The organism is Sphingoaurantiacus capsulatus (genome assembly GCF_042648405.1).
Lineage (GTDB): Bacteria > Pseudomonadota > Alphaproteobacteria > Sphingomonadales > Sphingomonadaceae > Sphingoaurantiacus > Sphingoaurantiacus capsulatus.
Genome location: NZ_JBHRXV010000015.1, coordinates 1 through 48449, shown reverse-complemented (window position 1 = coordinate 48449; position 48449 = coordinate 1). Strand labels below are relative to the sequence as shown.

Annotated in this window: 56 protein-coding genes and 1 pseudogene; 31 read left to right on the top strand and 26 right to left on the bottom strand. The window is 67.8% G+C overall.

The window, feature by feature from the left end:
* Nucleotides 1-55 precede the first annotated feature (55 nt).
* Both ACFOMD_RS18020 and ACFOMD_RS18015 read right to left on the bottom strand, forming a co-directional pair.
* Nucleotides 56-472 (bottom strand): hypothetical protein, encoded by a 417-nt coding sequence (locus tag ACFOMD_RS18020; RefSeq protein ID WP_380864106.1) that lies wholly within the window; start codon nucleotides 470-472, stop codon nucleotides 56-58.
* A gap of 12 nt (nucleotides 473-484) precedes the next feature.
* Nucleotides 485-1738: an argininosuccinate synthase gene (locus ACFOMD_RS18015; protein WP_380864103.1), complete on the bottom strand. Its 1254-nt coding sequence runs from the start codon at nucleotides 1736-1738 to the stop codon at nucleotides 485-487.
* A gap of 75 nt (nucleotides 1739-1813) precedes the next feature.
* Here ACFOMD_RS18015 and ACFOMD_RS18010 point away from each other — a divergent pair, with 75 nt between their 5' ends.
* Nucleotides 1814-2233, top strand: a complete 420-nt coding sequence (locus ACFOMD_RS18010) for a DUF1801 domain-containing protein (RefSeq protein ID WP_380864101.1) — start codon at nucleotides 1814-1816, stop codon at nucleotides 2231-2233.
* A gap of 171 nt (nucleotides 2234-2404) precedes the next feature.
* Here ACFOMD_RS18010 and rlmN read toward each other — a convergent pair whose 3' ends face one another.
* The 3 genes from rlmN to ACFOMD_RS17995 are packed head-to-tail and all read right to left on the bottom strand — an operon-like array spanning nucleotide 2405 to nucleotide 5515.
* On the bottom strand, nucleotides 2405-3598 hold the full coding sequence (rlmN, locus tag ACFOMD_RS18005) for a 23S rRNA (adenine(2503)-C(2))-methyltransferase RlmN (RefSeq protein ID WP_380864099.1): 1194 nt from the start codon (nucleotides 3596-3598) through the stop codon (nucleotides 2405-2407).
* Between the two features lie 45 nt (nucleotides 3599-3643).
* A complete protein-coding gene (locus ACFOMD_RS18000; protein WP_380864096.1) occupies nucleotides 3644-4873 on the bottom strand; it encodes an MFS transporter in 1230 nt (409 codons plus the stop codon).
* 3 nt (nucleotides 4874-4876) lie between these two features.
* On the bottom strand, nucleotides 4877-5515 hold the full coding sequence (locus ACFOMD_RS17995; RefSeq protein WP_380864094.1) for a histidine phosphatase family protein: 639 nt from the start codon (nucleotides 5513-5515) through the stop codon (nucleotides 4877-4879).
* A 107-nt stretch (nucleotides 5516-5622) separates the two neighbouring features.
* Here ACFOMD_RS17995 and ACFOMD_RS17990 point away from each other — a divergent pair, with 107 nt between their 5' ends.
* The 8 genes from ACFOMD_RS17990 (at nucleotide 5623) to ACFOMD_RS17955 (ending at nucleotide 14415) form a co-directional block, all read left to right on the top strand.
* Entirely contained in the window at nucleotides 5623-6333 is a 711-nt protein-coding gene (locus tag ACFOMD_RS17990) for a CoA transferase subunit A (RefSeq protein ID WP_380864091.1), read from the top strand.
* The gene (locus ACFOMD_RS17985) at nucleotides 6333-7001 is read left to right on the top strand and encodes a CoA transferase subunit B (RefSeq protein ID WP_380864089.1); all 669 of its coding nucleotides are present in this window, start codon (nucleotides 6333-6335) and stop codon (nucleotides 6999-7001) included. Before ACFOMD_RS17990 ends, ACFOMD_RS17985 begins: the two co-directional genes overlap by 1 nt.
* Before the next feature lie 194 nt (nucleotides 7002-7195).
* Nucleotides 7196-7846: a 2-hydroxychromene-2-carboxylate isomerase gene (locus tag ACFOMD_RS17980; RefSeq protein WP_380864086.1), complete on the top strand. Its 651-nt coding sequence runs from the start codon at nucleotides 7196-7198 to the stop codon at nucleotides 7844-7846.
* An 82-nt stretch (nucleotides 7847-7928) separates the two neighbouring features.
* Complete coding sequence (gene dnaN, locus ACFOMD_RS17975) at nucleotides 7929-9029, top strand: DNA polymerase III subunit beta (protein ID WP_380864083.1); 1101 nt, start codon at nucleotides 7929-7931, stop codon at nucleotides 9027-9029.
* Nucleotides 9026-9505 (top strand): hypothetical protein, encoded by a 480-nt coding sequence (locus tag ACFOMD_RS17970; RefSeq protein ID WP_380864081.1) that lies wholly within the window; start codon nucleotides 9026-9028, stop codon nucleotides 9503-9505. The genes dnaN and ACFOMD_RS17970 overlap by 4 nt, the downstream gene beginning before the upstream one ends.
* Before the next feature lie 79 nt (nucleotides 9506-9584).
* On the top strand, nucleotides 9585-10721 hold the full coding sequence (recF, locus tag ACFOMD_RS17965) for a DNA replication/repair protein RecF (RefSeq protein WP_380864079.1): 1137 nt from the start codon (nucleotides 9585-9587) through the stop codon (nucleotides 10719-10721).
* A 4-nt stretch (nucleotides 10722-10725) separates the two neighbouring features.
* A complete protein-coding gene (gene gyrB / locus ACFOMD_RS17960; protein ID WP_380864076.1) occupies nucleotides 10726-13146 on the top strand; it encodes a DNA topoisomerase (ATP-hydrolyzing) subunit B in 2421 nt (806 codons plus the stop codon).
* Between the two features lie 129 nt (nucleotides 13147-13275).
* Nucleotides 13276-14415, top strand: coding sequence for a GGDEF domain-containing protein (locus tag ACFOMD_RS17955; RefSeq protein WP_380864111.1), 1140 nt, complete (start codon nucleotides 13276-13278; stop codon nucleotides 14413-14415).
* Here the strand turns inward: ACFOMD_RS17955 and ACFOMD_RS17950 are convergent.
* Complete coding sequence (locus ACFOMD_RS17950; RefSeq protein ID WP_380864073.1) at nucleotides 14407-15126, bottom strand: hypothetical protein; 720 nt, start codon at nucleotides 15124-15126, stop codon at nucleotides 14407-14409. The genes ACFOMD_RS17955 and ACFOMD_RS17950 overlap by 9 nt on opposite strands.
* Nucleotides 15127-15183: 57 nt before the next feature.
* A complete protein-coding gene (locus ACFOMD_RS17945) occupies nucleotides 15184-15948 on the bottom strand; it encodes an autoinducer binding domain-containing protein (protein ID WP_380864070.1) in 765 nt (254 codons plus the stop codon).
* A gap of 113 nt (nucleotides 15949-16061) precedes the next feature.
* On the opposite strand from ACFOMD_RS17945, the gene ACFOMD_RS17940 reads away from it, so the two are divergent.
* Genes ACFOMD_RS17940 through msrB form a run of 5 tightly spaced genes read left to right on the top strand, consistent with a single transcriptional unit; the run spans nucleotide 16062 to nucleotide 20427 of the window.
* A complete protein-coding gene (locus ACFOMD_RS17940; RefSeq protein WP_380864068.1) occupies nucleotides 16062-17432 on the top strand; it encodes an MFS transporter in 1371 nt (456 codons plus the stop codon).
* 51 nt (nucleotides 17433-17483) lie between these two features.
* Entirely contained in the window at nucleotides 17484-18827 is a 1344-nt protein-coding gene (locus tag ACFOMD_RS17935) for an MATE family efflux transporter (protein WP_380864066.1), read from the top strand.
* 9 nt (nucleotides 18828-18836) lie between these two features.
* Complete coding sequence (locus tag ACFOMD_RS17930) at nucleotides 18837-19472, top strand: queuosine precursor transporter (protein ID WP_380864063.1); 636 nt, start codon at nucleotides 18837-18839, stop codon at nucleotides 19470-19472.
* On the top strand, nucleotides 19469-20017 hold the full coding sequence (locus ACFOMD_RS17925) for a nucleotidyltransferase family protein (protein ID WP_380864060.1): 549 nt from the start codon (nucleotides 19469-19471) through the stop codon (nucleotides 20015-20017). Before ACFOMD_RS17930 ends, ACFOMD_RS17925 begins: the two co-directional genes overlap by 4 nt.
* A gap of 14 nt (nucleotides 20018-20031) precedes the next feature.
* The gene (gene msrB, locus ACFOMD_RS17920; protein WP_380864058.1) at nucleotides 20032-20427 is read left to right on the top strand and encodes a peptide-methionine (R)-S-oxide reductase MsrB; all 396 of its coding nucleotides are present in this window, start codon (nucleotides 20032-20034) and stop codon (nucleotides 20425-20427) included.
* 85 nt (nucleotides 20428-20512) lie between these two features.
* Here the strand turns inward: msrB and ACFOMD_RS17915 are convergent, their stop codons facing one another.
* Nucleotides 20513-21157, bottom strand: coding sequence for an ankyrin repeat domain-containing protein (locus ACFOMD_RS17915; RefSeq protein WP_380864055.1), 645 nt, complete (start codon nucleotides 21155-21157; stop codon nucleotides 20513-20515).
* A 61-nt stretch (nucleotides 21158-21218) separates the two neighbouring features.
* Between ACFOMD_RS17915 and ACFOMD_RS17910 the strand changes: the two genes are divergently transcribed.
* The 3 genes from ACFOMD_RS17910 to ACFOMD_RS17900 are packed head-to-tail and all read left to right on the top strand — an operon-like array spanning nucleotide 21219 to nucleotide 23031.
* Nucleotides 21219-21848 (top strand): SCO family protein, encoded by a 630-nt coding sequence (locus ACFOMD_RS17910; RefSeq protein WP_380864052.1) that lies wholly within the window; start codon nucleotides 21219-21221, stop codon nucleotides 21846-21848.
* Nucleotides 21836-22282: a YcgN family cysteine cluster protein gene (locus ACFOMD_RS17905; protein ID WP_380864049.1), complete on the top strand. Its 447-nt coding sequence runs from the start codon at nucleotides 21836-21838 to the stop codon at nucleotides 22280-22282. The genes ACFOMD_RS17910 and ACFOMD_RS17905 overlap by 13 nt, the downstream gene beginning before the upstream one ends.
* Complete coding sequence (locus ACFOMD_RS17900; RefSeq protein WP_380864046.1) at nucleotides 22279-23031, top strand: M48 family metallopeptidase; 753 nt, start codon at nucleotides 22279-22281, stop codon at nucleotides 23029-23031. Before ACFOMD_RS17905 ends, ACFOMD_RS17900 begins: the two co-directional genes overlap by 4 nt.
* On the opposite strand, the gene ACFOMD_RS17895 is transcribed toward ACFOMD_RS17900, so the two are convergent.
* The gene (locus tag ACFOMD_RS17895) at nucleotides 23008-25110 is read right to left on the bottom strand and encodes a transglycosylase domain-containing protein (RefSeq protein ID WP_380864043.1); all 2103 of its coding nucleotides are present in this window, start codon (nucleotides 25108-25110) and stop codon (nucleotides 23008-23010) included. The two genes, ACFOMD_RS17900 and ACFOMD_RS17895, sit on opposite strands and share 24 nt — an antisense overlap.
* Before the next feature lie 111 nt (nucleotides 25111-25221).
* Here ACFOMD_RS17895 and ACFOMD_RS17890 point away from each other — a divergent pair, with 111 nt between their 5' ends.
* Both ACFOMD_RS17890 and ACFOMD_RS17885 read left to right on the top strand, forming a co-directional pair.
* The gene (locus ACFOMD_RS17890; RefSeq protein WP_380864041.1) at nucleotides 25222-26508 is read left to right on the top strand and encodes an ActS/PrrB/RegB family redox-sensitive histidine kinase; all 1287 of its coding nucleotides are present in this window, start codon (nucleotides 25222-25224) and stop codon (nucleotides 26506-26508) included.
* A 2-nt stretch (nucleotides 26509-26510) separates the two neighbouring features.
* Complete coding sequence (locus ACFOMD_RS17885) at nucleotides 26511-27071, top strand: ActR/PrrA/RegA family redox response regulator transcription factor (RefSeq protein WP_380864038.1); 561 nt, start codon at nucleotides 26511-26513, stop codon at nucleotides 27069-27071.
* Between the two features lie 109 nt (nucleotides 27072-27180).
* Here the strand turns inward: ACFOMD_RS17885 and ACFOMD_RS17880 are convergent, their stop codons facing one another.
* The 12 genes from ACFOMD_RS17880 to ACFOMD_RS17825 form a co-directional block, all read right to left on the bottom strand.
* A complete protein-coding gene (locus ACFOMD_RS17880; RefSeq protein ID WP_380864035.1) occupies nucleotides 27181-27681 on the bottom strand; it encodes an MmcB family DNA repair protein in 501 nt (166 codons plus the stop codon).
* A 72-nt stretch (nucleotides 27682-27753) separates the two neighbouring features.
* The gene (locus ACFOMD_RS17875) at nucleotides 27754-28431 is read right to left on the bottom strand and encodes a cell wall hydrolase (protein ID WP_380864033.1); all 678 of its coding nucleotides are present in this window, start codon (nucleotides 28429-28431) and stop codon (nucleotides 27754-27756) included.
* Nucleotides 28432-28590: 159 nt separating this feature from the next.
* Nucleotides 28591-28926: a DUF1491 family protein gene (locus ACFOMD_RS17870; protein ID WP_380864030.1), complete on the bottom strand. Its 336-nt coding sequence runs from the start codon at nucleotides 28924-28926 to the stop codon at nucleotides 28591-28593.
* 8 nt (nucleotides 28927-28934) lie between these two features.
* On the bottom strand, nucleotides 28935-29381 hold the full coding sequence (locus ACFOMD_RS17865) for a PaaI family thioesterase (protein ID WP_380864027.1): 447 nt from the start codon (nucleotides 29379-29381) through the stop codon (nucleotides 28935-28937).
* Complete coding sequence (locus ACFOMD_RS17860; protein WP_380864025.1) at nucleotides 29378-29743, bottom strand: PilZ domain-containing protein; 366 nt, start codon at nucleotides 29741-29743, stop codon at nucleotides 29378-29380. The genes ACFOMD_RS17865 and ACFOMD_RS17860 overlap by 4 nt, the downstream gene beginning before the upstream one ends.
* 34 nt (nucleotides 29744-29777) lie before the next feature.
* Nucleotides 29778-30242, bottom strand: a complete 465-nt coding sequence (ptsN, locus tag ACFOMD_RS17855; RefSeq protein WP_380864023.1) for a PTS IIA-like nitrogen regulatory protein PtsN — start codon at nucleotides 30240-30242, stop codon at nucleotides 29778-29780.
* Nucleotides 30243-30339: 97 nt separating this feature from the next.
* On the bottom strand, nucleotides 30340-30927 hold the full coding sequence (gene hpf, locus ACFOMD_RS17850) for a ribosome hibernation-promoting factor, HPF/YfiA family (RefSeq protein ID WP_380864020.1): 588 nt from the start codon (nucleotides 30925-30927) through the stop codon (nucleotides 30340-30342).
* Nucleotides 30928-31019: 92 nt separating this feature from the next.
* Nucleotides 31020-31691: a DNA polymerase III subunit epsilon gene (gene dnaQ / locus ACFOMD_RS17845; RefSeq protein ID WP_380864017.1), complete on the bottom strand. Its 672-nt coding sequence runs from the start codon at nucleotides 31689-31691 to the stop codon at nucleotides 31020-31022.
* The gene (coaE, locus tag ACFOMD_RS17840; RefSeq protein WP_380864014.1) at nucleotides 31684-32292 is read right to left on the bottom strand and encodes a dephospho-CoA kinase; all 609 of its coding nucleotides are present in this window, start codon (nucleotides 32290-32292) and stop codon (nucleotides 31684-31686) included. Before coaE ends, dnaQ begins: the two co-directional genes overlap by 8 nt.
* Nucleotides 32289-33140 (bottom strand): shikimate dehydrogenase, encoded by an 852-nt coding sequence (gene aroE, locus ACFOMD_RS17835; protein WP_380864012.1) that lies wholly within the window; start codon nucleotides 33138-33140, stop codon nucleotides 32289-32291. The genes coaE and aroE overlap by 4 nt, the downstream gene beginning before the upstream one ends.
* Complete coding sequence (locus tag ACFOMD_RS17830; RefSeq protein WP_380864009.1) at nucleotides 33137-33733, bottom strand: Maf family protein; 597 nt, start codon at nucleotides 33731-33733, stop codon at nucleotides 33137-33139. Before ACFOMD_RS17830 ends, aroE begins: the two co-directional genes overlap by 4 nt.
* Nucleotides 33730-34557, bottom strand: coding sequence for a pyruvate, water dikinase regulatory protein (locus tag ACFOMD_RS17825; RefSeq protein ID WP_380864007.1), 828 nt, complete (start codon nucleotides 34555-34557; stop codon nucleotides 33730-33732). The genes ACFOMD_RS17830 and ACFOMD_RS17825 overlap by 4 nt, the downstream gene beginning before the upstream one ends.
* Nucleotides 34558-34836: 279 nt before the next feature.
* On the opposite strand from ACFOMD_RS17825, the gene hemE reads away from it, so the two are divergent.
* From hemE to ACFOMD_RS17795, 6 genes and pseudogenes are all read left to right on the top strand, one after another.
* Nucleotides 34837-35877, top strand: a complete 1041-nt coding sequence (hemE, locus tag ACFOMD_RS17820; protein ID WP_380864004.1) for a uroporphyrinogen decarboxylase — start codon at nucleotides 34837-34839, stop codon at nucleotides 35875-35877.
* 4 nt (nucleotides 35878-35881) lie between these two features.
* Complete coding sequence (locus tag ACFOMD_RS17815) at nucleotides 35882-36334, top strand: CopD family protein (protein WP_380864001.1); 453 nt, start codon at nucleotides 35882-35884, stop codon at nucleotides 36332-36334.
* A gap of 58 nt (nucleotides 36335-36392) precedes the next feature.
* Nucleotides 36393-36566, top strand: a complete 174-nt coding sequence (locus tag ACFOMD_RS17810) for a type II toxin-antitoxin system CcdA family antitoxin (RefSeq protein WP_380863999.1) — start codon at nucleotides 36393-36395, stop codon at nucleotides 36564-36566.
* A 150-nt stretch (nucleotides 36567-36716) separates the two neighbouring features.
* Entirely contained in the window at nucleotides 36717-37973 is a 1257-nt protein-coding gene (gene rho / locus ACFOMD_RS17805) for a transcription termination factor Rho (RefSeq protein WP_380863996.1), read from the top strand.
* 207 nt (nucleotides 37974-38180) lie between these two features.
* The gene (locus tag ACFOMD_RS17800; RefSeq protein WP_380863993.1) at nucleotides 38181-38861 is read left to right on the top strand and encodes a TerC family protein; all 681 of its coding nucleotides are present in this window, start codon (nucleotides 38181-38183) and stop codon (nucleotides 38859-38861) included.
* A gap of 26 nt (nucleotides 38862-38887) precedes the next feature.
* Nucleotides 38888-39400, top strand: a pseudogene (locus tag ACFOMD_RS17795) (AAA family ATPase); the annotation flags it as partial.
* Between the two features lie 90 nt (nucleotides 39401-39490).
* Here ACFOMD_RS17795 and ACFOMD_RS17790 read toward each other — a convergent pair.
* Genes ACFOMD_RS17790 through ACFOMD_RS17770 form a run of 5 tightly spaced genes read right to left on the bottom strand, consistent with a single transcriptional unit; the run spans nucleotide 39491 to nucleotide 42519 of the window.
* Complete coding sequence (locus ACFOMD_RS17790; protein WP_380863990.1) at nucleotides 39491-40471, bottom strand: quinone oxidoreductase family protein; 981 nt, start codon at nucleotides 40469-40471, stop codon at nucleotides 39491-39493.
* Nucleotides 40472-40475: 4 nt separating this feature from the next.
* Nucleotides 40476-40973: a GNAT family N-acetyltransferase gene (locus ACFOMD_RS17785; RefSeq protein ID WP_380863987.1), complete on the bottom strand. Its 498-nt coding sequence runs from the start codon at nucleotides 40971-40973 to the stop codon at nucleotides 40476-40478.
* Complete coding sequence (locus tag ACFOMD_RS17780) at nucleotides 40970-41365, bottom strand: nuclear transport factor 2 family protein (protein WP_380863984.1); 396 nt, start codon at nucleotides 41363-41365, stop codon at nucleotides 40970-40972. Before ACFOMD_RS17780 ends, ACFOMD_RS17785 begins: the two co-directional genes overlap by 4 nt.
* Complete coding sequence (locus ACFOMD_RS17775) at nucleotides 41362-42054, bottom strand: dienelactone hydrolase family protein (RefSeq protein WP_380863982.1); 693 nt, start codon at nucleotides 42052-42054, stop codon at nucleotides 41362-41364. Before ACFOMD_RS17775 ends, ACFOMD_RS17780 begins: the two co-directional genes overlap by 4 nt.
* A gap of 12 nt (nucleotides 42055-42066) precedes the next feature.
* The gene (locus tag ACFOMD_RS17770; protein WP_380863980.1) at nucleotides 42067-42519 is read right to left on the bottom strand and encodes a methylated-DNA--[protein]-cysteine S-methyltransferase; all 453 of its coding nucleotides are present in this window, start codon (nucleotides 42517-42519) and stop codon (nucleotides 42067-42069) included.
* 68 nt (nucleotides 42520-42587) lie between these two features.
* Between ACFOMD_RS17770 and ACFOMD_RS17765 the strand changes: the two genes are divergently transcribed.
* Genes ACFOMD_RS17765 through ACFOMD_RS17740 form a run of 6 tightly spaced genes read left to right on the top strand, consistent with a single transcriptional unit; the run spans nucleotide 42588 to nucleotide 48356 of the window.
* A complete protein-coding gene (locus ACFOMD_RS17765) occupies nucleotides 42588-42830 on the top strand; it encodes a DUF6489 family protein (protein WP_380863978.1) in 243 nt (80 codons plus the stop codon).
* 4 nt (nucleotides 42831-42834) lie between these two features.
* The gene (mnmE, locus tag ACFOMD_RS17760; RefSeq protein WP_380864109.1) at nucleotides 42835-44121 is read left to right on the top strand and encodes a tRNA uridine-5-carboxymethylaminomethyl(34) synthesis GTPase MnmE; all 1287 of its coding nucleotides are present in this window, start codon (nucleotides 42835-42837) and stop codon (nucleotides 44119-44121) included.
* A 57-nt stretch (nucleotides 44122-44178) separates the two neighbouring features.
* On the top strand, nucleotides 44179-46026 hold the full coding sequence (gene mnmG / locus ACFOMD_RS17755; protein WP_380863975.1) for a tRNA uridine-5-carboxymethylaminomethyl(34) synthesis enzyme MnmG: 1848 nt from the start codon (nucleotides 44179-44181) through the stop codon (nucleotides 46024-46026).
* Nucleotides 46023-46643: a 16S rRNA (guanine(527)-N(7))-methyltransferase RsmG gene (gene rsmG / locus ACFOMD_RS17750; protein ID WP_380863972.1), complete on the top strand. Its 621-nt coding sequence runs from the start codon at nucleotides 46023-46025 to the stop codon at nucleotides 46641-46643. The genes mnmG and rsmG overlap by 4 nt, the downstream gene beginning before the upstream one ends.
* Nucleotides 46640-47422 carry a ParA family protein gene (locus ACFOMD_RS17745; protein WP_380863970.1) on the top strand — a complete coding sequence of 261 codons (783 nt, stop codon included), beginning with the start codon at nucleotides 46640-46642 and terminating at the stop codon, nucleotides 47420-47422. The genes rsmG and ACFOMD_RS17745 overlap by 4 nt, the downstream gene beginning before the upstream one ends.
* A gap of 19 nt (nucleotides 47423-47441) precedes the next feature.
* A complete protein-coding gene (locus ACFOMD_RS17740) occupies nucleotides 47442-48356 on the top strand; it encodes a ParB/RepB/Spo0J family partition protein (protein WP_380863967.1) in 915 nt (304 codons plus the stop codon).
* Nucleotides 48357-48449 lie beyond the last annotated feature (93 nt).

The following is a 48449-nucleotide window of genomic DNA, read 5'->3' as shown; positions in this document are numbered from 1 at the left end:
GTGCGCCAACTATCTCGCCAACTCAGGGTATGCTTCCGTGTAGCGTCATCCCGCTCTAGCTCGTCCAGCCCGCCGCGCGCTGGGCGTCGACCTGGCCGTCGGCGTCGACCGCGACGATCGCCAGCACCCCGTCGTCTTCCTCGACGATGGTGTAGGCCACCGTATAATTCAGCAGTTCGGCGCCGCCCTCGTCGGTGAAGCGCCAGCGCGCCACGGCGCGCGCCGCGGCGTCGGGCAGCGGCTCGAGGCTCTCGACCGTCAGCTCGATCTTGCTGACGCCCTTGTCGTCATAGAGCTGGCACAGCGTCTCGACGCCGGCGCGCACCTCGTCCTCGGTCTCGATGAAGGTCGTCCGGCCGCCCGCCACCATGATCTGCGGCAGCGCGTAGTGCGCGACGATCGCCTCGACGTCGATCGCATCCCACGCCTCGCCATAGCCGGCGAGGAATTTGGTGACGGCGGCTTCCTTCATCGACCCGATCCCTTAGAGGCCGGCGCGGCGGCCGATGATGCGCAGGCGCAGCGCGTTCAGCTTGATGAAGCCTTCCGCGTCGCGCTGGTCATAGGCGCCGGCGTCGTCCTCGAAGGTGACGATCTTGTCCGAATAGAGCGACTTCGGCGACTTGCGGCCGACCACCCAGGCGCTGCCCTTGTAGAGCTTCAGGCGAACCGTGCCGGTGACGTTTTTCTGGCTGTAGTCGATCGCCGCCTGCAGCATCTCGCGCTCGGCCGAGAACCAGAAGCCGTTGTAGATGAGCTCGGCGTAGCGCGGCATCAGCTCGTCCTTCAGGTGCATCGCACCCTTGCCGAGCGTGATCTGCTCGATCCCCCGGTGCGCGAGGTGAAGGATGGTGCCGCCCGGCGTCTCGTACATGCCGCGCGACTTCATGCCGACGAAGCGGTTCTCGACGAGATCGAGCCGGCCGATGCCGTGGGTGCGGCCATAGTCGTTGAGCTTCGCGAGCAGCGACGCCGGCGACAGCCCCTCGCCGTTGACCGCGACGGGGTCGCCGTCCTCGAAGTCGACGGTGATATATTCGGGCGTGTCGGGCGCGTCCTCGGGGTTCACCGTGCGCGAATAGACGTAATCCGGCGTCTCTTCCCACGGATCCTCGAGCACTTTGCCTTCCGAGGAGGTGTGCAGCAGGTTGGCGTCGGTCGAGAAGGGCGACTCACCGCGCTTGTCGCGCGGGATCGGAATCTGATGCTCCTCGGCGAACTTGATCAGCGCCTCGCGGCTGGTCAGGTCCCACTCGCGCCACGGCGCGATGATCTTGATGTCGGGCTTCAGCGCATAATAGCCGAGCTCGAAGCGCACCTGGTCGTTGCCCTTGCCGGTGGCGCCGTGGCTGACCGCGTCGGCGCCGACCATCTGCGCGATCTCGATCTGGCGCTTGGCGATCAGCGGCCGCGCGATCGAGGTGCCGAGCAGATACTGGCCTTCGTAGAGCGCGTTGGCGCGCATCATCGGGAAGACGTAGTCGCGGACGAACTCCTCGCGGAGGTCCTCGATGAAGATCTCCTTCACGCCGAGCAGCTCGGCCTTCTGGCGCGCCGGCTCCAGCTCCTCGCCCTGGCCGAGGTCGGCGGTGAAGGTCACCACCTCGCAATTATAGGTCTCGCGCAGCCACTTCAGGATGACGCTGGTGTCGAGGCCGCCCGAAAAGGCGAGCACCACCTTCTTCACGCGCTGGCCGTCGTCCGACTCATGCGGGAATTTCTTCACGTCCTGCGACATCCGTGCTTTCCTGACCTAGCTGGGTTTGGCGCCCCCTTAGAGGCGCGGGACCCCGGGTGCAATGCGGGAGGGCGCATGGCCGAGACGAAGACCAGGGCGACGGCGGCGAGCGTCGACGATTTCATCGCCGCCGCCGAGCCGCCTCAGCGGAGCGAAGACGCGAAAATCGTTGACGCGATGCTCCGCCGCGTCACCGGCGAAACGCCGAAGATGTGGGGCCCGACGATCGTCGGTTACGGCCAATATCACTATCGCTACGACAGCGGCCATGAAGGCGACATGTGCCGGCTCGGTTTCAGTCCCAGGAAGACGCAGCTCGTGCTCTACGTGCTGACCGGCGCCGAGGGCGAAGACGCGCTGCTCGCGAAGCTCGGCAAGCATTCGACCGGCAAATCCTGTCTCTACATCAAGAAGCTCGCCGATGTGGACATGGGCTTGCTGGAGGAAATCGCCCGTCGCTCGCTGGCGTGTATGAAAGAGAAGTATCCGATCTAGCGCTGCTATAGTCCCTCTCCCGCTTGCGGGAGAGGTTAGGTGAGGGTGTGCGAGCCCAGCGAGCTTATCGTCGTCAGGCGTGAAGCGGATAGGGCGATACACCCTCACCCTCCCAGCCGCAGGCTGGGCCCCTCCCTCTCCCGCAAGCGGGCGAGGGGATTCAGGCAAGGGCTAAGCCGCGTCGTCCCAGCTCAGTTCCTTCTCCGCCGCGCGGCGGTCGAGTTCGGCGCGGCTGACCTTCTCCGACGCCGACTTGAGCTGCCCGCAGGCGGCCATGATATCGCGGCCGCGCGGGGTGCGCACCGGGGCGGAGATGCCGGCGCGGAAGATGATGTCGGAGAAGCGGGCGATGCGGTCGTCGTCCGAACAATCATAGCCGACGCCCGGCCACGGGTTGAACGGGATCAAATTCACCTTCGCCGGCAGCTTGTACTGCTTGATCAGGCGGACCAGCTCGCGCGCGTCGTCGTCGCTGTCGTTCTTGTCCTTCAGCATGACGTACTCAAACGTGATGCGCCGCGCGTTGTTGGCGCCCGGATAGGCGGCGCAGGCGGCGAGCAGTTCGTCGATGCCGTATTTCTTGTTGATCGGCACGATCTCGTCGCGGACTTCCTTGGTCACCGCATGTAGCGAGACGGCGAGATTGACGCCGATCTCCGCGCCGGCGCGCGCCATCATCGGCACCACGCCCGAGGTAGACAGCGTGATGCGGCGCTTCGACAGCGAGATGCCGTCGCCGTCCATGACGATGCCGAGCGCCTTCTTGAGATTGTCGAAATTGTAGAGCGGCTCGCCCATGCCCATCATCACGATGTTGGTCAGCAGGCGGCCATCGGGCGGGCTCGGCCATTCGCCCAGACTGTCGCGCGCCAACATCACCTGGCCGACGATCTCGCCGGCGGTGAGGTTGCGCACCAGCTTCATCGTGCCGGTGTGGCAGAAGCGGCAGTTGAGCGTGCATCCCACCTGACTCGACACGCAAAGCGTGCCGCGGTCGGCGTCGGGGATGAACACCATCTCATATTCGTTGCCGTCCGGCGACCGCAGCAGCCATTTGCGGGTGCCGTCGGTCGAGACCTGCGCAGTCACCACCTCGGGGCGGTCGATGACGAATGTTGAGGCGAGGAAGGCGCGCGTGTCCTTCGTGATGTTCGACATGCCATCGAAATCGGTGACGCCGCGGTTGTAGACCCACTGCCAGATCTGAGTGGCGCGCATCTTCGCCTGGCCTTCAGGAATGCCCGCCTCGACCAGCGCCTCGCGCAGCTCGACCTTGGTCAGGCCGATGATTTCCACTCGGCCGTCGTCACGCACGACGTGCGCGCGGGGGACGGGAACGGGGTCGATGGCGCCGGGAATCTGCATAGCGGCGATGCATCTAGTGTCGCGCCGTGGCGAAAGAAAGGCTTCCTAGCGCCGCAGGCGCGCGGCCGCCCAATCAACGGGCTGGATGCGCGGCACGAGGAACAACCAAGCGAGCGCGCCGACCGCCGACACGCCGGCGGTCAGGTAGAAGGCGCCCGAGTACCCGGACGCATCGACGATCATGCCGGTGACGATCGGGCCGATGATGCCGGAGAAATTGCCGATGAAGTTCTGCGTGCCGATCCAGCGGCCCGCCGCCCGCGCGCCGGCGAACACCTGGCCGATCAGGTAAACGCCGACGCTGTTGATCCCCATCGTGCCGCCGGTGAACATCAGCCAGCCGAGCGTCGCGGCGCGGCTGTCGACCATGACGATGCCGAGGATGCCGACCGCGCCGCCGACATGGCCGATCAGCATCAGCCCCCGGCGTACCGCCGACGCGGAATGGCCGCGCTCGATCAGCCGGTCGCTGCCCCAGCCGGCGAGCAGCGCGACGAGCCCCTGCGCCGCGAAGGTCAGCGCGGTGAAGGTCGCCATCTCGGCAAGGGTGAAGCCGCGCACCGTCGTCAGGTAGAGCGGCAGCCACGACAGCAGGAAATAGAAGCCATAGTTGCTGGTGAAATGGCCGAGGCATACCGCCCAGAGCGTGCGGTGGCGCAGCACCGCCGAGAAAGGCAGCTCGTTTGCCGTGGTGTCGGTATCGATCGGCGCGGTTCGGATGAAGCGCCGCCACGGCAGCAGCCACAGCAGGGTCGCGAGGCCGAACACCGCGAACATCACCCGCCAGCCATAGGTGGCCATGATCAGCCCGCCGACCAGCATGCCGAACGCCGGGCCGAAGGCGAGCGCGGCCCCGACGCCGGCGTTGGCGCTGCCACGATGCTCCGCCGGCACGTCGCGCGCGATCAGCTTGGCGCTGGCCGGAAAGGCGGCGCTTTCGCCGAGGCCCAGCAGCATGCGCAGCGCCACCAGCGGTGCGAGGCCGGGCGCCAGCGCCATCGCCGCCGTCGCCCCGCCCCACACGGCGACGCCGCCGGCGAGCAGCTTTTCCGCGTTGAACCTGTCGACCATCCAGCCGGTGAGCAGCTGCGCCGGGCCGTAGATCCAGAAGAAGGCCGAGACCGCGATGCCGAAGGCGGTCGCCGACAGCGCCATCTCTTCCTTGATGAGCGGGGCGGCGACCCCGATCATCCCGCGGTCGACATAGTTGATGAACAGCGCCGCCACGAGCATCAGGGTCAGCGGCAGGGCGGGACGGCGGCTGTCGGTGGTCATCGTTTAGAAGCCCTTGGTCATCACCGCCGCGCCGGTGCCGACATGCAGCGCGGTTTCGGCGCCATTCTCGACGCGGAAGATCGTCCCCTGCGGCGCGCCGTCGGCGAGCGGGACGCAGCCGGGCTCGAAGGGCGTACCGCCGACCAGCATCCCGCGCAGCACCCGCGCGGTGATGCCGTGGGTGATGACGATCGCCGGAAAGCGCGGGTCGAGCCGCGCCAGCCAGGCCGTCAGCCGCTCGGCGATCTCGGGATACCATTCGCCGCCCGGCGCGCGGGTGATGAACAGGCCCCGCTCGGGATCGACGATCGCGCCCTGCTCGGCGACGATGTCGGCATAATAGCGCCCCTCCCAGTCGCCGACGCCGATCTCGAGCAGCCCCGGATCGGTGCGTACGTCGAAGAAGGGGTGCCCGAGATGCTCGGCGATGATCGACGCGGTTTGCAGCGTCCGGCCCGCCGGCGACGCCCAGAAGTCGAGCCGCTGGCCGCTGCCGAAATGCGCCCGCAGCGCCTCGCCCATCGCCTCCGCCTGCGCGATGCCGGCGCGGGTCAGCGGCGTGTGCGCGCTCGCCCCCTGCATCCGCGCACCGGCGTTGAACACGGTTTCGGCGTGGCGGGCGATGTAGAGCGGTGCGGTCATGAAGCGATTGGGTAGCCCGGCGGGGCCTCCCACGCTAGGACGCTTTTCATTCGACGGCGCCCGCGCTAGATCGCGGGTCGGAAAACCTGAATGGGGATTCAACTTCGATGGCCAGCAAGCTGTTCGCCGATGCCCGCACCGCCCTCGAGGGGCTGCTGTTCGACGGGATGACGGTGATGTCGGGAGGCTTCGGCCTCTGCGGTATTCCGGAGAACCTCATCGCCGCGCTGCGCGACAGCGGCACCAAGGGCCTGACGGTCATTTCCAACAACGCCGGCGTCGATGAGTTCGGCCTCGGCCTCCTGCTCCAGACGCGGCAGATCGCCAAGATGATCAGCAGCTATGTCGGCGAGAACAAGGAGTTCGAGCGGCAATATCTGTCAGGCGAACTGCAGCTGGAGTTCAACCCTCAGGGCACGCTCGCCGAGCGCGTCCGCGCCGGCGGCGCGGGCATTCCGGGCTTCTACACCAAGACCGGTGTCGGCACGCTGGTGGCGAAAGGCAAGGAGCACAAGGACTTCAACGGCGAGACCTACATCATGGAGACCGGCCTCGTCGCCGACCTCTCGATCGTCAAGGCGTGGAAGGCCGACCCCTACGGCAACCTCATCTTCCGCAAGACCGCGCGCAACTTCAACCCGATGATGGCGACCGCCGGCAAGGTCACCGTCGCCGAGGTCGAGGAGCTGGTCGGCCCCGGCGAGCTCGACCCCGACCAGATCCACACCCCCGGCATCTTCGTCCAGCGACTGATCGTCGGCCGCGACTACGAAAAGCGTATCGAGCAGCGCACCGTGCGCCAGCGGGAGGCCGCCTGATGCCTTGGAACCGTGACGAGATGGCGGCGCGCGCCGCGAAGGAGCTGAAGGACGGCTTCTATGTCAACCTCGGCATCGGCATGCCGACCTTGGTCGCCAACTATATCGCGCCGGGCATCGACATTACCCTACAGTCAGAAAACGGCATGCTCGGCATGGGGCCGTTCCCCTACGCCGGTGATGAGGATGCCGACCTGATTAACGCCGGCAAGCAGACGATCACCGAGCTCGACCGCTCCTCCTATTTCAGCTCGGCCGACAGCTTCGCGATGATCCGCGGCGGCCATATCGACCTCTCGATCCTCGGTGCGATGGAAGTGTCGGAAACCGGCGACCTCGCCAACTGGATGATCCCGGGCAAGATGGTGAAGGGCATGGGCGGCGCGATGGACCTCGTCGCCGGCGTCAAGCGCATCATCGTGCTGATGGATCATAATTCGAAGGCGGGTGAGGCGAAGTTCAAGAAGGCCTGCGACCTGCCGCTGACGGGCCTCGGCGTCGTCGATATGATCATCAGCGACCTCGCAGTGTTCGAGCGCCCGGCGAAGGGCGAGGCTTTCCGGCTCGTCGAGCTGGCGCCCGGGGTCACGGTCGAGGAGCTGAAAGCGAAGACCGAGGCGCATTTCGAGGTGGCACTGGCAGATACGGGCGCGGTCGCGGTGAGCTAAAGTCGCGACGCCCAAGGAACTCCCCCCCGAGGGGAGGGGTAAGGGGTGGGCTGCCCTGATTGCGGCCGCCTTTCGAACCTCTCGCCCGCCCCAAGAGCCCACCCCTCAATCCCCTCCCCCTCGGGGAGGGGAGGCGACAAGCCTCGACGGCACCGATAGTCTCCCCCCAAAGGACAAAATCCTTGGGGGCCCGCATGACTCTTTCCGTCGACATCTTCTGGTCGTTCCGATCGCCCTATTCCTATCTGGCGACGCCGCGGCTGCTTGAGATTCGCGACCGCTACGACCTCAATCTCAACTTCCGCCCTGTCCGCCCGCTGGCGGTGCGCGACGCCGCCTTCTTCGAGCGGGTCCACCCCAACTGGCCGATGTATGTGGTGCGCGACTGCTTCCGCCTCGCGCAGATGGCCGGGCTGCCGTTCGCGCCGCCACGGCCCGACCCGATCGTCCAGAATATGGCCACCCGCGAGATCGCGACCGACCAGCCGCATATCGGCCGGCTGACCCGGCTGGGGCAGGCAGCGGTCGAGCAGGGCGACGGGCTGATGTTTGCCGACAAGGTGGCGCGGCTGATCTGGGGCGGCACCGCCGGCTGGAACGAGGGCGATCATCTCGCCGACGCCGCCACGGCGTCGGGCCTCGACTGGGCGACGCTCGACCGGGCCGAACGCGAGGAAGGCGAGCGGCTCGACACCGCCATCGCTGCCAACGAAAGCGCGCAGAACGCCAGCGGCCATTGGGGCGTGCCGCTGATGGTTTTCGACGGCGAACCCTTCTTCGGGCACGACCGGATCGACGTGCTGCTGTGGCGGCTGGGCCAGAACGGGCTGAAACCCCGTCCCTAGGGTAAATTTTCGCTGTGCGCGGCCCCCGGCCCGGCTATAGTCGCCGGCTATCAGGGGTGCGATTTTTCTACGAGGATCACGAATGAAGGCGACTGTCGAACGCGCGACGCTGCTCAAGAGCCTGGGCCACGTCCAGTCGGTCGTCGAGCGCCGCAACACCATTCCGATCCTGTCGAACGTGCTGATCGAGGCGACCGGCGACGCCATCCGCCTGATGGCGACCGATCTCGACCTGCAGGTCGTCGAATCCTTCGCCGCGCAGGTGTCGACGCCAGGTGCCACCACCGTGTCGGCGCACACGCTGTTCGATATCGCGCGCAAGCTCCCCGAGGGCAGCCAGGTCGAGCTGTCGGTCGACAACAACCGCATGTCGGTGGTCGCCGGCCGCGCCCGCTTCAGCCTTGCGACGCTGCCGCGCGACGACTTCCCGGTGATCGCCGAGAGCGACCTGCCGACGCATTTCTGGCTGCCGGCCGAGACGCTGAAGCAGATCATCGACAAGACCAAATTCGCGATCTCGACCGAGGAGACGCGCTACTATCTCAACGGCATCTTCATGCACATCGCCGACGGCAACCTGCGCGCCGTCGCCACCGACGGCCACCGGCTGGCGCGGGTGACGACGCCGCTGCCCGACGGCGCCGCCGGCATGCCCGACGTGATCGTGCCGCGGAAGTGCGTCGCCGAGGTCAGGAAGCTGCTCGACGAGGCGGACACCGACATCGAAATCTCGCTGTCGGCCTCGAAGATCCGCCTCACGGTGGGCAACGCGACGCTCACCTCGAAGCTGATCGACGGCACCTTCCCCGACTACAGCCGCGTCATCCCGACCGCGAACGACAAGCTCTTGAAGCTCGACCCGAAGAGCTTCGCCGAAGGCGTCGACCGCGTCGCCGCCATCGCCAGCGAGAAGACCCGCGCGGTGAAAATCGCGCTGGACCGCGACCGCGTGACCCTCTCGGTCACCAGCCCCGAAAACGGCACCGCCGCCGAGGAAGTCCCCGCCGACTACACTTCGCCGCCGATCGAGGTGGGTTTCAACGCCCGCTACCTGCTCGACATCCTGAACGAGATCGAAGGCGACACGGTCGAGGTCCACCTCGCCGACGCCGCCGCCCCGACCCTGATCCGCGAGGACGACAAGTCGCCGGCGCTCTACGTGCTGATGCCGATGCGTGTGTGATCGAGGATGACGGAAGTCGAAGCGACCAAGTCGACCTTGGTTCGCTCCGCTCCCCGATCCTCTTCGAGATTATTGAAGATACCGGTCAATTTCTGACGGTTGAGCTTATCGAGACAACCGGCCTCGGGGCACTCGAAAGAATCGACGAGCTGATCGGTGATGCTCGGCCGATCCGACCTCAGGCCGGCGACCGCACGGTGCGCCTGATCTGGAACTATGTGGCGTACTTCATCGTCGCTGAGAGCTTTTATCTCTTCAAGCCAGGTGCGGCATCGAGTGCCGTTGTCGAAGAGGTGGCGGGTGAAGAGGATTTTCTCAGTTACGTGAGGTCGCGCACTTGGAATTCCGACGACCATTTTGGGCGGCTGTCGCATTGGAAAATTCAGAGTTCTGACCATGTCGTGCACATCGCGGCTCGCGGTGCGCCGGAGTTCCATCTGGTCGGAGTAGTCGAGGGGACGGTCGGTAACGACTGAATGCCTCAGGGTCGCGCTAACCGCTACAGTCCGGTAGGACATCTGCGTGACTGCGTCTCCCCATCCCGATACCCCGCAAATGCCCGCCCCGAGCTGGGTCGCGCGGGTGGCATTGCGCGACTTCCGTTCCTATATCGATCAGGCGGTCGAGGTCGGCGGCGGGCCGGTGGTGGTGACCGGCGAGAATGGCGCGGGCAAGACCAATCTGCTCGAGGCGATTTCGCTGTTGTCGCCGGGCCGCGGGCTGCGCGGGGTGGCGATTTCCGAACTGGCGCGCAGCAGCGGCCCGGCGACCTGGGCGGTGGCGGCGCGGGTTGAGAGCGGTGCCAAAATGCCGGGGAGTGCTGTCGAGATCGGCACCGGCACCACCGCGACGGCACGCGAGCGGCGGCAGGTGCGGGTCAACGGCGCCAATGCCGCGGTGACGAGCCTCGGCGACTGGCTGTCGGTGCTGTGGCTGACGCCGGCGATGGACCGGCTGTTCATCGAGGGCGCGACCGGGCGGCGGCGCTTCCTCGACCGGCTGGCGCTGGCGCTGCACCCGGCGCACGCGAGCCATGCCGCCCGCTATGAGGCGGCGATGCGCGCGCGCAACCGGCTGCTCGGCGACGACCTGCCCGCCGACCCGGCGTGGCTCGCCGCGCTGGAGCGCAAAATGGCCGAGCATGGCGTCGCGGTGGCCGAGGCGCGGCGCGATACGGTGACTGCGCTGAGCGCCCGTCTCGCGTGCGCGCCCGAGGGCGTGTTCGCGCGCGCACGTGTGAAGCTCGACGGATGGGCCGAGGACGCGCTAGAGAGGGCGCTGACGGCAGAGGTCGAGGATCGCTTCGCCGCCGAGCTGGCGCGGCTGCGCGGGGCGGATGCCGCCGCGGGGCGGGCGACGCTCGGGCCGCACCGGTCGGACCTGTCGGTGGTGCATGCGGGCAAGGAGATGCCCGCCGAGCGCTGTTCGACCGGCGAGCAGAAGGCGCTGCTGCTGGGACTGATCCTGGCGCATGCCGAGCTGGTCGGCGAGCGGCGGGGGCGGGCGCCGGTGCTGCTGCTCGACGAGGTGGCGGCGCATCTCGATGCCGGTCGGCGCGACGCGCTGTTCGGCCGGCTGGTGCGCATGGGCGCACAGGTTTGGATGACCGGCACCGACCGGTCGTTGTTCGAAGGCCTTGAAGGCCGGGCAAGTTTCGTGGCCGTCGAAGAGGGACGGCTCACAGAAGGATAAGAAGTTGAGCGACGAACCGATCGAACAGACGAAGCAGACCAGCGACTATGGCGCCGACGCCATCACCGTGCTCCGCGGCCTCGACGCCGTGCGCAAGCGCCCCGGCATGTACATCGGCGACACCGACGACGGCTCGGGCCTGCATCACATGGTGTTCGAGGTCAGCGACAACGCCATCGACGAGGCGCTGGCCGGGCACTGCGACCGCATCCTGATCACACTCAACCCCGACGGCTCGGTCTCGGTCGAGGACAATGGCCGCGGCATCCCGACCGGCATCCACGCCGAGGAGGGCGTTTCGGCGGCCGAAGTCATCATGACCCAGCTGCACGCCGGCGGTAAGTTCAACAACAGCGACGACAATGCCTACAAGGTGTCGGGCGGCCTGCACGGCGTCGGCGTCTCGGTGGTGAACGCGCTCTCCAACTGGCTCGACCTGCGCATCTGGCGCGACGGACACGAGCATTACATGCAGTTCCGCCGCGGCGATCCCGTCGCGCCGCTGGCGGTGGTTGGCCCCCAGGGCGACCGCAAGGGCACACAGGTCACCTTCCTGCCCTCGCCCGACACCTTCAAGATCGTCGACTTCGACTTCGACAAGCTCGAGCATCGCTTCCGCGAGCTGGCGTTCCTCAACTCGGGTGTCCGTCTGCTGCTGACCGACGCGCGCCACGCCGAGCCGAAGGCGGTCGAGCTCTATTACGAGGGCGGCATCGCCGCGTTCGTGAAATATCTCGACGCCGCGAAGACCGCGCTGATCCCCGAGCCGATCGCGGTGCGCGGCGACCGCGACGGCATCGGCATCGAGGTCGCGCTCGAGTGGAACGACAGCTATTACGAGCAGGTCCTCTGCTTCACCAACAACATCCCGCAGCGCGACGGCGGCACCCATCTGGCCGCTTTCCGCGCCGCGCTCACCCGCACGCTCAACAATTATGCGGACAAGAGCGGCATCCTGAAGAAGGAGAAGGTGTCGCCGTCGGGCGAGGACATGCGCGAAGGGCTGACCGCGATCATCTCGGTCAAGCTGCCCGACCCCAAGTTCGGCTCGCAGACCAAGGACAAGCTCGTGTCGTCCGAGGTGCGTCAGCCGCTTGAATCGCTGATGGCCGACAAGATGGCCGAGTGGTTGGAGGAGAACCCCAACCACGCGCGCACCATCGTCCAGAAGATCGTCGACGCCGCCATCGCCCGCGAAGCGGCGCGCAAGGCGCGCGAGGCAAGCCGCAAGGGTGCGCTCTCCATCGCCTCGCTGCCCGGCAAGCTCGCCGACTGCCAGGAGAAGGACCCGGCCAAGTCGGAAATCTTCCTCGTCGAGGGTGACTCGGCCGGCGGCTCGGCGAAGCAGGGCCGCAACCGCCACAACCAGGCGATCCTCCCTTTGCGCGGCAAGATCCTGAACGTCGAGCGCGCGCGCTTCGACCGGATGCTGGGGTCGAAGGAGATCGGCACGCTGATCCAGGCGCTCGGCACCGGCATCGGCCGCGAGGAATTCAACGCCGAGAAGCTGCGCTATCACAAGATCGTCATCATGACGGACGCCGACGTCGACGGCGCCCACATCCGCACGCTCTTGCTGACCTTCTTCTACCGCCAGATGCCCGAGCTGATCCGCAACGGTCACCTCTTCATCGCGCAGCCGCCGCTCTACAAGGTCACGCGCGGCCGGTCGGAGGTCTACCTCAAGGACAATGCGGCGCTCGACGACTATCTGGTCGAAACCGGCCTCGGCAATCTGGTGCTGGAGACGCATATCGGCAGCCGCTCGGGCGACGATTTGCGCGCGCTCGTCGAGCACGCCCGGCGTGTGAAGACGCTGATGACCTATGTCCCCAAGCGCTACGACGAACGCGTCGTCGAGGCGCTGGCGCTGACCGGCGGGCTCGACCCGGCGCTAGACGGCAACCGCGACAAGCAGAACGCCGCCGCCGCCGCGGCGGCCGCCTGGCTCAACACGGCCGACGGCGAAACCGGCTGGCTGGCCGACACGGCCGAGGACGGCGGCTACCATCTCCAGCGCGCCGACCGCGGCGTCACCGACCATTATGTCATCGATCGGGCGCTGCTGATCTCCGCCGAGGCGCGCAAGCTGCACGCACTGGCGCGCGAAGAGGCCGAGACCTACGCCAAGCCGGCGAAGCTCGGCGAACTGTCGGTCAACCGGCCGTCGGACATCCTCGGCGCGGTGTTCGAGGCCGGCCGCAAGGGCCTCGCCATCCAGCGCTACAAGGGCCTTGGCGAGATGAACGCCGAGCAGCTTTGGGAAACCACGCTCGATCCGTCGAACCGCTCGCTGCTGCGCGTCGAGATCCAGCAGGCCGATCTCGCCGACGAGATCTTCACCAAGCTGATGGGCGATGTCGTCGAGCCGCGCCGCGAGTTCATCCAGGACAATGCGCTGAACGTCGCTAACCTCGACGTGTAGCGTTGAGGCCGGAGATTATCGGCCAATAACAGCGGACGATGACGAAAGGCCGATATCGTGTTAACCCTGTATTGACCATCTTGCCCTAGGGACGGGGGAAGACGGCCACAGGGGGATGCACAAACGGTGATGCGCTGGCTCGACGCGCTCTTTCCGCCGCCGCCGGCCGAGCTGCGCGACGCGCTGGTGCGTTTCCAGTACCACGCCGTCCGCCGCCAGATCCCCTCGCTGCACCTGACCGCGCTGGTCAACGTCTGCATCGTCATGGCGGTGCTGTGGCACACCGGGTCGCCGGTCTATCATTATGCCTGGATGCCGCTGGTCGGCGCGTTCAACCTGCACCGCATCTGGCTGTGGCGGTCACAGACCGACGCTGTGCCGCCACACGCCGAGCGCTTCCTGCGCCATTCGACCTATGCGGCGATCGGATCGGTAACGGCGATCAGCGTCTACAGCGCCACCACCTATGCGCTGGACTGGTTTCCCTATCCGATCCTGATCCCGATCTCCTTTGCGTTCGGGTCGTTCAGCATCGCGCACGGCCTCGCCTCGATGCGCCCCGCCGCCTCGTCGGTGATCGCCATCGGCATCTTCCCGTCGGCGACCGTCATGATCCTGAGCGGCGACTTCCTCTCGCTCTGCCTCGGCGTCAGCGCCGCCAGCGTCGCGCTGCTGCAGCTGCGCTTCCTGACGGAGCATCAGTCGCACATCTGGGCGACGCTCGCGCTCCAGCAGGAGGTCGAGCAGCTCGCCAACCGCGACGGCCTCACCGGCCTGATGAGCCGCCGCGCCTTCCTCGCCGCCTGGGAGGCGGAGATGGTCGCCGAGACCCGCCCGCCGCGCGCGCTGCTCGTGCTCGACATCGATCATTTCAAGGCGATCAACGACCGGCACGGCCATGACGTCGGCGACCGCGTGCTGTTCCAGTTCGCCGCCCTGCTCGCCGGCGCGCTGCGCGGCACCGACCTTGCCGGCCGCTTCGGCGGCGAGGAGTTCCTGCTACTGGTCGACGCCGACCGGCCCGCCGACGCCGAGGCGCTGGCGGTGCGCCTCGCCCGGCTGATCGACGGCCACGACTTCCGCTCGCCGGGCTGCCCGGTCGAGCATGTGACGGTCAGCATCGGCGTCCATTGCGTTGACGTCGCCGAGCCGAGCTTCGACGCCGCCTTCAGCCAGGCCGACGCCGCGCTGTATGCGGCGAAGTCGGCGGGCCGCAACTGCGTCCGCCTCTGCGAGGCCACCGCCGCGCGCAGCAGCGCCTCAGCGTAGGCGAACGGCGCGCCGCATCGTCCACGCCGCCCCGGCGATGGCGACGGTGATGAAGAACATGACCCAGGCGGCATGACTATCGGGCTTCGCGATGATCGCCGGCACATGCAGGATCAGCGCGAAGGACAGGCACATCGCCGTCATCAGGCTGGCCGCGTGCCGCGCCTGAACGCCGGCCAGGATCGCGAGGCCGGCGAGGCAATGCGCAACGCCGGTCGCCCACGCCCAGAAAAGCCGCTCGGGAATCCACGCCGGGATCATGTTCGCGGTGAAATCGGCATAGACGAAGTGGCAGGCGCCGAAGACCAGCGCGGCGAGGCCGAACGCCACCTGCGCAGCCCGCACCAACGCCGGCCGCTGCCGTTCATGGCCGAGGATCATCACCCCCGCCGCCGCCAGCGAGCCGATCTCGGCAACACCCAGCCAGGCGGCGAGGTTGAGCGGATCGGCCGCGGCGCGCGGCAGGTCGAGCAGCACCACCCAGACGCCGTAGGTGACCGCGAGCGCAAGCCCGCCGGAGGCAACGCGATGCGGGATCAGCGCGAGGGCGCCGACGATGATCAGCAGCGCGCCGCTGAGCAGCGCCAGCGGCTCGCGCAGTGGCACGCCTTTGGGCACCGGCTGCCATTGCAGCGCGAAATCGGCGAAGGCGAGGCCGACGAGGCCGAGACCGATGGTCCCGACGGCGAGAAGAGCGGAATCGTTGCGCATGACACCCCGTGCTGACTGACGGGGGGAGAGGCTGGCAGGCGCCGGCGCACCCGTCGATTACGCGGCCGGTAAGTATCCCGTCGCCGTCAGCCGCTCGACCATCTGCTGGCCGACGAGCTGCAGGCCCAGCCGCTGAACGTCGGGCTGTTCGGCATCGCGCCGGCCCATCATCGAAACGATGCGAACACTGCCGTCGCCGCCGCGCAGGGGGAGCACGAAGCCGCTGTCGATCCCTTCCGCCGCGGCCTCCCGGAACATGCGGCTCGCGCGCCCGGTCAGCTTCTGCGGCTCGACGGCATCCTCCCAGAAGAAGCCGCCGCGCTGCGTGCAGGCCGCCGGCAGCAGCGGGTCGCGCGCGGCATATTCCTGCGCGCGGTAGCGTTGCAGCCAGCCGCGCGGGAAGCCGCCGGGGTCGACCGCGTCGAAGCCGCGCCAGCCCATCGTGCCGAAGAAGAAATGTGGCATGCCCAATGCGGCCAGCGCCGGCTTCGCCGCCTCGACCATCGCCTCGGGATTGCGCGCGCCCTGCACCGCGAGCGCGGCAGCGAAGGCCTGGTCGGCAAGGCTCGGCTGCCGCGCCAGCCCCGCGGCGACGCGCAGTGCGTCATGGTCGCCGGCCTCGAGTTCCAGCGCCGCCGCCAGCCGGTCGACAATCGGCGCGCTGGCCCGCGCCCGGCCGGTCTCGACGAAGCACAGGTGCCGGCCCGACAGATCGGCGCGCATCGCCAGCTCGAGCTGGCTCAGCCGCCGCGCCAACCGCCAGCCGCGCAGCAGCTCGCCGAAGGCCGAAGTGCCGCCGCGTCGTTCGCCGAGGCGTGCCATGAGGAATCTCCTTGAGGGAGAGTGTAGCGCACCCCGCGCCCGACCCTAGTCAAAATCGACCTTCCGCATTTCCCTGCCCCCGCTAGGCTGGCCGAAAAATGGGGAGGGGCGCGATGGCGAACGGCAATCGGCTTCCGGCCGGTGCGGTGGCGTGGGCGTTGTTCGAAGGGGTGCGTGTCCCCTACGTCGTGCTCGTCACCATCTATGTGTTCATGCCCTATTTCGCGACGGTGGTGATCGGCGACCCCGTCGAAGGCCAGGCCGCCGTCGCGCAGTACGGCAAGATCGGCGGCTGGATCGTCGCGCTGACCGCCCCGTTCCTCGGCGCCGCCGTCGACCGGATGGGGCCGCGCAAGCCCTGGCTGGGCGCGATCACCACCTTGATGGTGGCACTCGCCGGGCTGCTGTGGTGGACCCTGCCCGACGGCGCGGGCCTGTCGATCCCGCAGGTCGTCACCATCGCTGCCGCGCTGACCATCCTCTATGCCTATGGCGAGATGCTGCATAATTCGCTGCTGCCGCGCGCAGCACCCGGGCAGGAGCATCTCGCCTCGGGCCTCGGCCTCGCGCTCGGCAATGCCGTGTCGATGACGATGCTGGTCTTCGTGCTCTGGGCCTTCGTGCTGCCGGGCAAGGTCGCCTGGCCGATCATCCCGCCGGCACCGCTGTTCGGCCTCGACGCAGCGGCCCATGAGCCCGACCGCATCGTCGCGCCGCTCGTCGCGCTGGTGCTGGCGATCGGCTGCCTGCCGCTGTTCTTCCTCACCCCCGACGCGCCGCGCACCGGTCTGGGCCCGGTCAAGGCGTTCGCCGCCGGCGCGGGCGACCTGAAACGGCTGTTCACCGACGCGCGCCGCCACCGCAACGCGCTGACCTTCCTCGTCGCGCGCATGCTCTATGCCGACGGCAAGCTGGCGATCCTGCTGTTCGGCGGCATCTTCGCGGCGGGCGTGATGCGCTGGGGCACGCTGGAGCTGCTCGCCTACGGCATCATCCTGTCGATCGTCGCGGTGATCGGCGGCTTCGTCGGCGCCTGGTTCGACGGCAAATTGGGGCCGAAGCGCGCCATCCAGATCGAGCTGGTGCTGGTCATCTTCTCGCAGCTCGCCGTGCTCGGCGGCGGGCGCGAGCGCATCCTCTACCAGCCGGCGGCGCCGGAGGTGCTGTGGGACGCGCCGATGTTCCGCACGGTCCCCGAACTCGCCTTTCTCGGCGTAGCGCTCGCCGGCGCAATCGGCCTCACCGCCGCCTATTCGTCGAGCCGCACCCTGCTGGTGAAGCTGGTGCCCGAAAAGGAGAGCGGCGTGTTCTTCGGCCTCTATGCGCTGTCGGGCAACGCCACCTACTGGCTGGCGCCGCTGCTGGTCGAGATCTTCACCCGCGCCTACGGCACCCAGCAGGCGGGCTTCTATCCCGTCATCGGCCTGTTGCTGATCGGCCTCGCCCTGCTGTCCTTCGTGAAGCCGCCCGCCGCGCGCGATTGAATTCGGACGCCGTTTCGACGAGTTTCCGCGCCTTTTTGGGGCAGAATCGTCATGCACGGCACGCAGACACGCACGGAAGGAGGCCTCGGCGAGCTGTTGCGGCTTGCCGGCCCGACCGTGCTCGCGCGGCTCGGCATCATGATGATGGGCCTGACCGACGCGATCGTCGTCGGCCATCACTCCGCGCGCGAGCTCGGCTACCACGCGCTCGGCTGGGCGATGACGGTGGCGGTGCTGACCACCGCGATCGGGCTGCTGGTCGGCGTGCAGGTGATGGGCGCGCGCTATGTCGGCGAGGGGCGGCCGCAGGCGGCGGGCATGGTGCTGCGGCGCGGCCTCAACTACGGCCTGCTGCTAAGCGTGATCTCGTCATTGGGCCTCTACCTGCTCGGGCCGCTGGTGATGGAGCTGACCGGCCTCGACGCCGATCTGGTGCGCGGCGCCACCGCGACGCTGCACATCTTCACGCTGTCGCTGGCGCCCTACATCTTCTGCTGCGTGCTGAGCTTCTGGCTCGAAGGCCTCGGCAAGCCGATCCCGGGCATGGTGGCGATGTGGGCGGCGAACGCGGTCAACCTCGCGCTCAACCTGTGGCTGGTGCCGGGCGATTCCGGCCTGCCGGTCGAGGGCGCCGTGGCCTCCGCCTGGGCGACCTTCGGCGCGCGGGTCATGCTGCTGGCGGCGCTCGCCGTCTACATCTGGCGCTGGTCGGGCTCGCGCGCGCACGGCGTGTTCGAGCGCGGCGAGGATGACGGGCGCGGCGCCGAGCAGCGCCAGGTCGGCTACGGCGCCGGCGCCTCCTATTTCGCCGAGACCGCGGCGTTTTCGGGCATGAGCTTCGTCGCCGGGCTGCTCGGCTCGCTCGAGGTTGCGGCCTGGGCGGTGGTGCTCAACGTCGCGGCGATCATCTTCATGGGACCGCTCGGCCTGTCGTCGGCGACCGCGGTGCTGGTCGGCCGCGCCTATGGCGCACGCGACCGCGAGGGCGTGCTGCGCGGCGGCGTCCTCGGCTTCTGGGTGACCATCGTGCTCACCACCATCGTCTGCCTCGTCGTCTGGCTCGGCGCCGACCTGATCGCGCGCGCCTACTCGACCGACCCGGCGCTGCTCCGCCTGATCGCGCCCGCGCTCGTCCTGTCCTGCCTGTTCTTCATCGCCGACGGGCTGCAGGTGGTGGCGGCGAACGCGCTGCGGGCGCGCGGCGATATCCTGTTGCCCGTCGGCCTCCACGTCTTCTGCTACGGCGCGGTGATGCTGCCGCTCGGCTGGTATCTGGCGCACCCCGCCGGCCTCGGGCTCGACGGCATCGTCTGGTCGGTGGTGGTCGCGAGCCTGTTGTCGGGCGGGTTGCTGGTCGGCCGCTTCCTGCTTCTCGCGCGGCATCCGCTCGGCTAGCGTTCGACGATGCAGCTTTCGCGATCGCTCTTCGTCTATTCGGTCCTTTACGGCGGCATGGTCTGCATCGCCGGGGTGCTCGGCAACAAGCAGGTCGCGCTCGGCGCCGGTCTCGCGGTCGAGGCGGGCATCTTCGCCTTCCTGATGCTGGTCATCCTGTCGAGCGCGGTCGCCGAGCTGCACGGCCGCGCCACCGCCGACCGGCTGGTGCGCTTCGGCTTCATCCCGCTGATCGTGTCGATGCTGCTCATCCTCGTCGTGCTGGCGGCGCCGAGCGCGCATGACATGGACCCGGCGCGCTTGGCTGCCTTCCAGATGGTGCTGGGGCAGAGCCCGCGGCTGATGCTCGCCGGCATCATCGCCTATGGCATCTCGCAGACGCTCAACGTCGCGATCTTCAGCCGGCTGCGCGCCGCGACGGGGCGCTTCCTGTGGCTGCGCGCCGCCGTCGCCAGCGCGCTGTCGCAGATCGTCGACACCCTGCTGTTCATCACCGTCGCCTTCTGGGGCGTGTTCCCGATCGGCTCGCTGCTGGTCGGGCAGGCGCTGGCGAAGGTGGTACTGTCGGCGGTTCTGGTGCCGCCGCTGATCTACGGCGCCGTGTGGCTCGGCCGCCGGATGGACGCGAAGGCCGCCACCGAATGAGTGCGGCGCGGCTGACGGAGATCGTCGCCGGCACCCCGATCCTGATGGACATGCTGCGCGCCGTCGAAACCGTCGGCCTGCCCGACGCGTGGATCGCCGCCGGCACCATCCGCAGCGCGGTGTGGGATACGCTGCACGGCCGCCCGGTCGCCACCGACTGGGCCGATATCGACGTGCTGTTCTTCGACAAGGTCGACGTGTCGCGCGAACGCGAAGCCGCTGCCGAGGCGAAGCTCGCCGCACTGATGCCCGGCCTGCCCTGGGAGGTGCGCAATCAGTCGCGCATGCACCTGAAGACCGGCCTGCCGCCCTATGCCGACACCGAGGACGGCCTGCGCCATTTCGCCGAGACGCCGACCGCGGTTGGCGTTCGGCTGCGCGATGCCCATATCGAGATCATCGCCCCGCACGGCCTCGACGATCTGTTCGCGATGGTCAGTCGGCCGGTGTTCACCGACGATCATATGATGGGCTTCTACCGCCAGCGCATGACGTCGAAACACTGGCCGGCACGTTGGCCGCAGGTGCGCGTTCTGGGGCTGTGAAGGAAGGAGCTTCGATGTCGAAGATCGACAAGACCGACGCCGAGTGGCGCGAAGAGCTGACCCCGATGCAATATCATGTGCTGCGCGAGCATGGCACCGAGCGGGCCTTCACCGGCGAGCTGATCGATGAGAAAGGCGACGGCACCTTCGTGTGCGGCGGCTGCGGCCAGCCCTTGTTCGCCAGCGGTACCAAATATGATTCAGGCAGCGGCTGGCCGAGCTTTACCGCGCCATTGGACGGCGACGCCGTCAGCGAACACAGCGACAGCAAGTTCGGCATGACCCGCACCGAAGTGCGCTGCGCCCGCTGCGAAGGCCACCTCGGCCACGTCTTCCCCGACGGCCCGCGCGAGGCCGGCGGCCTGCGCTACTGCGTCAACTCGGCGTCGCTGGGTTTCGAGAAGGAATAGCCCCCTATCCGTCATACCGGCGAAAGCCGGTATGACGGTCGGGTGTGGGAGGGGCGAAGCGGAAGCATCGCCACCGCCGATCTCGCTAATCCAGCGTCGGTCCCGGCGCGACGGTGGCCTTGTCCGCCGCCGGCTTCTTCTCGTCATTGTCCTTGAGCAGCTTCTGGATCATGCCGGCGCGGCGGTCCTGATCGGCATATTCGCGCGCCGACAGGCCGGTGATGCTGTCGCCCTTGTCGGGGTTGGCGCCCGCCGCCAGCAGCGCGCGGACGCTGTTGGTGTCGCGCTTCTGCACCGCCTTGATCAGCGCGGTTTCGCCCTGGTTGTTGGCGAGGTTGGGGTTGGCCTTGCGCGCCAGCAGCAGCTGCACGCCGTCGGTGAAGCCCAGTTCGGCGGCGGCGATCAACGGGGTGACGCCGTCGCGGCCCTTGGTGTCGACGGCGGCGCCGCGGTTCATCAGCAGGCTCATCCAGCCGCTGTCCCGGCGGCGGGTGACGATCAGCAGCGCGGTTTCGCCGCTGTCGTAGTCGCGCTGGTTGACCAGCGTCGATCCCGGCTGGGTCATCAGCGCCTGCGCGCCCGGGCCGTCCTTGTCGCGCACCGCCTTGAAGAAGCGATAGGCGTCCGACCCGAAGCCGCTGCCCGGCTTCTTGTCCTGCGCCATCACCGGCAAGGGTGCGGCCAATGCGCCCAACATTACCGCCGTCACCAAGGCACGCAGCTTCGACATCAAATACCCCCGAGGCTCATCTGCTGGATTTATCCAGCGTCTAGCATAGATAGGGGCAGCCATGAACAGCCCCGCGCCTTCCCGCCGCATCCCCTTCGCGCTCCTCGCCGGCGTGCTGCTCATCCTGTGCGCCGCGGCCGGGGCGCTGCTGTATCGCGCGCAAAGCGGCGGATCGGGTGAAACGCCGCCGCTGGCCGGCGCCGATATCGGCGGCCCCTTCGCGCTGGTCGACGGCGACGGCGCCGCGGTGACCGAGAAGAGCTATCCCGGCCAGTGGAAGCTGATCTACTTCGGCTACACCTTCTGCCCCGACATCTGCCCGACCGACATGCAGCAGCTCGCGCAAGGCCTGCGCCAGTTCGAGAAGGCGGACGCCACGCGCGCCGCGAAGGTGCAGCCGCTGTTCGTCACCATCGATCCCGCGCGCGATACCGGCCCGGTCGTGAAGACCTTCACCGCCGCCTTCCACCCGCGCTTTATCGGCCTGACCGGTACGCAGCCGCAGATCGACGCCGCGCTGAAAACCTTCCGCGTCTATGCGTCGAAGGGCGCCGGCACCGCCGATGCCTATCTGATGGACCATTCGGCCATCGCCTACATCTTCGATCCGGCAGGCAAGCCGATCAGCTTCCTGCCGCAAGGCTCCTCCCCCGAGGCGGTCGCCGCCGAGCTGGCCAAATGGGTGCGGTGACCCGCCCCTTCTGGCGCGAGAAGACGCTGCGGCAGATGGACCGCGCCGAGTGGGAAAGCCTCTGCGACGGCTGCGGCAAATGCTGCGTCCACAAGCTGGAGGACGAGGACACCGGCGAGCTGATGGCGACCAACGTCGCCTGCCGCCTGCTCGACCGCCGCACCGGCCGCTGCAAGGATTATCGCAACCGTCGCGCCTATGTGCCCGAATGCGTGCGGCTGACGCCCGAGAAGGTGCTCGACCTCGACTGGCTGCCGTCGACCTGCGCCTATCTGCTGCTCGCCGAGGGCAAGGATCTGCCCGACTGGCATCCGCTCATCACCGGCGACCCCGAAAGCGTCCATGCCGCCGGCCAGTCGGTGCGCGGCTGGACGGTGTCGGAGGACGAGGTCGGCGACGATCTCGAGAATTTCGTCATCGACCGGCGGCTGTGACGCCGGCGCTCCTCCGCCTGTTCGCGCCGAAGGCGCCGCCCGCGCCGCCGCCCGATCTGGCGATCGAGATCGACGGCCGCCGCATCCCGGTCGAGGTGAAGACGCGCGCCAACGCGCGTCGCGTTACGCTCCGTGCCGATAGCACCAAGGGTGTCATCCGCCTGTCCTTGCCGCCCCGCGCCTCGCTGCGCCGCGCGCTCGCCATGCTGGAGACCCACCGCGACTGGCTGGCGGCGCGGGTCGCGAGCTGGCCACGCAGTGCGGGGTTTGAGCCGGGCGGGACACTGATGGTTGAGGGCGAGACGCTGACCATCGACTGGGCGCCGACGCGGTCGCGCACCGTGTCGATCGACGGCGACGCCCTGCGCGTCGGCGGCCCGGCGGAATCGCTGTCGGGGCGGATCGAGCGCTTCCTCAAGACCCGCGCCAAGGCGGTGCTAACCGAAGAGACGCGCGAACATGCGGCGAAACTCGGCAAGCCCGTCGCGGCGGTCACCGTCCGCGATACCGCCTCGCGCTGGGGCAGCTGCTCGGCGACTGCGCGCATCGCCTACAGCTGGCGGCTGATCCTCGCGCCGCCCACCGTGCGCCGCTACGTCGTCGCGCATGAAGTCGCGCATCTGGCGCACATGGACCACAGCCCCGCCTTCTGGCGGACCACGGCGTCGCTCTACGACGGCGACATGGAGGCGGCGCGGCGCTGGCTGAAGCGCCACGGCGCGACGCTACATTGGGTCGGACGGGGGTGACCCGCCGCCGCTGCCCTTCGGCTGCGGCTCGGCCAAAATCTGGTCGAGGAAATCGCCGTCGAGGCGCGGCTGCGCCGGCGGCTGCCCCTGCGGACGCGGCTGCGACGGCCCCAGATTGGGTGTGTCGGCGTCGGTGACCACCGACGGATCGCCGATCGGCACCCCATTCTCGTCGACCGGCGGCTCGCTGCCCGGCGGGTAGATGCCGTAAACCTCGGCATCGGGCTCGCCGAAACCGTCCTCGGGCAACTCGACATCGGTCTGCAGCGCCTGCGAGGGCATGCCCTTCGTTGCGACGCGCATGAAATCCGCCCAGGCCGCGGTCGGCGCACGGCCGCCGGCAAGACCGCCGACCACCTTGTTGTCGTCGCGGCCCATCCACACGCCCGCAGCGATGTCGCCGGTGAAGCCCAGGAACCAGCCGTCGCGGTTGGAACTGGTGGTGCCGGTCTTGCCCGCCACCTCGCGGCCGATCGCGGCGCGCCGCCCCGTCCCGCTGTCGACAACCGCCTTGAGGAGATCGGTCATCTTCGCCGCCACCCAGGGCGCGACCAGCATGCGCGGCTCTTCGGCCTCGTGCGTATAGAGCGTCCGGCCGCGCGACGTCGTCACCTTGGTGATCGCATAGGGCCGCGCTTCGACACCGCCGCGCGCGACGCTGGCGTAGGCCGAGGTCATTTCGAGCAGGTTCACGTCGGAGGTGCCGAGCGCCATTGCCGGCTGGCGGTCGATCTTCGTGGTGATGCCAAAGCGCCGCGCCATGTCGGCGACGGTGTCGTAGCCGACGCGCTGCGCGAGCTGCACCGCGATGGTGTTGACCGACGACGCGAAGGCCTGCCGCACCGTCATCTCGCCGCGATAGGTGCGGTCGTTGTTGCGCGGGCTCCAGTTGCCGAAGCTCACCGGCTCGTCGATCATCACGTCGTCGGGTTCGACGCCGTCCTCCAGCGCCGCGAGGTAGACGAACAGCTTGAACGCCGATCCGCCCGGTCGCCGCGACGAGGTCGCGCGGTTGTAGATCGAGCTGACATAATCCTTGCCGCCGACCATCGCGCGCACCGCGCCATCGGTCGACATGGCGACGAGCGCACCCTGCGCGCCGGCCGGCGTATGCGCGACGATGCCGCGATCGGCCGCCTGCTGCATCCCCGACATCAGGGTGGTGGTAACGACCAGCGGCTCGATCGTCTCGTCGGTCAGGCTCTCAAGCTCCGACAGCACCCAGTCGGTGAAGTAGCGGACGTTGTTCTGCTTGGGCTGCGGCGCGAAGCGCAGCGCGTCGATGTCGGCCGCCGCGGCTTCCGAGCGGGTGATGCGGCCCGCGTCGGCCATCACCGCGATGACGATCTTGGCGCGGCCTTTGGCTTTTTCCGGGTCGGACGAGGGCGCATAGCGCGACGGCGCCTTAACCAGCCCGGCGATCACGGCCGCCTCTTCGAGGCTCAGCTGGTTGGCGCCGTGGCCGTAGAATTTGCGCGCCGCGGCGTCGATGCCATAGGCGCCGCCGCCGAAATAGACGCGGTTCAGATAGAGCTCGAGGATCTCGCGCTTGGTGAAGCGCTGCTCGAGCGCCAGCGCGAGGATCGCCTCGCGAATCTTGCGCGTGTAGTTCTGCGCCGCGGTCAGGAAGATGTTGCGCGCCAGCTGCTGGGTGATCGTCGAGCCGCCCTGCGCCGAGCCGCCGCGCTGGATGTTCACCACCAGCGCGCGCGCCGTGCCGATCGGGTCGACGCCGGGGTGGTGGTAGAAGCGCCGGTCCTCGACCGCGATCATCGCGTCGACCATCACCTGCGGGATTTCATCGTAGGCGAGCCATTCGCCATAGGACGGCCCCACCGACACCAGCACCGCGCCGTCAGCCGAGCGCACCTGCACCATCTGGCCGTTGGGCGAGCGCATCAGCTCGCGATAGCCGGGCAGCGACGCCATCGAGATGGCGACCGCCACCGCGAGCAGCAGTGTCATGAGGAGGCCGACGCCGATGCCGATCTTCAGCACCGTCAGCGCGGCGCGCGCGACGGGGCCGCGCGCCGATTTCGGCGCGGACGGGCGAGGGCGACGGGGAGAATTGGATGCCATGCGTTCCAAGGGCGGGCTCTAGGCTCCAATCAAGGCGACGGCAAGGCTTAGGCGCATGCGGCTGAACGCCCCGTGAAGCCTTCGCCGCCCGGCATGCGTATAAGAGGGGCGATGGATCGGTCCCGACGCTTCGCTTTCCTGCGCCTCGGCGTGCCCGACGTGCGCGTGCGCACGCTCGTCGCGCTGCGCTGGCTCGGCATCGCGGGACAGCTCGCGACATTGGGCGTCGTCGGCGGACTGCTCGGCTTTCCGCTGCCGTGGGGGCCGGCGCTGGCGGCGATCGGGGCCTCGGCGATCCTCAACGCCGGCCTGCTGACGCTCTACCCGCGCAGTGCGCGTCTCGCCGGGCGCGAGGCGCTGCTCCACCTCGCCTTCGACCTCGTCCAGCTGGGCGTGCTGGTGTTCCTGACCGGCGGCCTCGCCAACCCCTTCTCGCTGCTGCTGCTGGTGCCGGTGACCGTCGCGGCGACGCTGTTGTCGGCGCGCGCGACGATTTCGGTGGTGCTGCTCGCCGTCGTCATCCTGATCGCGCAATGGCAATGGGCGCTGCCGCTGCCGTGGGACGGCCCCGATTTCGAGCTTCCGCAAGCCTATCGGCTCGGCATCCTTACCGCCGAGATTCTCGGCATCGGCTTTCTCGCCACCTATGCCTGGCGTATCTCACACGAGGGGCGCAGCCAAGCGCTGGCGCTCGCCGCGACGCAGGCGGCGCTCGAGCGCGAGACCAAGATGTCGGCGCTGGGCTCGCTCGCCGCCGCCGCCGCGCATGAGCTGGGCGGACCTTTGGGCACCATCACCCTCGTCGCGCGCGACCTCGCCGAGGCGATCGGCGACGATCCCGAGTTCGGCGACGATATCCGCCTCCTGAACCAGGAAACCAAGCGCAGCCGCGACATCCTCGTCGACCTCGCCCGCCGCGCCGAAGGCGAGGACCCGTTCCCGAGCGTCGCGCTCGCCGTGCTGTTGCGCGAGGTGGCGCAGCCCTATGAGGCGCAGCGGCCGATCGAGATCGCCACCTCGCCCGAGGCCGCCGCCATCGAAGTGCGCCGCTCGCCCGAACTGCTGCACGGCCTCGCCAATTTCGTATCGAACGCCGCGCGCCACGCCGTCAGCCAGGTTCGCCTCTGTGCCGACATCGTCGGGGACGAGCTGCGCGTGCGCGTCGAGGACGACGGGCGCGGTTTTCCGCCGGCGCTGCTGCCCGAACTGGGCGAGCCGTTCCTCGGGCCGTCGCGCTCCGGATCGGGCGGCACCGGGCTTGGAATCTTCATCGCGACGACGCTTCTGGAACGTACCGGGGGCCTCATCGCTTTCTCCAATGCGCCCGAAGGTGGCGCGAGGGTCGAAATTCGTTGGGTTCGTACCCATATCGAATCGAACGACGATCAAGGACGATGATCATGGCCACCGCTCCCGCCGGCGACACGCCGGCCACTGCCCAGGCGCCGCTGCTGCTGGTCGATGACGATCAAGCCTTCCGCCAACGCCTCGCCACCACGCTCGAACGACGCGGCTTCGTCGTCGTCGCCGCCAGCGGCATCGCCGAGGCGCGGCGTCTCGCGGCGCAGGCGAAGCCCGGCTTCGCGGTGGTCGACATGCGGCTGGAAGACGGCAACGGCCTCGACCTCGTCGCCGATCTGCGCGCGCTGCGGCCCGACGTGAAGATCGTCATCCTCACCGGTTACGGCAATCTTGCCACCGCGGTCGCCGCGGTGAAGACCGGCGCGGTCGACTATCTGGCGAAACCCGCTGACCCCGACGACATCATCAAGGCGCTGACCGTCGGCGCCGGCGAGCGCCCCGAGCCGCCCGCCGAGCCGATGTCGGCCGACCGGGTGCGGTGGGAGCATATCCAGCGCGTCTACGAGCTGTGCGACCGCAACGTGTCGGAGACCGCGCGGCGGTTGAAGATGCACCGCCGGACGTTGCAGCGGATACTGGCCAAGCGCTCGCCGCGTTAGGGCACCTTACCCCCTCAACCCGTCATACCGGCGAAAGCCGGTATCCAGACCGGCCGTCGACTGGATTCCGGCTTTCACCGGAATGACGGCCGTAGATATCGCGCCAGCCTCAGCTAATCTCCGACATCGCCGCCTGCAGATTGGGATCGACAATCCCCAACAGCCGCTGCGCCGCCCGCCGCGCGAAGCGCAGCGTTTCCGCCTTCCGCCGGGCCGCATTCAGCGGCGTCTCGATCGCCGCGCGGAGAACTGCGGCGTCGAAGCGGTCGGCGACGATCAGCCCGGCGCGTTCGGGCAGGAAATAATCCTCCTCGAACACGTCGATCGCGAAGCTGTCGGGCACCGCCCAGAAATAGCGGTCGCAATAGTCGAGATAATCGGTCCACTTCAGGTCGCCGCGCAGATCGGCCATCGACACCTTGATCTCGACGAGCGTGATGCGCCCACGATCGTCAATGCCGATAACGTCGCCGCGCCGCCCGTTGCCGAGCGGCACCTCGCATTGCGAGGCGAAACCCTGCCGATAGAGCAGCCGGCAGACACCGCGGGCAACATCGACAGCGGTGGGCGCGCGGAGATCGTCGGGAATCAGGTCGGCAAGCGTCGCCATGCCGGGAAGATTAGCGGAACGAGAGGGGAACGTCAGCCCGCTTTCGTCGCGCCGCAACCGCGGCACGTCGCCTTAGCGGAAGCGGTAGAAGACGTGGTTGCCGACCGAGGAGATGCGCTGAAGCTTGTGCCAGCCCGGACGGACGCGCGTCGCGTGGAAGTGCGTCGCGTCGGGGGCGATCTCGCGCCAGTCGTCGGCGGCGGCGATCATGGCGATCGCCTGCGCGGTCTTCCACATCTCGCTGTTCGACGGGCTGTCCGGGCGACCGTCCCAGGTGAAGGAGAACTGACCGCGCTGGTAGATGACGCCGCACAGCGACTTGGCGAACTTGCCTGAATCGCGGCGGTTGATGATCACCTGCGCGACGGCCAGCTGGCCCTCGAGCGGCTCACCCTTCGATTCGAAGTAAACCGCGGTGGCGAGGCAGCGCATTTCCTCGTCGAGCTCGACGCTCGGCAGGTCGGCGATCTTGTCGACGAGTTCGCCGAGCGAGCGGACTTCCGGCTTGGCGGCGTCCGACGCGATGATCGAATCATCGTCCGGAATCGACGCGTCGAGGCGCGGGCCCGAGGGCGGCGTGTAGGCAGCCAGCTGGAACTTTGCGCCCGTATCCGGCGTTGGTGCGGCGTAGATTGAGGAATCGACCGTTTGCGTCGCGGCCTCGTCGGCGATCATCTGCGGAAACTTGCCTGCTGCCAGAAGCGCAAGGCTCGCCGCGGTGATCAGTGCGACGCGAACAGGAAAATTCATCAACTCAACCCGCGGTGCAGCGGCCAGTCATCACGTGCGCTCGCAGGAGCGTTAAACTGCGCGTGAACCCCTGAACCCGCCGTCTGGTCTTGGCCCCCGCTAACCCTGCCTGGGAGGCTCGACCCCTTATTGATGGGGTTCCATCGCTTCGGCGCGTTCCTAAATCAACTCATCGTCGACGAACCGTTCCGGATTGGCGGTGTCCAGTTCGATGATCCACAGGTCGGGATCATATTTTTTCTGGCGGTCGAGATAGTCGTCGACAGGTCGTTCATCACCCGCTTCGGCGGCGGCGGCGATGGTCCATGAATAGTCGCCCGATGAATTCATTGTCCGGCTATAGACTTGAATCACACCGTTTCTTTGCCGTGCCAACAACAATAGCTGACCCGCTGTTTCGTCACCCTTCTTGATGACGGTGGCGAAGTCGCCCGCTGCTTGCGCGGCGCGGATCAGCGCGCTCACCCGCAGCTTGGTCGGCAGGCGGGCGCTCAACTCGCCGCTCAGCCGCCGATGACCGCAGCGTAGGCGGGCAGGCTGTTCAGCTCGATGCGCGACCGCATGAAGGTGCCCGTGCCGCGCCCGACCTCCTCGCCCTCCGCATCGATCAGCCGGCTTTCGGCGATCAGCACGCGGCGCGTGCCGCTGACCCAGCGGCCCTCGGCGATCAGCCGGCCCTCATGCACCGGCCGCGTCAGCAGCAGGTTGAAGGCGGTGGTCAGCACGAACATGTCCTCGACGAGGCTGTTCGCCGCATAGAAGGCTGCGTCGTCGAGCATCTTGAAATAGACGGTGCCGTGCGCCGCCCCCGCGCCGTGGAACAGCTCAGGGGTGATGTCGAACTCGATGCGGCTCAGCCCCTCGCCGGTGATGGCGAGCTGCGAGTTGAACTTGTGGTTGATCGGCGCCGCCGCATACAGCGCCTCGAGCGCGCGATGATGCGCGGTCATCGCGAACCGTGCAGCGTCGCGACGCCGTCATCGGCCGGCAGTTCCGTGGGATCGTCGATCAGGCCGAGGCGCACCGCTGCGTCGCCGAAGCGCTTCAAGGTCGCCGCGGCGCCCTCCGGAAACACCACACCCATCATCCGCCCCTCGTTCCAGGCGACGACGGCGGGGAAGCGGCCGAAGCGCGGCAGCTCGGCATGGACGGGGGTGCCCGGCGCCAGCGGCACGTCAATCTGCACCTGAAGGCCGCCCGCCGAGATATTGCGGACGCGGCACGGGAAATGCTGGCGGTTGTAGACGATGGCGCCGGCCAGCAGCACGGTGCGGCGGCGGCCTTCGCGGGTTTCGTGTCCGGTCTCGTCCATTCGCCGCCCCTTCGGCGCTGCGGGTGATTCGCGCTTACGCCGCCCGACTATGCGCGCCGTTCGCTAACATAGCATAAAGCGCGTCGGCCGAGGTCGAGCCGCGCAGCTTCGCGGTGATCGCGCGGTCGCGGAAGGTGCGGCTGACGCAGGCGAGCGCCTTCAGATGGTCGGCGCCGGCGCCCTGTGGTGCCAGCAGCAGGAACACCAGGTCGACCGGCTGGCGATCGAGCGCGTCGAAATCGACGGGCGTGCCGAGGCGCGCGAACAGGCCGAACACCGTGTCGAGGCCTTCGATCTTGCCATGCGGAATGGCGACGCCGCCGCCGAAGCCGGTCGAGCCCAGCCGTTCGCGCTCGGCGATCGTCTCGTGAATGCGCCGCTCGTCGACGCCGGTCAGCGCGGCGGCGCGCTGGGCGAGTTGCTGCAGCAGCGCCTTCTTCGAAGTGACGCGAAGATCGGCGACGACCGCAGCCGGCGCCAGGAAATCCTGAAGATCCATCGGTAATGCTTTTTTACTGTCCAAACCCGGACGCGGCCCGCCCCATAGGCGCAACCGCGTCGCGGGTCCAGCCTTGCCCAATATGGGCGAAGAAGGATCAGGCCTTGGGCTCGACCCAGCCGATGTTCCCGTCCTCGCGGCGGTAGACCATGTTGTGGCGACCGGTCTTGCTGTTTTTGAAGAACAGCGCGGTGGTGTTGCGCAGGTCGAGCATCATCACGGCGTCGGAGACGCTGGCCTCGGGCACGTCGACCTTGGTCTCGGCGATGGTCATCGGCGCGTCGGCCGGTTCTTCCTCGACCGCGGGCGCGCTGAACACCGTGTAGCCAGCGTCGAAGTCGAAATCGTCGCCGCCGCGCGCGCCGTTGCCGCGCTCCGGCCCGGCGGCGTGGCGGTCCTTCAAGCGGCGCGAATAGCGGCGCAGCTGGCGCTCGATCTTGCCGGCGGCCTGGTCGAACGCGAGTCGCGCCTCGCCGCCGCGGCCGGAACCCTTCAGCATCAAGCCGTTAAGCGGAATGAGAATGTCGCAGACGAAGCCATGATCGTGCGGGCCGGGCTCAAGCGTGACGTTGGCGGAGACGGCTCGGGCGAACAGCTTGTCGGTCATATCCTGGACGCGCGTGGTGGCGAGCTCCTTGAAAGCGCTGCCAATTTCGACCTTGTGGCCCGAAACGCGAATGTCCATCGCTGACCTCCTGCTGTTGATGCCTGGTGCGAACGCCCAGGGGACGCCCGCATCCTACATCCAACTTGGGGGGAGGCGAACTTGTTGCAACCCTACGGTAACAACCAGACAGGTTCTTTCAGCTTTGCGATGAATGCGACGTGGCGCTCCAGCTCGGCGGGCGACGCAGCGAACACGCGCGGCTCGCGGAACTGGCGGGTGATCGAGACGGTGGCCGCGACCACCACGTCCTCGACCAGATCGAAGCCGATCTGACGGCCGCCGGTCAGCTCGACATAAACCTGCGACAGCAGTTGCGCGTCGAGCAGCGCGCCGTGGTGAACGCGCATCGAGCGGTCGATGTCGTAGCGCTGGCAGAGCGCGTCGAGCGAATGCTTCGATCCCGGGAATTTGGTGCGGGCGATGGCGAGCGTGTCGGTGGCCCGCTCGATGAAGATCGGCGGCTTGCCGGCGCGCTTCAGCTCGGCGTTGATGAAGCCCATGTCGAACATGGCGTTGTGCGCGACCAGCGGCGCGTCGCCGATGAAGGCGAGAAAATCGCCGACGATCTCGGCAAAGCGCGGCTTGTCGGCGAGGAACGTTGCGGACAGGCCGTGGATGGCCTCCGCCTCGGCCGGCATCGCGCGGTCGGGATTGATGTAGACATGGTAGGTGCGGCCGGTCTCGATGCGGTTGACCAGCTCGACGCAGCCGATCTCGACGAGGCGGTGGCCGTCGCCCGGCGACAGGCCGGTGGTCTCGGTATCGAAGATGATCTCACGCATCGCGGCACTTATCCACGCCGTGGAGTCGCAGGCAATCGACGATGCGATGAACGGCGGCGCGGGTGTCCGCGATCGACACGCCGGTATCGATGACGAAATCGGCGCGGGCGCGCTTGTCGGCGTCGGGCAGCTGCTGCGCGAGGATCGCCTCGAACTTCTCGACCGTCATCCCCGGCCGCGCCAGCACCCGCGCGCGCTGAACCTCCGCCGGCGCCGACACCACCATCGTCGCGTGCACGCCCTTTGACCCGCCCTTTTCGAACAGCAGCGGAATATCGAGCGCGACGATCGGCTCGGCGGCGTTCCCCGCCATGAAGGCTTCCTGCACCGCCCGGACGCGGGGGTGCATGATCGCTTCGAGCTTCGCCAGCGCCTCGGTGTTGCCGAATACCGCCTGCCCCAGCTTCAACCGGTCGAGGCCGTCGAGGCCGGTGGTGCCGGGAAACGCTTCCTCGATCGCTGGCAGCGCCGCACCGCCCGCCGCCTGCATCGCGCGGACCTCGGCATCGGCGTCGAACACCGGCACCCCCGCCTCACGCAGCATTGCCGCGACGGTCGATTTGCCCATGCCGATCGATCCGGTGAGGCCGAGCAGGATCATCGCGTCAGCAGCTCGCGCAGCTCGGCGTCATGGTCGCGCGGCGGGGCGGCACCGTAGAATTTCTCGAACGCCACCGCCGCCTGGCCGATCAGCATCGCAAGGCCGTCGATCGTCGCATGCCCCCGTGTGCGGGCTTCGGCGAGCAGCGGCGTTTCCAGCGGCGCATAGACGATATCGTAGACGACCGCGCCGGGCGGCACATGGCTGAAGTCGAGACCCAATTCGGGCTGCCCCTTCATGCCGAGCGACGTCGTGTTGACGACAAGGTCGAGCACACCGCTGCGGTCGGTCCATTCGAAATCGCTGGGCTGGCGGAAGCTGTCGAGCGTCGCGACGAGGCTGTCGTCGGGCTCATAGCCACCCCGCAGCGCCTTCGCCTTTTCGATGTCGCGGCCGATGATGACGGTGATGAAGCCCTCGCCGTGCAACGCATGCGCTACCGCCAACGCCGCGCCGCCGGTGCCGATGATCCGCGCCATGCGCATCAGCCAATTCTGGTTGAGCAGCGGCCGCAGCGGCTCGAGGAAGCCGGCGGCGTCGCTGTTATAGCCAACGAGCATCCCCGCCTCGACCGCCACCGTGTTCACCGCGCCAATGCGCTCGGCCAGTGGGTCGATGCGGTCGAGATGCGCGATCACCGCCTGCTTGTGCGGGACGGTGACGTTGACCCCGCGCAGGCCCAGCGCGGGCAGGGCGCGGATCGCGTCGCCGAGCTTCTCGGGTTCGACAGGAAAGCGGCCATAGTCGCCGTCCATCCCCAGCTTTTCGAGCCAAAAGCGATGGATCAGCGGCGATTTCGAATGGGCGACCGGCCAGCCGAAAATGCCGGCGGAGGGGGGCAGGCTCATGTCGTCAGCTCCCCGCGGGTGCGCAGATAGTCAAGCACCGCCAGCAGCGGCAGCCCGAGGATGGTGAAATGGTCGCCGCGGATCCGCGAGAAGAGCTGCGCGCCCATGGCCTCCAGCCGGTAGCTGCCGACACAGCCGAGGATCGCGTCGCCCTCGGCGTCGAGATAGGCCTCCAGCCACGCCTCGCTGAACTGCCGCACCTGCAAGGTCGCGGTGTCGGCGACCCGCCACACCGCCTGGCCGTTCTCGGCGATCACCGCCGCCGAGATCAGCCGATGTTCGATGCCGCGCAGCGATCGGAGCTGCGCCGCCGCGCCCTCGCGGCCCACCGGCTTGTCGAGCATCGTGCCGTCGGGCAGCGCCAGCACCTGATCGGCGCCGAGCACCAGCGCGCCGGGGAGCTTCCTCGATAGCTTCACCGCCTTCGCTTCGGCGAGCGCGTCGGCAATCGCGCGCGGACTGGCGCCCTCCGCGGTCAGCGCCGTCTTCACCTCATCCTCGTCGACATGCGGCGCCAGCGCCTCATGCGCGACGCCGGCGGCGGTCAGCATCACGCGGCGCGCGGCGCTGGTCGAGGCGAGCACCAGGGTCATGCCGCGGTGGCACCTTCCTCGGCGCGCTTCTGGTGGAGGTTGATGATCGCCGCCGCCGCTTCCTCGATCGAGCGGCGGGTGACATCGATCACCGGCCAGTCGTTGTCGGCGAAGATGCGCCGCGCGAAGGCGGTTTCCTTCGCCACCACGTCGGGGTCGACATAGTCGGTCTCGGGCAGGGTGCCGAGCGTCAGCAGCCGGTTGCGGCGGATGGCGATCAGGCGATCGGGCGAGGTGGTGAGTCCGACGACCAGCGGCCGCTTCAGCTCGAACAGGATCGGCGGCGGCGGGCTTTCGGGGACCAGCGGTATGTTCGCCACCTTATAGCCGCGGTTGGCAAGATAGATCGACGTCGGCGTCTTCGAGGAGCGCGAGACGCCGGCGATGACGATGTCGGCTTCCTCCCACTCATCCGCGCCCTGGCCGTCGTCATGCGCGATGGTGAAGTGGATGGCATCGACCCGGGCAAAGTAGGCCGCGTCCATCGTATGCTGCCGCCCGACCTTCTGCGTCGCCTCGCGGCCCAGCACCTTCGAGAAACCCTCGATCACCGGGTCGAGCGCCGACACCGCCGGCAGTCCCATCGCCCGGCAGCAGAATTCGAGCCGCGCGCGCACCCCGGCGTTGACCAGCGTGTAGAGGACGACGCCCGGCCGCTGGCCGATCTCCTCCATCACCCGGTTGAGATGGCCTTCGGTGCGCACCATCGGCCAGAAATGCTTGATCGGCTCGACGTCCTCGAATTGCGCGAGGCCGGCCTTGGCAATCGCTTCCAAGGTCTCGCCGGTCGAATCCGACACGAGATGAAGGTGCAGGCGGGTCATGTGGATAAGCCTCTGTGCAAGGCTTAGGAGGAGCGCCCCCATGGAGCAAGCCACCCGTTGCCCAGGATTCGGCGGACAGGGAACTCACGGTTCATCCACAGGTGGACGAGCGATTGTTCCAATCTGTGGATAACGGGGACAGCGGCAGGCGACTCGCGGGGAATCCACGGAGTCGCAGAACGGGTCTTCCTGTTGGCAAGTGCGGGAGGCGCGGATAAACCCCGCTTTGCCCGCCCCCAATCACTACTTCATTCCTATTAGAATCTATCTAAATATTAGATGGGAACGCCCGTGAGCCTGAACCCCGACCGTCCGATGCTCGCCGTGCTGCGTGGCGAACGGCGCGATCCGCCGCCGGTCTGGCTCATGCGGCAGGCGGGGCGCTATCTGCCCGAATATCGCGCGCTGCGGGCGGAAAAGGGCGGCTTCCTCGAGCTGGTCTATGACAGCGACGCGGCCGCCGAGATCACCCTGCAGCCGATCCGCCGCTTCGACTTCGACGCCGCCATCCTGTTCTCCGACATCCTGATCGTGCCGCACGCCATGGGGCAGGGGCTGACCTTCGGCCCCGGCGAAGGCCCGCGCCTATCGCCGCCACTGGCCGATGGCGACTGGTCGAAGCTCACGCCCGAGCTGCACCGCTTCGAGCCGATTTACGAAACGGTGCGCAAGGTCGCCGCCGCCCTGCCGCCGCAGGTTACGCTGATCGGCTTTGCCGGCGCGCCGTGGACCGTCGCGACCTATATGGTCGCCGGGCAGGGCAGCAAGGACCAGGCAGAGACGCGCCGCCTCGCCTATAGCGATCCGGCGGCATTCGGTGGCCTCATCGACCGGCTGGTCAAGGTGACGATCGAGTATCTGTCCGGCCAGATCGAGGCGGGGGCGATGGCGGTGCAGCTGTTCGACAGCTGGGCCGGCACCTTGTCACCCGAGCAGTTCGACCAGTGGGTGATCGAGCCGACGAAGCGCATCGCCGCGGCGATCATGACCCGCCACCCCGGCGTGCCGATCATCGGCTTTCCGAAGGGCGCCGGTGCCAAGCTCGCGGCCTACGCCGCCGAGACCGGTGTCGACGCGGTCGGGCTCGACGAGACGGTCGACCCGGCCTGGGCCGACGCCGTGCTGCCGAAGGGCCTGCCGGTGCAGGGAAATCTCGATCCGCTGGCGCTGATTTCGGGTGGCGAGGCGCTCGACCGCGGCGTCGCCCGCATCCGCGCCGCCTTCGACACGCGGCCGCATGTGTTCAACCTCGGCCATGGTATCCTGCCCGACGCGCCGATCGACCATGTCGCGCGGCTGCTGAAGATGCTGCGGGGATAAGGCGATGGACGGGTTGATCGGCTGGCTGGGCGGTGCCTACCCCTGGGTCAAGGCCGCGCATCTGATCTTCGTGATCTTCTGGATGGCGGGCATGTTCATGCTGCCGCGTTTCCTCGTCTACCATATGGCGGCGGCGCCCGGCTCGGCCGAGGAGGCGCTCTGGATCGAGCGCGAGCGCCGGCTGCTCCGCATCATCATCGACCCCGCGATGGCGATCGTCTGGATCCTCGGGCTCGCCCTCGCCTTCAACATCGGCTTTGCCGGGCAGGGCTGGCTCCACGCCAAGCTGGCGATCGTCTTCCTTTTCTCCGGCTATCACGGCTGGCTGGCCGGGCTGACCAAGAAGTTCGCGCGTGGCGAACGCCCGCTCGCCGAAAGGACGCTGCGCATCGCCAACGAGGTGCCGAGCCTCGTCACCATCGCCGTCGTCATCCTCGCTGTCGTGAAGCCGTTCTAGTCGTTGTCGCCGCGAGCGCTTGCGCCTAAAATCGGCCGAACGGCGTAAGGAAGAGACGATGCCGCGCTTGCCGAGAGCCCCGAGCACTCCATCGATCGGCAAACAGCACGACCCAGCTTCTCAACGAAGCCGGGCGCAGCAGTGGCTCGATGAGAATCGCGAAGCGCTCGAATGGTCGAACGACTATGTAGCGAAATACGGCCTACCGCTGGCTCGATACCGTATGTTCTAAGGCCATTGATCGTCGTTGACTCAAGGCTTCACCAAGCTTAATTCCGCGAAGCAAAGCTCCGGTTCACGGGCTTCTTCCTTTCTTCCGGCCTCCAAATAAGAACAAAAACCGCGCGGCCGGTCCCCCTTCCCAGACCAGGACTCTGTCCGCATGCACTTGCACGACCTGAAGCGTAAATCGCCCGCCGACCTCGTTCAGATGGCCGAGGAACTCGGCGTCGAGAACGCTTCCACCCTGCGCAAGCAGGATATTCTGTTTTCCATTCTGAAGGCGCACGCCGATCTGGGTACCCAGATCACCGGTGCCGGCACCATCGAGGTGCTGCCCGACGGCTTCGGCTTCCTGCGCTCGCCCGAAGCCAATTATCTCGCCGGCCCCGACGACATCTATGTGTCGCCGAGCCAAGTGCGGAAGTTCGGCATGCGCACCGGCGACACCATCGAGGGCGAGATCCGCGCCCCGAAGGACGGCGAACGCTATTTCGCGCTGACCAAGCTCAACACGATCAACTTCGACGACCCCGACGTCGTCCGTCACCGCGTCAATTTCGACAATCTGACACCGCTCTACCCCGACGAGAAGCTGCGCCTCGACACGCTCGACCCGACCATCAAGGACAAGTCGGCGCGCGTCATCGATATCATCTCGCCCCAGGGCAAGGGCCAGCGCGCGCTGATCGTCGCGCCGCCGCGCACCGGCAAGACGGTGCTGCTGCAGAACATTGCCAAGGCAATCACCGACAACCATCCCGAGGTCTTCCTCATCGTGCTGCTCATCGACGAGCGGCCCGAGGAAGTTACCGACATGCAGCGCTCGGTGAAGGGTGAGGTCGTGTCCTCGACCTTCGACGAGCCGGCGACCCGCCACGTTCAGGTCGCCGAGATGGTGATCGAGAAGGCCAAGCGCCTCGTCGAGCACAAGCGCGACGTCGTCATCCTGCTCGACTCGATCACGCGTCTGGGCCGCGCCTACAACACCGTCGTCCCGTCGTCGGGCAAGGTGCTGACCGGCGGTGTCGACGCCAACGCGCTGCAGCGCCCGAAGCGCTTCTTCGGCGCGGCGCGCAACATCGAGGAAGGCGGCTCGCTCTCGATCATCGCCACCGCGCTGATCGACACCGGCAGCCGCATGGACGAGGTGATCTTCGAAGAGTTCAAGGGCACCGGCAACTCGGAAATCGTCCTCGACCGCAAGGTCTCCGACAAGCGCATCTTCCCGTCGATCGACGTCGGCAAGTCGGGCACCCGCAAGGAAGAGCTGCTCGTCGAAAAGGCGACGCTCACCAAGATGTGGGTGCTGCGCCGCATCCTCATGCAGATGGGCACCATCGACGCGATGGAGTTCCTGCTCGACAAGATGAAGGACTCGAAGACCAACGAGGACTTCTTCGCGGGGATGAACCAGTAGCGAACGCGGCTGCACGGATCGCGAGGAACCGCGCAGCGGTTCGTCGCATCCGCGCAGACTCGCGGCAGCGGCCGGCCGGCGGGTGTCCGGCCAAGCCGGACCACCCGACCGACGACGCGGGCTTTGCCCGCGTCCCCCACTTCCCGCCTTCTTCCCTTTCGCGTAAGCCTCGCTGAACACTCACCGGTTCAGGACGCCCCGCACCCCATGCTCGACATCTGGCAGGCGATCGTCGCCGACTTCTCGAACATCACCTCGCCAACCGCGATGAGCGCGTTCATCCAGGTGCTGATGATCGACATCATGCTGGCGGGCGACAACGCCATCGTCGTCGGCGCGCTCGCCGCGGGCCTTCCCGCCGACCAGCGCAAAAAAGTCATCATGATCGGCATCGTCGCCGCGCTGGTGCTGCGCATCATCTTCGCGCTGCTGGTGACGCAGCTGATGCAGATCGTCGGGCTGGTGTTCGCGGGCGGCCTGCTGCTGCTCTGGGTGTCGTGGCGCATGTACCGTGACCTGCACCCGGCGGCCGCCGCCAACAGCGGTTCGCCCGAAGTCGCGGGCGACGAGAATTCGGGCGTGAAGCCGGCGAAGACCTTCGCCGCCGCCGCCTGGGCCGTCGCCGTCGCCGACGTGTCGATGAGCCTCGACAATGTGCTGGCCGTTGCCGGTGCCGCGCGCGACCACCCCGGCATCCTCATCGTCGGCCTGATCCTGTCGGTGGCGATGATGGGCGTCGCCGCCAACTTCATCGCCCGCTACATCGAGCGCTATCGCTGGATCGCCTATGTCGGCCTGATCGTCATCGTCTACGTCGCCGGCAAGATGATCTATGACGGCTTTGTCGACCCCGCGCTCGGGGTCGGCCAGTTCCTGCGGTTCGGCTAGTCGCCGCGCGTTTCCATGTCGTCACCGGCGGGCCGGGCAGCGGCAAGACCAGCCTGATCGAGGCGCTGGCCGCCGCCGGTTTTGCGACGAGGCCGGAGGCGGGGCGCGCGATCATCCAGCGGGAGGTGGCGAGCGGCGGCACTGCGCTGCCGTGGGCCGATGCCGAAGCATATGCGCGGGCGATGCTCGTCGCGGATCGCGACGCCTATGACGGAGCCGCAGCGCTATCGGGTCCGGTCTTCTTCGACCGAGGCTTTCCCGACCTGATCGGCTATCGCCGCCTCGCCGGCCTTCCGCGCGATGCCAAGACTGACGCCGCCGCGCGCGTCTTTCGCTATGCGACGCGGGTGTTCATCGCGCCGCCCTGGCCCGAGATTTACGCGAGCGACAGCGAACGCCGGCAGACGCTCGCCGAAGCGGAAGCTACCTATGCGGTGATGGCGGACGTCTACTCGGCCTGCGGCTACGAGCTGGTCGAGCTGCCGCGCGCGCCGATCGCGGATCGCGTCGCCTTCGTTCGCGCCCTCATCGGCGCCTAAAGAAAAAGCCGGGCCCCGAAAGGCCCGGCTCAAAGAAGCACTCCCACGTGCTTGGCCCGATCCTTCTCATGATTCGGCCGCGTTGGCAAATCAGGGGAGCAGGATCGTCGAGCCCGTAGTGGCGCGCGCCTCGAGATCGCGGTGTGCGGCGGCGGCGTCTTCCAGCGCATAGCTCTGATCGATGCGCACCTTGACCTTGCCGCTCGCCAGCATCTTGAACAGCCGCGCGCTGGCCGCCTCGACCTCGGCGCGGGTGCGGCAATAGTCGAACAGCGTGGGGCGGGTGACGAACAGCGAGCCCTTGCGCGCCAGCAGCCCCAGCTCGAACGCGGTGACCGGGCCGCTGGCATTGCCGTAGGAGATCATCAGGCCGCGCGGGCTGAGGCTGTCGATCGAGGACGCGAAGGTATCGCGGCCGACGCCGTCGATCACCACGCGCACACCCGCGCCACTGGTCAGTTCGCGGACGCGCGGCGCGACCTCCTCCCGCGTGTAAAGAATGACCTCGTCGCAGCCGTTGGCCTTTGCCAGCTCGGCCTTCACTGGGCTGCTGGTGGTGCCGATCACCCGCGCGCCGATCGCCTTCAGCCATTGCACCAGCAGCAGCCCGACCCCGCCGGCCGCGGCATGGACCAGCACCGTCTCGCCCGCCTGCACTTTGGCGCAACGCTCGACGAGGAACTCGGTGGTCAGGCCTTTGAGCAGCGACGCGGCGGCGGTGCGGTCGTCGATGCTGTCGGGCAGCTTCACCAAGGTGTAGGTGCCGACCAGCCGGTGCGTCGCATAGGCGCCGGGCTTCGCGCTGAAATAGGCGACACGGTCGCCGACCGAGAAGCCGCTCACCCCGTCGCCGACCGCCTCGACCACGCCCGCCGCTTCGGTGCCGAGGCCGCTTGGCAGCGGCAGGGGATACAGGCCGGAGCGGTGGTAGGTGTCGATATAGTTGAGACCGATCGCCGTTTGCCGGACCAGCACCTCGCCGGCGCCGGGCGCGCCGATCTCGGCGTCCTGCCAGTCGATGACCTCGGGCCCGCCGGGTGTGGCGAATGAAGCGACGCGTGCGCGAACCATGACGTCAATCCTCCAGCATCTTCTGCATGAATATCAGGTCGAGCCAGCGATCGAACTTGCGGCCCACTTCGCGCATCCGCCCCGCCTCGACGAAGCCGGCGGCGCGGTGGAAGGCGAGGCTGCCCTCGTTTGCCGCATCGACCCCACCGATCATCGTGTGATAGCCCGCGCGCCGCGCTTCCGCGACGATGCCGTCGAGAAGCAGGCGCCCGACGCCCCTGCCGCGCGCCGCGGCGGCGACATAGACGCTATGCTCAACGGTGCGGGCGTAAGCCGGGCGGGCGCGAAACACGCCGTAGCTCGCAAACCCCAGGGTGACTCCATCTTCCTCGGCGACGAGCAGCGGCCAGCCCCCATCACGCTTCGCCGCGAACCATGACGCCAGGGCAGCCGCGTCCCACGGCTCATGCTCGTACCAGGCCGTCGAATTCAGAATCGCGTCGTTGACGATCGCCAGGATCGCCGCGCCGTCTCGCGCCAGCTCACCGGCGCGGACGATCACGCCTTCTTCTGCTTTTCGAGCTGCGCGCCCATCATCGCGTGCAGCAGGTTGATCGCCTTTAGCGGCCGCACCATCACCTTGAAATCATTGATCAGGCCGGCGTCATTCCATTCGATGATGTCGACGCCGTTGATGCCGATGCCGTCGATCTCGGTTTCGAACTCGAGCACCGCGCCGGTGTCGCTGGTGAACTCGCGCGTGTAGCGAAACTTGTCGCTGCCGAGCACGACGAACGCCGCCGACAGATAGGCGTAAGTGATCGCCTTGCCGACCTGCGGCGTGTGCACCACCGGCGAGCGGAACACGCAATCGTCGGCGAGCATGGCGTTCAGCTCGGCGAGGTCATGGCTCTTGGCATAGGCGAACCAGCGGTCGAGATAGTCGCGCTTCATTTCAGATGCTCCGCGAAGAAGGCTTCGGTGCGCGCGTTCGCCTCCTGCGCGCAGGATTCGACACGATCGGTGCCGTCGACGCGCGCGAAGGCGTGGTCGGCGTCATAGTCGTAGAGCGTCACATGGCTGTTGCCAGCGAGCCCTTCGTGGATCTTCGCCTGCGCGGCGGGATCGACGAACTTGTCCTGTTTGGCGATGTGGAGCAGCAGCGGCTTGGCGATCGCATGGCTCTCGTTCAGCCGGTCGTGGATGCCGACGCCATAATAGCTGACCGTCGCGTCGCTGTCGGTGCGCGTCGCGGTCAGATAGGCGAGCAGGCCGCCGAGGCAGTAGCCGACGACGCCGACCTTGCCCGCGGAGCGCTCGCGCACCGCGCGGATCGACGCTTCGATGTCGAGAATGCCCTTGTCGACATCGAACTGGCCGAACAGCTGAAAGGCGCGCTGCAGCTCGGCCTCAACATGGTCGGAGAGTTCGATGCCCGGCTCGATGCGCCAGAACAGGTCGGGGGCGAAGGCGAAATAGCCCTTCGACGCCCACTCGTCGCACATCTGGCGGATGCCGGCGTTGACGCCGAATATCTCCTGCACGACGACGATGCCGGGGCCGCTTCCACCCGCCGGCGGCGCCAGATAGCCGCCGAAGCTGCCCGATCCGTCGAGCGCCTTCACCTCGATGCGTTCGCCCATGCGCGTCTCTCCTTAAAGCAGTGCCGCGCCTTCATGGGCGAGCAGCCAGTCCTTGGTCCTGGGGCCGTCGCCCCCCGAATAGAAGCCGAAGCTGCCGTCGCTTCCGATGACGCGGTGGCAGGGCACGATGATCGGTAGCGGGTTCGACCCGCAGGCCTGACCAAAAGCGCGCGGCGATGAGCCGGTCTTGGCGGCGAGCTCGCCATAAGAGGCGGTGGTGCCCCACGGAATGGCGATCATCGCGTCACGCGCCGCCTGTGCCTCTGGTGTCGCGGCGGGGGCCAGCGGCAGGTCGAAGTCCCGGCGTTCCCGGGTGAAATAGGCGCGCAGCTGGGTGATCGCCTCGTCGAGCAGCGGTGTGCGGTCGGCCTGCGGGCCACCGCGCCACGAGAGCGACGCGATCTGCCCGTCGCGCTCGACGACGGTGATCCGGCCGATGGGGGTGGCGAGGCTGGCGGCGGGCATTGGCGCTCCTTCCCCGCATCCCTAGCAGCCGCTAGACTGGCGGCTCAACCCGCAAGGAATGATGGCCCATGAAGGTGACGATCAACATCGACTGCACGCCGGAGGAAGCGCGCGCCTTCATGGGGCTGCCCGACCTGTCGCCGGTGCATGCCGCCTATATCGACCGCATGACGTCATTTGTGTCGGAAGGGCTTACCGCTGCGGATGTCGAGAAGATGATGCGCTCGTGGATGCCGGGCATGGCCGAGGGCATGGAGCAGTGGCGCAACGCCTTCTGGTCGGCGGCCTCGGGCGGCAAGACGCAGGGCTGACCCGCTGGCGACGCCGGCGACGATCTACGCGCTGTCCTCGGGACGCCCCCCGGCGGGCGTCGCGATCGTGCGCATGTCTGGGCCGCGGGCGCTTGACGCATTGGCGTTGCTCGCCGGCCGACAACCTGAGCCGCGCATGGCGACACTCACCCCGTTGCGCGATCCCGCCGACGGCAGCCTGATCGACCAGGCGCTGGTGCTGAGTTTCCCCGCGCCCGCGAGCTTCACCGGCGAGGATGTCGCCGAGTTGCACGTCCACGGCGGTGTCGCGGTAGTCGAGGCGTTGCTCGCCGCGCTGGGCCGGATCGAGGACTTCCGCCTCGCCGAGCCCGGCGAGTTCAGCCGCCGCGCCTTCGACAATGGCAAGCTCGACCTGACGCAGGCGGAGGGGCTGTCCGACCTGATCGCCGCACAGACCGACGCGCAGCGCCGGCTGGCGCTGGCCCAGGCGGGGGGGCGGCTGCGCGACAAGGCGGAAGGCTGGCGGTCGGCGATCATCGCGCTGCTGGCGTCGGTCGAGGCCGATATCGACTTCAGCGATGAAGGCGACGTGTCGAGCAGCGACCCGGCGCCGGCGATCGAGCGCTTGCGCGACGACATTGGCCGGCTGCTCGACGACGGCCGCATCGGCGAGCGGTTGCGCGACGGCCTCGCCATCGCGGTGGTCGGCGCGCCCAACGTCGGCAAGTCGAGTCTGATCAACGCCTTGGCGCGGCGCGACGTGGCGATCGTCACCGATATCGCCGGCACCACGCGCGATGTCATCGAGGTGCCGCTCAACCTCGGTGGCGTGCCCGCGACCTTGATCGACACCGCCGGCCTGCGTGAAACCGACGATATTATCGAGCGTGAAGGCATCCGCCGTGCGCGAGCGCGAGCTGACGCGGCCGACCTGGTGTTGCATGTCGTCGATCGACCCGAAATGGCGCCGCTTGGGCAGGTGGTGGTCAATAAGATCGATGCGAGCGGGCAGGCGCCGGGGCAACGCGGCGGCGACCTCTATGTATCCGCGAAGAGTGGCGCCGGGGTCGATACGCTGGAGAAATGGTTGGTCGATTGGGCGATATCGGCTGTCCGCACCGATGAACCGCCGCTAATCACCCGCGAACGCCAGCGGCTGGCGCTCGGCCAAGCCGTCGAGCGGCTGGACGACGCGCTGGCCGAGCCTGATCTCGTCCTGCGCGCTGAAAGCCTGCGGCTGGCGGCGCGGTCCTTGGGACGGGTCACAGGACGCGTGGATGTCGAGGATATCCTCGGCGAGATTTTCGGACGCTTCTGCATCGGCAAATGATGTTTCACGTGAAACATGGCTTTTGACAGCCGACCGTGCCGTGACTAGCTAGCCGCCATGCGCGGATATGATGTGATCGTGGTGGGCGGCGGCCATGCCGGCTGCGAGGCGGCTTCGGCTGCTGCGCGCCTCGGCGCGCGCACCGCGCTCGTCACCCACCGCGCCGACAGCATCGGCGTGATGTCGTGCAATCCGGCGATCGGCGGGCTCGGCAAGGGGCATCTCGTCCGCGAGGTCGATGCGCTCGACGGGTTGATGGGCCGCGCCGCCGACGCCGCCGGCATCCAGTTCCGGCTGCTCAATCGCCGCAAGGGACCGGCTGTCCAAGGCCCGCGCGCGCAGACCGATCGCAAGCTGTACCGCAATGCGATGCAGGCGCTGATTGCCGCGCAGCCCAACCTTGAGGTGGTCGAAGGCGCCGTCGAGGATCTGCGGATCCAGGAGGGACGCGTCACCGCCGTCATCCTCGGTGATGGCCGCGAGCTGGCGGCCGGGGCGGTGGTGCTGACCACCGGCACCTTCCTGTCGGGCATCATGCATATTGGCGAAGACCAGCAACCCGGCGGACGCGTTGGCGATCCGGCAGCGAACGGACTGTCTCGCACCTTGCGTGGATTGGGCCTGCCGGTCGGGCGGCTGAAGACCGGTACGCCGCCGCGGCTCGACGGGCGGACGATCGACTGGGCCGGGCTCGACATGCAGCCGGGCGACGATGAACCGGTGGCCTTCTCAGCACTGACCACCAGGCTGGCCAACGAGCAGGTACCGTGCGGCGTCACGCGCACGACGGTCGAAGCGCATGCGGTGATCCGCGACAACATTCACCGCGCGCCGATGTATGCGGGGCGGATCGACGGCGTCGGCCCGCGCTATTGCCCGTCGATCGAGGACAAGGTGATGCGGTTCGGCGACCGCGACGGCCACCAGATTTTCCTCGAGCCCGAGGGCCTCGACGATCCGCTGATCTACCCGAACGGGATTTCGACTTCGCTGCCGCTCGACGTGCAGGCGATGTTCCTCGCCCGCATCCCGGGCCTCGAACGCGCCGTGATTGCCCGGCCGGGCTATGCGATCGAGTATGATTATGTCGATCCGCGCGCGCTCGATGCCACCCTGCGGCTGACTGCGCTCCACGGCCTTTATCTCGCCGGTCAGATCAACGGCACCACCGGTTATGAGGAGGCGGCGGCGCAGGGGTTGGTCGCGGGGCTTAATGCTGCGCGCTTTGCCGGCGCTGCTGAGCCGTTCATTCTCGATCGCGCTGAATCCTACATCGGCGTGATGGTCGATGATCTGACCACGCAGGGAGTGAGCGAGCCCTATCGCATGTTCACCTCACGCGCCGAGTATCGGCTGCGACTGCGTGCCGACAATGCCGACCAGCGGTTGACGGGGCGCGGCATCGAACTCGGCTGTGTAGGTCGGGAGCGTGCTGACGTATTTTCGGCGCGGCTGGAGAAATTGACTGCCGCCCGCCAGCTTGCCAATGAAGCAAAGGCTAGCCCCGCGGCGCTGGCGAAAGCCGGACTGCCGGTTCGCCAGGATGGCGTCGTTCGCAGCGCTTTCGAATGGATGCGCTTCCCCGAGATCGGCTGGCGACGGGCCGCGGAACTTTGGCCAGAACTGCAGAAGGTTCCCCCCGAGATCGCCGAAGCGGTCGAAACCGACGCTCGCTATGCCGCCTATCTCGATCGGCAGGACGAGGATGTCGAAAGCTTCCGCAAGGATGAGGCGCTACGGCTGCCCGGCGATCTCGATTTCGCCGCGGTGGGTGGCCTGTCGAATGAGATGATCGAGCGACTCGCGCGGGCGCGTCCGTCGACCCTGGGGCAGGCGGCACGCATTGCGGGCGTCACACCGTCGGCGTTGACCGCGCTGCTCGCGCACGTGAAGCGCGCCGCATGAGCTACGGTCGCGACGACTTTGCCGTCGAATTCGGTGTTTCACGTGAAACACTGGCCAAACTCGACCGCTACGGCGAACTCCTCGCCGAGTGGCAAGAGAAGATGAATCTCGTCGGGCCATCGACGCTGCCGACACTCTGGGAGCGGCATTTCCGCGACAGCGCGCAGCTTGCCGAGCTGGCACCGACGCTGGGGCACAAGCCGGTGTGGCTCGACATCGGCGCCGGCGGCGGTTTTCCGGGATTGGTGCTGGCGGCGATGGGCGCCGGCGAGATCAATCTGGTCGAATCGATCGCCAAGAAGTGTCTTTTCCTGCGAACCGTCGCGGAAGAACTGGGACTCGCCGATGCGATCGTCCACAATGCCCGGGTCGAATCGATGCCGCGTTTCCGCGCCGACGTGATCACCGCCCGGGCCTGCGCCAATCTCGCGCAGTTGTTCGACTGGGGTCTGCGCTTTGCGGCACCGCCGACGCTGTGGCTGCTGCCGAAAGGCGCGGCTGTCGAGGAAGAGCTGGCGACGGCGCGGACACGGTTCGCGTTCGATGCCGAGCTGGTGCAGAGCCGGAGCGACGCGCGGGGGCAGATCGTGGTGGCGACAGGGGTGAAGCGCAAATGACGACTCGCATCGCAATCGCCAACCAGAAGGGCGGGGTCGGCAAGACGACCACCGCGATCAATCTCGCGACCGGTCTCGCGGCCGCCGGCAAGCGTGTACTGCTGATCGACCTCGACCCGCAGGGCAACGCCTCGACCGGCTTTGGCGTCGACCGCTCGGCGCGCGAGCGCAATAGCTATCATCTGTTGCATGGCGAGGCGACCGTCGCCGAGACGGCGCAGCCGACGCGCGTGCCGAATCTGTTCGTGGTGCCATCGACCGTCGACCTGTCGGGCGCCGAGGTCGAGCTGGTGTCGGTTGACGCGCGCATGCACCGCCTGTCGGCGTCGCTCGATGCCGGCGACGGCGACTATGATTTCATCATCATCGACTGCCCGCCGTCGCTCGGGCTGCTGACGCTCAATGCGCTCGTCGCCGCGGAATCGGTGATCGTGCCGTTGCAGTGCGAGTTCTTCGCATTGGAAGGGCTGACGCAGTTGCTGCAGACCATCGAGCAGGTCCGCAACCGCTTCAACTCACGCCTCGATATCCTCGGCGTGGTGCTGACGATGTTCGATCGCCGCAACAAGCTTTCGGAGCAGGTCGCCGCCGATGTTCGCGCCTGTCTCGGGGCAACGGTGTTCGAGACGGTGGTGCCGCGCAACGTCCGCTTGTCCGAAGCGCCGAGCCATGGGCTGCCGGCGCTGCTCTACGATCATCGCTGCCCGGGCTCTGAAGCCTATATCGCCCTGGCGCGCGAGCTGCTCGACCGGCTCAATCCGCGAGCCCGCGCGGCCTGATTTCCTTGGGGAACGATCAATGAACGACAAGAAGCGAGTCGGTCTCGGCCGCGGCCTCGCCGCGCTGCTCGAGGAGATCGGCGGGCCGTCGAGCAACCATGCGGCGCGCGAGGGCGGCCGGCCGACGCAGGGAGCCACGATCCTGCCGATCGGTGAAATCCGCGCCAACCCGAAGCAGCCGCGGCGTCGTTTCGACGACGCGGCGATGGACGACCTGATCGCCTCGGTTAAGACGCGTGGGCTCGTTCAGCCGATTCTGGTGCGGCCGGTGAGCGGCGACATGTTCGAGATTGTCGCCGGCGAGCGGCGCTGGCGCGCGGCGCAGGCGGCGCAGCTCCATGAGGTGCCGGTCGTCATTCGTCATCTCGACGACCGCGCCGCTTTCGAGATCGCGCTGATCGAGAATATCCAGCGCGCCGATCTCAACCCGATCGAGGAAGCGCAAGGCTATGAACGGCTGCGCGACGAATATGGGCATACGCAGGACGGCATCGCCACCGCGACCGGCAAGTCGCGCAGCCATATCGCCAATCTGATGCGGCTGCTGACCTTGCCGAGCCCTGTGCTCGTAAAGGTGCAGGAGGGCGCATTGTCGATGGGCCATGCCCGCGCGCTGGTCGGTCACAACAGTCGGGCCGATGCGCTCGCCGACCGGATCATCGAGCGCGGCCTGTCGGTGCGCGAGACCGAGGCGCTGGTCGCCGCCGACAGTGGCCGCGAGCGCGTGGCGCGACCGCGCGCCAAGGGCAGCGAGAACGCCGCCGGTGGCTATCGCGATCCGGATACCGTGGCGCTCGAACGCGCGCTGTCGGAATCGATCGGGCTCAAGGTGTCGATCGACGGCGCGGGGCAGACCGGACGCTTGGTCATCGACTATGCCACGCTCGACCAGCTCGACATGCTGGCGCAGCGCCTCAGTGGGGGTCGCTTCTAAGCCACTGTTTCACGTGAAACACGCTGACATGCGCTAGGCTCCGTACCCAATAAGGTTGCGCGGTTTGTTGGTTGTTGATTCAAGGTCTCTGCT

Excerpts from the sequence above, each read along its gene's own strand:
- ACFOMD_RS18020 (WP_380864106.1), bottom strand. The coding sequence starts at position 472 with ATGAAGGAAGCCGCCGTCACCAAATTCCTCGCCGGCTATGGCGAGGCG.
- ACFOMD_RS18015 (WP_380864103.1), bottom strand. The coding sequence starts at position 1,738 with ATGTCGCAGGACGTGAAGAAATTCCCGCATGAGTCGGACGACGGCCAG.
- ACFOMD_RS18010 (WP_380864101.1), top strand. The coding sequence starts at position 1,814 with ATGGCCGAGACGAAGACCAGGGCGACGGCGGCGAGCGTCGACGATTTC.
- rlmN (WP_380864099.1), bottom strand. The coding sequence starts at position 3,598 with ATGCAGATTCCCGGCGCCATCGACCCCGTTCCCGTCCCCCGCGCGCAC.
- ACFOMD_RS18000 (WP_380864096.1), bottom strand. The coding sequence starts at position 4,873 with ATGACCACCGACAGCCGCCGTCCCGCCCTGCCGCTGACCCTGATGCTC.
- ACFOMD_RS17995 (WP_380864094.1), bottom strand. The coding sequence starts at position 5,515 with ATGACCGCACCGCTCTACATCGCCCGCCACGCCGAAACCGTGTTCAAC.
- ACFOMD_RS17990 (WP_380864091.1), top strand. The coding sequence starts at position 5,623 with ATGGCCAGCAAGCTGTTCGCCGATGCCCGCACCGCCCTCGAGGGGCTG.
- ACFOMD_RS17985 (WP_380864089.1), top strand. The coding sequence starts at position 6,333 with ATGCCTTGGAACCGTGACGAGATGGCGGCGCGCGCCGCGAAGGAGCTG.
- ACFOMD_RS17980 (WP_380864086.1), top strand. The coding sequence starts at position 7,196 with ATGACTCTTTCCGTCGACATCTTCTGGTCGTTCCGATCGCCCTATTCC.
- dnaN (WP_380864083.1), top strand. The coding sequence starts at position 7,929 with ATGAAGGCGACTGTCGAACGCGCGACGCTGCTCAAGAGCCTGGGCCAC.
- recF (WP_380864079.1), top strand. The coding sequence starts at position 9,585 with ATGCCCGCCCCGAGCTGGGTCGCGCGGGTGGCATTGCGCGACTTCCGT.
- ACFOMD_RS17955 (WP_380864111.1), top strand. The coding sequence starts at position 13,276 with ATGCGCTGGCTCGACGCGCTCTTTCCGCCGCCGCCGGCCGAGCTGCGC.
- ACFOMD_RS17950 (WP_380864073.1), bottom strand. The coding sequence starts at position 15,126 with ATGCGCAACGATTCCGCTCTTCTCGCCGTCGGGACCATCGGTCTCGGC.
- ACFOMD_RS17945 (WP_380864070.1), bottom strand. The coding sequence starts at position 15,948 with ATGGCACGCCTCGGCGAACGACGCGGCGGCACTTCGGCCTTCGGCGAG.
- ACFOMD_RS17940 (WP_380864068.1), top strand. The coding sequence starts at position 16,062 with ATGGCGAACGGCAATCGGCTTCCGGCCGGTGCGGTGGCGTGGGCGTTG.
- ACFOMD_RS17935 (WP_380864066.1), top strand. The coding sequence starts at position 17,484 with ATGCACGGCACGCAGACACGCACGGAAGGAGGCCTCGGCGAGCTGTTG.
- ACFOMD_RS17930 (WP_380864063.1), top strand. The coding sequence starts at position 18,837 with ATGCAGCTTTCGCGATCGCTCTTCGTCTATTCGGTCCTTTACGGCGGC.
- ACFOMD_RS17925 (WP_380864060.1), top strand. The coding sequence starts at position 19,469 with ATGAGTGCGGCGCGGCTGACGGAGATCGTCGCCGGCACCCCGATCCTG.
- msrB (WP_380864058.1), top strand. The coding sequence starts at position 20,032 with ATGTCGAAGATCGACAAGACCGACGCCGAGTGGCGCGAAGAGCTGACC.
- ACFOMD_RS17915 (WP_380864055.1), bottom strand. The coding sequence starts at position 21,157 with ATGTCGAAGCTGCGTGCCTTGGTGACGGCGGTAATGTTGGGCGCATTG.
- ACFOMD_RS17910 (WP_380864052.1), top strand. The coding sequence starts at position 21,219 with ATGAACAGCCCCGCGCCTTCCCGCCGCATCCCCTTCGCGCTCCTCGCC.
- ACFOMD_RS17905 (WP_380864049.1), top strand. The coding sequence starts at position 21,836 with ATGGGTGCGGTGACCCGCCCCTTCTGGCGCGAGAAGACGCTGCGGCAG.
- ACFOMD_RS17895 (WP_380864043.1), bottom strand. The coding sequence starts at position 25,110 with ATGGCATCCAATTCTCCCCGTCGCCCTCGCCCGTCCGCGCCGAAATCG.
- ACFOMD_RS17890 (WP_380864041.1), top strand. The coding sequence starts at position 25,222 with ATGGATCGGTCCCGACGCTTCGCTTTCCTGCGCCTCGGCGTGCCCGAC.
- ACFOMD_RS17885 (WP_380864038.1), top strand. The coding sequence starts at position 26,511 with ATGGCCACCGCTCCCGCCGGCGACACGCCGGCCACTGCCCAGGCGCCG.
- ACFOMD_RS17880 (WP_380864035.1), bottom strand. The coding sequence starts at position 27,681 with ATGGCGACGCTTGCCGACCTGATTCCCGACGATCTCCGCGCGCCCACC.
- ACFOMD_RS17875 (WP_380864033.1), bottom strand. The coding sequence starts at position 28,431 with ATGAATTTTCCTGTTCGCGTCGCACTGATCACCGCGGCGAGCCTTGCG.
- ACFOMD_RS17865 (WP_380864027.1), bottom strand. The coding sequence starts at position 29,381 with ATGACCGCGCATCATCGCGCGCTCGAGGCGCTGTATGCGGCGGCGCCG.
- ACFOMD_RS17860 (WP_380864025.1), bottom strand. The coding sequence starts at position 29,743 with ATGGACGAGACCGGACACGAAACCCGCGAAGGCCGCCGCCGCACCGTG.
- ptsN (WP_380864023.1), bottom strand. The coding sequence starts at position 30,242 with ATGGATCTTCAGGATTTCCTGGCGCCGGCTGCGGTCGTCGCCGATCTT.
- hpf (WP_380864020.1), bottom strand. The coding sequence starts at position 30,927 with ATGGACATTCGCGTTTCGGGCCACAAGGTCGAAATTGGCAGCGCTTTC.
- dnaQ (WP_380864017.1), bottom strand. The coding sequence starts at position 31,691 with ATGCGTGAGATCATCTTCGATACCGAGACCACCGGCCTGTCGCCGGGC.
- coaE (WP_380864014.1), bottom strand. The coding sequence starts at position 32,292 with ATGATCCTGCTCGGCCTCACCGGATCGATCGGCATGGGCAAATCGACC.
- aroE (WP_380864012.1), bottom strand. The coding sequence starts at position 33,140 with ATGAGCCTGCCCCCCTCCGCCGGCATTTTCGGCTGGCCGGTCGCCCAT.
- ACFOMD_RS17830 (WP_380864009.1), bottom strand. The coding sequence starts at position 33,733 with ATGACCCTGGTGCTCGCCTCGACCAGCGCCGCGCGCCGCGTGATGCTG.
- ACFOMD_RS17825 (WP_380864007.1), bottom strand. The coding sequence starts at position 34,557 with ATGACCCGCCTGCACCTTCATCTCGTGTCGGATTCGACCGGCGAGACC.
- hemE (WP_380864004.1), top strand. The coding sequence starts at position 34,837 with ATGGGAACGCCCGTGAGCCTGAACCCCGACCGTCCGATGCTCGCCGTG.
- ACFOMD_RS17815 (WP_380864001.1), top strand. The coding sequence starts at position 35,882 with ATGGACGGGTTGATCGGCTGGCTGGGCGGTGCCTACCCCTGGGTCAAG.
- ACFOMD_RS17810 (WP_380863999.1), top strand. The coding sequence starts at position 36,393 with ATGCCGCGCTTGCCGAGAGCCCCGAGCACTCCATCGATCGGCAAACAG.
- rho (WP_380863996.1), top strand. The coding sequence starts at position 36,717 with ATGCACTTGCACGACCTGAAGCGTAAATCGCCCGCCGACCTCGTTCAG.
- ACFOMD_RS17800 (WP_380863993.1), top strand. The coding sequence starts at position 38,181 with ATGCTCGACATCTGGCAGGCGATCGTCGCCGACTTCTCGAACATCACC.
- ACFOMD_RS17790 (WP_380863990.1), bottom strand. The coding sequence starts at position 40,471 with ATGGTTCGCGCACGCGTCGCTTCATTCGCCACACCCGGCGGGCCCGAG.
- ACFOMD_RS17780 (WP_380863984.1), bottom strand. The coding sequence starts at position 41,365 with ATGAAGCGCGACTATCTCGACCGCTGGTTCGCCTATGCCAAGAGCCAT.
- ACFOMD_RS17775 (WP_380863982.1), bottom strand. The coding sequence starts at position 42,054 with ATGGGCGAACGCATCGAGGTGAAGGCGCTCGACGGATCGGGCAGCTTC.
- ACFOMD_RS17770 (WP_380863980.1), bottom strand. The coding sequence starts at position 42,519 with ATGCCCGCCGCCAGCCTCGCCACCCCCATCGGCCGGATCACCGTCGTC.
- ACFOMD_RS17765 (WP_380863978.1), top strand. The coding sequence starts at position 42,588 with ATGAAGGTGACGATCAACATCGACTGCACGCCGGAGGAAGCGCGCGCC.
- mnmG (WP_380863975.1), top strand. The coding sequence starts at position 44,179 with ATGCGCGGATATGATGTGATCGTGGTGGGCGGCGGCCATGCCGGCTGC.
- rsmG (WP_380863972.1), top strand. The coding sequence starts at position 46,023 with ATGAGCTACGGTCGCGACGACTTTGCCGTCGAATTCGGTGTTTCACGT.
- ACFOMD_RS17745 (WP_380863970.1), top strand. The coding sequence starts at position 46,640 with ATGACGACTCGCATCGCAATCGCCAACCAGAAGGGCGGGGTCGGCAAG.
- ACFOMD_RS17740 (WP_380863967.1), top strand. The coding sequence starts at position 47,442 with ATGAACGACAAGAAGCGAGTCGGTCTCGGCCGCGGCCTCGCCGCGCTG.